This window comes from Bacillus cereus group sp. BfR-BA-01430, assembly GCF_022663115.1.
Classification (GTDB): domain Bacteria; phylum Bacillota; class Bacilli; order Bacillales; family Bacillaceae_G; genus Bacillus_A; species Bacillus_A cereus_BD.
In genome coordinates, this window is record NZ_JAKUEW010000015.1 from 1 (window position 1) to 57,671 (window position 57,671).

The following is a 57,671-nucleotide window of genomic DNA, read 5'->3' on the forward strand; positions in this document are numbered from 1 at the left end:
CTTCATTTCTTCCTGGATTATTCATACGGTTCGTTACTTCCAACTCTCGTTCTACTTGTTGGCGATTACCTTTTGCCTGCTCATTTGGTACTTCATTTCTTCCTGGATTATTTATTCGGTTTGCCACTTCTAATTCTCTTTCTACTTGCTGACGATCACCTTTTGCTTGATCGTTTGGCACTTCATTTTTTCCGCTATTTTTCATACGATTGGCTACATCCAATTCTCGTTCTACTTTTTGTTTATCGGATCTTGCCTTCATTGTTGTTTGACCCGATTCACCTTGATCTTGCAATTCACCTTGTGTATTACTTAGCTGATTTTTAATTGCAGTATCTTCTTTTTCATTACCCACAGCACCTTTATTTTTCCCGAAACCATTAGCTGTTGTCTTATCGGTTTCAAGTGCTTTATCTGCTATATCATTTACATTACTCATTGCTTCTCTAATTGGACCTTCTGTAGTAGCAGCCATCATTTTTGCTCCCATGGAACTAGCCTGTACAAGAGCACCCATTTTACCGCCTTTTCTCATATTAGGAGGGTTCTTTCTTGCGTTTTGATGTTTAGTTCCTTCCCCGGAACTACCTTCATTACCCTCAGACCGCTTAGGGGAATCTTGACGGTTATTACTGAACATATTTTTCGCCCCACTATAAGCCTTCCCAATTCCTTTACCAACACTATTGACAGCACCTTTAGCAAGCGCTAATCCACCTAACATACCCATTAAGTGATTCTTACCTTCTTTTAGACCAACATCTACACCAAAGTACCTTAAAATTGATTCTGATCCTTTTATTAAGGACATGGTTAAACAAAACATTGCTACGATATATAAAAATGCATTAATATCTTTACCTGATAGAAAATTAACTGCAATCGTATAGAATCGTAAAGATAATCCTGTAAAACCAAATAACATAAAGCTTCTTAGAATATCCTGCATTACCATCTTTGTTTTTTCACCAGTTTCCATATCTGTTACAAATACAAGTGGTGCAATAATTTTTTTCATTGCAATTTCAAATATAGTCATGACAAAAACGAAAATAGTAAACAGATACGCGATCCCAAGTGCAATCAATCCCCAAAATATAGTACCGAAGTTCATAGGATATCGAATATATCCTGATGGGAATGTATCCTTAAATGGATCAAAAAAGCTATCATCTATTTCTTCTAGTGCTTCTTCTGCACCATTGTTCGTAACCTTATAAGCTAAAAACTTTGTTTCTTCTGCAACTCCATCTTGATCTTTCAACTTTCCTACCACGTCAGGAGTAATTAAATCTCCTAAATCTGCTTTTAAATACATTTCTTTTGATAGACCATTTTTTCCACTATCACCATTAGAAATAGCTTGTGCTTTAGAGTCCTTATTTTTTATAGGAGCAAATCCTTTTACACTTAAATAAGCCAAATCCGCGGTATTATGTTTTACTAGATTCCAGGCTAAACCTTCTTTTGCCTGACTATCATTGGTGGTATCTTTATAAAAATCTATGGCCATTTTTTGCATATCTGCCATTAACTCATTTAGTCCACCTAATAGACCAATCATTACGATGATGTTAACCCCTACAGACTTAAAACGTGGAGGTTTATATTGAATAATCGTTTTGATTGCTAACCATACAATAACTAACAAAAGTAAAGCATAAAACAAACCTTTCATTATAGAAGTAGCAAATTCGTTTAACCCTGCATCTTTTAATAAATCAAAGAAGGAAAACGTTTCAGGAATTAGCCCTTCTAAAGAAGAAACCAATATAAGTAACCCTTGAATAATACTCCCTTCAATGCTCTGAACGATTGATCCTAAAATATTTGCATATTCTATCCAATCATTTTTCAAAAAAGCAATAGCTTGTCCTTTATCTATATCTGTAACTTTCCATACAATCTCATCCCACCATCCATCTGCAAAGATGACAGGCGTAAATACAAAACTGCAAATTAAAATAAAAACTGTAAATACTCCAATTACTACAGCTCGTTTACTATGTAAAACCCATTCTTTTAATTTTGTAGCAGCCATTACTGTTCTACCTTTCCTATTTATTTTGACTTTATCAATTTGCCAATATTTTCAACAAATCTTCTAAATACCTCTTAATCTCACGATTTGAAGATTGTTCTTTTAATAATTTAATTTCCTCTGTTTTAGGAACTACATTGTTTTTTGCATAATTTAATAGCATTTGTGCCAAACGTCGACGAATCTCTGATGGATCGTCCGCATTTCTTTTTTCTTTCACGAGTCCAACTAATGATTTAATAACATCATCGAGTGTTAGTTCTTTCTCAACGGATTCATTAGCGGCCTGCTTTTTAATGTATTCCTTTTTTGCAACTGGATTTACTATAAAATCCAAGAAATTCAGATATAGCTCCGTTAGGTCCAATCCTGTATGCAAAGAAGGAATATCAATTTCGTTCAAGTCATTTGATGTGTCAAAATCATCACTTAGAAATTGCCAACGATAAGGCATACTCGTTTCTTGTGTATTAAAAATTGGATATGCTCTAACTTTTTTTCTATTAACATCCTGCCTATGTAACGCACGGAGTACCAATGTTTCCCCTTCAATAAACTGTGACAAACGTTCAGGAGAAATAATACGTTGCTGATCAGCATTTTTAGTTAGTTTGTTATCTGCATCCATATGACTTTCATTTGAGGATTTGCCTATAACCGTTTTATGTCCGGCACGTTGTGAAATTTCTTCAATCGTATCTTTATTAGTGGACATAATATAAATATGATTTTGACAGTTATCTTTAATTTCTGTCGCTTCTTTGTCATACAGCTTTTCAATTTGCGAATAGGATTGAAGTACCAAATTAAATAACATATTACGACCTGCACAAACTGTGAGTACCCCACCCATGTCATCTATAGGTGGCATGTTTCCGAATTCATCCAACAAAAAGTGAACACGTCTAAAGCATTTTTTTCCTTTCGTGTCATTACAATTCATCGATAACTCAGTGTACAGCTGCTTAACAAAAATACTTGCTAAAGCATGATTCGATTTATCATAATCTGGTACAATCATAAATACAGCTGTCGGCTTGTCAGAATACATCAATTTAGCCTTTGGTGACAGAGGGAAAGTATTGGCCTTCATATTTAATGTCACTTCACGCTTATACTCTGGCTTATCTTCACAACCTTCTTTTTTCTGATAGACCACTCTTCCTTTTTCGTCTAATAGCGTTTCAAATTTCAGACTGTATAACAGTCTATATTTCTTTTTAGGATCTTCGTCATCTTGATAACGAATTAATAATAAATCTCCATCTTCTAACTTTTCATCAAAGTTCATGTTACACATACCTAAAGCTTTAACCTTAATCTTATACCTTCCTATTTCCGTCTTTTTATCGTCATTTTTATGAAATGATACTGTTACACGCTTATTCAAAAAACGTTCATCTAATTGAAAAAACAAGTTTTTAGGAAAACCAACTTGCTTTAAATCCAAGCTAGATTTCGAGGTCATCTTAGCAAACATTTTATCTGCAAAAGTTTGTAACCCCTGGTTTGCAGTAGCTAAAATCGATCCTTTCGCTTTTTCACCAGCAAAACTCGTTGATCCATATTGCATTTTTGCTACATTTCCTTGCGGCAAACTTTTAAAGTATTCATCTAAAGCATTCTTTTCCACGAAATCATCCGGATTTTCTTTATAATAAAATGTCCCTAACTCGTTTAGCATTTGTGATACATTGTGCATCGTAACTTTTTCGATGCAATTATTTTTTACACAATAGTCCACAATGGCTAGAATAATACCGTTAATAGCATTTTGTGCAGAAGTATTAAAGAACGCATTCTCACCAGCATTAGGATCGTTATATAGAGAGAAGGTTAATGTATTCGCACGTTTTGCCGCTTCCTGATCATCACCATTTACCCAAGCGTCAATTACAAGCTGCAATGGATTATATGACATACCTTGCAGCGGATCTAAAATATTCAATACTTGAACATCATATCCACGTTTTTCTAGCGTTTCTTTCGATGCACTGTATAGCTCCCCTTTCGGATCATTTATGACCATACTTGATTGATTTTTTGCTCTACTCAAATTATCAATCATTACGACAACTATCATTTCACCTTTACCAGAACGAGAAACCCCTAAAATCGCGGTATTTACGGTGTCAGTATCGATATAATATTTATCCTTATAATGTGAAACAGGTACACCTCCATACCCCTCAAACACTTCCGTTTTTTCAGGGATTTCTTTATACTGTTCTTTAATTTCCTCAATCGTAGTAAAACGACTATCTCCTTTTTGACCATAAGCTACATTTTCGTCACTTCGATAATTAACTTTTGAATACACCAAAAAACCTACCAGCGTTGAAGCTAATAAGCTAAACAAGTATATATTTGTAGGCAGTGCAGGGTGGAAAACATTTTTTATCGATAAACTGTTTTCCCATTTTGTACCAAACACATCAAAAATAGTTGGTTTTTCAACTGTTTTTGATAACTCCTTTGTAATAGACTGATATGTCCCTGCTACAAAATTTATAGCACTAAATGGAAAAAGCACTGCAATTGAAGAGATTGCGAGTGCTTTCTTATTAATTCTATTCTTTTCTTGTGGTAGATCCTCACCATCAATTTTATAATTATGATGAAGGTACTTTTTTCTTTTCAATGAGAATTTCGAAATCTCCACTTTCGCATTTCCTCCTCACCTTATCCACATACTTACTAGTTAGACCCCATTAATTTTTCAAAAAGTTTCCCCCGTTTCTTTGAATTGTTCTCTGCTTGTGGCTGTGCTACAGACTGTTGTTGCATTACAGGTTGTTGTGCTGGTTGCTGACAAAATGGTTGTTGTACAGGCTGTTGATACATATATACTGGTTGTTGTACTGGTTGAGCATACATATATATTGGTTGTTGAGATGGCATTTGCCCTGTCCCAGCATAGGCTTTTATTAATTTATTATTTAAATCTTCAATGATATTCAGTAATTCACGTTCTCGGCCACTTGTCTTCATTTCTAGCGCTTCTTGTTTCCTTTGTTCTAAGTTTAGTGCTTCTTTTTCAATTCTATTTTTCTCTTCTTCCACTTCTAATTGACGTTCCTTTATTTCTTTTTCATGCTCTGCTTGAATTTCTTCTTTCCAACCTGGAATTAATCGTTCCATATAATCTTGTAGATTCTTCAGTTCAGATTCTTGCATTTCAAACGCAGCATTCATAATATCTTCTAATGAACCTGAAAAATCAGCTAAAAGCTCATTCTTTTTATCAATTAATGATTTATTTGCTTCCACTTTTAACTCATAAACTTTCTCATGAAGTCTTTTTTCTTGCTCTATATTATTATCCTTCATTAATTCCTCTTCTCGAGCGCTTACTAGCGTTAATTTTCTTTCTTCAAGATCTGATTCATATGCTTTGAATTCTGCTTCTTGTTTTAATTTAAAAGATTGCAACTCCAATTGTTGTTTCTCAGAAAACGCATTTAATTTTTGTTGCATTTCTTGGTTTTCCTTATTCTCAAACGCATTTAGTTCTTGCAGCTTTTCTTGAAGATTTGCTTCAAAAGTTTCACGCAATCTATCTTCTGCCTCTTTCTGATAATCACGCATAACAGTTTCCTCATACGCTCTCTCTAAAATCAAACGAATGTCATCAACCACATTTTTAACATCCTGATAATACTTATCCTGAATAAGCAAAAATTCTTTTCCACTTAATACATTTTTCACAAATTGTAACTTTTTCTTTTCTAAAGCAGTTTGTGCAGTTTCTTCACTCATGCCCAAAAGCCCTAATAAATGGTTTACAGTGAAACGAGAATCATATCTATTTTGTTTTGCTTCCACTTCTCTTAAGTCTAAATATTTATCATATTCGGGAAAGCTTACATCTTTTGTTGGCATTACGATAACTTGTTCTTGAATTTCTTCTTTTTCTGGTTCAGAATATAACTCTTCTTCAATGCTTTTGATAGAATCACTCACATGTGTATCAAACGGTAATTCTTCATGATCCTTTTCCAAATCCACACTTAAATCTTGGTAATTATCTGTTTCTTCTATTGCAAAAATATCCTTCTTTTCTTCCGTAGATGAATCGTTAACTTCCATTTCTAATGATGCAAGGTCTGATTCCTCAAATATATTTGTTCCTCGGTGTTGCATTTCCTCGGTCGACATTTCTTCAAAAAGATTTTCTTCCTCTGCAAACTCTTTTTGCAGATTATCGTTATGCTCCCGTGTATCTACTTTAGCAGCATGTGGAGCTTCTTCGCCTTTCTTCCCAAATAACTTAGAAAAGAAGCCACCTTTTTTCTTTTTAGGTGTTTCTTCCTCAGTTTCTACATTCCCCTGTTCTTCCTCATTCTTATAACTTACGTATATCCCCTGCTTAATTTCCATAGCTAAATTAAAATCTGTTCCATCCTCAAGATCTTTTGAGATAGAGGTTAACAATGAAAAGTTTTCTCCTACTCCTACAGGTAATGTAAATTCATAAGCTTTTTCATTCTCAATATCTTGTAATAGTAGTAATACTTGATCATTTTGCTGATTTTCTGCAATATATTTTTGGATTAAACTTTCAGCTGCTTTTAATCCTAGTTGTTTTCTATTCCAGGCTTTATTCTTCTTCAAAAACCTTTTAAAAGATTTTGATTGCTCTTTTTGCAAAAACTCTACAATATACATTACTTCAACCTCATTCCATGTATATATTTTTCTATTAAATAACGAAAAAGGAACTTACTAAAAAATAAGTTCCTTTTTCCAAACTCTAATTTATTTTAGAAACCACCAGTTACACCTTTGATTGTGTCACCCAAAACCCCTGCGCCAAATAAAAGGAATCCTCCAATGATAATACGGAAAATCCATTGTTTTGCTTTTCTGCTCAATTCTTCCCCAAACATGTACATAACACCAGCAACAGCAATACAGAAGATAATTAAAACTACACCAATAGCTTGTAATCTTCCTGTCCAAGTACCTAATGCTCCACTAACAGAGTCAAAGAAATCATTATAAGTTAATAACTTGATAACAAAAATATTTAATAGATCCATTTTAAATTCCCTCTTTCTTAATTATTTGATTGAATATTGTGACCTTGTTTATTTTCCTGTTTAACAATAAAAGCTGCGATTTCTTCCATCGCAGCTTCTTCTAACATCTTATTTCTCCACTCAGGGTTTCCTCCTTGTAGCAAAGACAAGCAATTGTTATTCACAACTTGTTGTGACCATTCTTCATATGTCTTACCCTGCTTTTTTAAAATCATCGAAACAGCATCTTGATGCGGTGATTTTTCATTTTTGTTGGTTCTTTTAGCCATGTAAAACCGTCTCCTTTACTTAATATCTTGTAATTCTTTGAGAGAAGAAATTTTGAAACGCTTCTTGAATTACAGGAAATTCTCCTTTTAGGAATAAAAAAACTCCCGTACACACAATAACACCACTTATTAGCATTAATAAGCGGAATACATTATTTTCTAGCATTTCTTAGCACCTACTCTCTAACGGACATGTGACGAAGCAGATCCATCAAATTTCATAGTTACGTCAGGTAAATTAAAAACAGCAATTTTAAACTTTGCTATTACTTGATAATCTACCGTTTCGCCAAATTGTACTTTTTTATTTAATTGATTGCTTTTCACAGTAAAAGCACCTTTATAATACTTATTACTGTACTCCTCTAGATTTTGGATAGCGCTTTTAGTTAATCCGCCTTGTCTTTCAATCTGATAGTTAACTTGTTGTTTGTAGGAATTCACATTTGATACCTGAATACAAAAGATTGCTACCACAACCAATAAAACTACCAAAAATAAGCCCAGAAACCACTTCACCATTTCCATAATTGCACTTTCTTGCATGACTCACACCCACTCTAAATTTATTTCAACTAATTTCCACCTTTCATAAAAAATTATCCTAAACTAACAGTTGATAAGTTATACACCAGGATCGCTGCTGCATAACCAACTACCATTAGAAATGAAGACATTACGATTTTGGTTGGAAAAAAAGCAAAACGCTTTAACTTAAATGTCACAATTTCATCGATTGCTCTTTGTAACTCTGCACTTGCTATTTTCCCTAATTCGTCAATAACGTTCGTATCATAAGAATTCTGTTGAAAATCATATATCGTTTGCATAAAAAGGACTGACATATCAGTACCACTTGAACGTATAGCAAAATCAGTAAAAGGCTGAATGTCATTTGGTTTGTCAGTCAATTCCGACATTAATTTAGCTATCGAATTTGCATCTACTGGATTCTCTGTACGCTTCAAAATTTTTCGTAGTATCTGATACAAGCTAGTCCCACCCTCCGATTCCTTTAGATAAGGAATTAGCAATCTCATAAACTTAATAAAGCTTAGATGACGTTCAAATTTAAATGCATTATACGTCTTTACCACATTGTTGTATTTTGAACGATAAAAGAAGATTGGCAATCCAATTGCTAATAGGTAACACCATTTTGAGAGAAATAATCCCATAAAAAAACCGATAACTACCATTACAAGCGTTTGTTTAATTCGCTTCTTTTGGAATTTATCGATCATTTTTTTCGTATTCCCCATTTCCATTAACATGTCATATAGTTTTTCTTCAGCTAATAACCGGTTATATCGATTTTTCTTCATGCTAGTCGCTGCCACTACTCTCATTTTTTTACCTCCAATATCGAGTCATCAAAGTAATATGTAGCAAAAGACTTAAAGAAGAGAAACATCAATAACATGTAGATTCCAGAAGTCCCCCAGCCAATCGGATGCCTTGCAAACGCCTGAATATAGGTGTCAAAACTAAATGAGAATGCAATAATGATAATAAAAAATATCACTAAACCGCAAAGCATTTTCATATCCTTCAAATGTCCATCTTTTTTTCGTTCATACTCTTCTTTTTTCTCCTTCATTTCATTGTGGTATGTTTTTATGTCTTTCAACGTATCTATATTTGTTTTACCTTCTAACGCAGCCGTCTCTATTTGCTCTAAATACTGAACAAATATAATATCATCACGATATTTATTAGAAAGCTCTTTGAAAGCATGCAACATTTGCTCATGATTTGCCCCCGTTAACTTCGCTTGTAATACTTTTAGGTCTTCCTTTAACTCTCCCGCTGAACGATCACTCGCCCTACCTAGAGCATTCAGTAAAGTTTGACTATCATTTGTAAGAATTTGAGTCATGTTGTTCACAAACTTGTTTCTCTCATTAAATGCACTTTGTTCATAAACTCGTTGAATATTTTTGGGCATTAATACCTTCAAACCATATAAAATACCCATACATCCCAAAATTAGTGAAACCCACCAATAATACAGTAGAATAAAAGAAAAACCGCCTACAATTAAACCTGGAATTAATCCATATCTCAAGTAATCTTTTTTTTCAAGCGGTTTACCATAAGCTACTTTAATTGCATTTATTTCATCTGCATTAACAAATTTCTTTTTTCTTGTTTTCGCGTTAAAAGTTGAGACCTTCAAGCTACATACCTCCTTTCCCCAACATTCTCCTTTCTTATCTTGTTACTACTAATCCAGGTTTCAGTGCTAATTCATTTGTATACTTAGGAAGCTCATAATTCAAATCTGCTTCAGCTAAACGCTCATAAAACTCTTCTGATAAACTTCCAGTCGAGTAAGTAAACTGACCGTTTTTGTATTTTTGCTCAAATACCATCTTGCATCCTTCATGTGAATACTCGACTACCTTTGATAAATAGCGAATAACTCGATTAATTTTCACACCATTTTCGCCAGTTGTTTTTATTACTACCCTCTTAATATGGCAACCAAAACCAAAATATCGCATAATATCTTCTTCAAGAGATTTTTCATCAACTTGATAACCAATTTTAGACATATTAACAAGTCTCTTTGGTGATGTCTCAGCATCTACAGAATGCAGAGAAGTTACTACATGATGTCCTGATAACACCGCTTGAATTGCTTCATAAGTCTCTTTACCACGAAGCTCAGAAATCATAATCCAGCGTGGGTTATTTCGTAATGCAGCCTTAATCAGATCGGTAACTGTTACACCATGTCCAGTTAACCAACTTAATACATCTTTATCGGGAAATAGCTGTTTAACATGCGTTTCAGGAACATCTTCAATCATAACTGCTTTATGTTCAAACAAAATGTAAGAGAATAACAGCTTTAGAAACTCTGTTTTCCCTGTACCTGTTTCTCCTGAAATTAAAATATTATTTCTACTTATCATAAGTACTTTAAAGAATTCAAGCATAAATTCAGGAGCAAATGTAGCAAAATTCTCCTTGTTTAATGCTAGTCTTGGACGTACAATCCTTAGTGACATTGTAGAATTTCCTACTGTATTTTGAGAATGTACTGCATTAATACGAATGGATCCGTAAACTCCATCGAAAATTGGCTTCTTAGGAACAAATTCTGTACCTACAGCATTTGCAAACTTTTGAATTACACGAGAGATATATTCTTCTGAAATAATATGATCAGAATTTTCATAAACACCTTTGTAATCACTTGATTCTACTATTAAATGACTTCCGTTATAGGATATATCGGTAATATCAGGGCGCTCGTTAATAAGTCTTTCGATAACTCCTGTACCAATAATTTCAGATACAACATATTCAGCTACATCTTTATCGTCATCATAATCCATAAAATAAGCTGGATAATTTTTCTTGATAAGCTCTTTAATCTTCTTACGAGATTCTTTATTTAGTAAAGCATCAATTACTAGTTCTGCATATTTCGTATTAAGGTCTTCTTTAATACTTTGTAACCTTTGTGGATCAAACTTGAAATCATTCTTTTTTTCAGCTATTGTACGTGTTTTTTTAGCTGTTATACTTGCTTTTTTTATTCCTAACATCTTCTTCTCCTTTCTTCTAAGATGTGGCTATATTCACTTTACATGTAGCTTGATACGTATTATCTCCATCTTTGATAATGACTCTAATGGCTTTTGTTGAACCGTTTTTATTATCAAGATATTTAAACTCATATTTAGCATCCTTACTGATTTTCACAAGTTTATTAGACTCAATACGTTTTTTAAAATCTTCTTCAAAACCAGGTTTTGAAATAAATAATTCTCCGCGTTGAATACGAGAGCTATTATCTGTATTAGCAATTGCGCTCGACCGTACAGTTTCCGTCACTCCTTGAATAACTGAATCTGTCGAGAAATTTTGCTTATAGTAATAACCACTAATTACAGTCAAAAAAAGACCAATAATCAGTACTACCATTACGAAAGGATAGTCTTTCAACTTTTTTTCTCCTTTCCGTACAGCTTAAATTTATTCATAAATAGAAGGGGAATACTCCCCTTCTATTTATTTGGTATATTGTTGCAGTTTATTATTTTGTTGCACTTGTAAGTGTGTTTTGGAAGAATTCTTTCACACTGTCAAACACTTCAGGAAACGCTACTTTTGCAGCTGCAATTAACAGCGCTCCTACTACTACTGCACCAATCATCCACCAAGTTCTATCCGTATTTTGATCTAACATCTTTACAACATCCTCTCATTTTGTTTTTGTATATAAAAAAGAGACGTAATAATGTAAATTACGTCTCTTTTTTTACCTAAATATTTTTTTAATACAATCTAATTCCTAATTTAATAGCCCGCTCTACTGTTAGGTATTTGTTTAACATCAGCATATTAATTGCACCCAATGTAGTAGGCATTACATCATTTATAAAACTATGAATCTTGTCTTTTATAAAGACAATCCACATATTGAAGCTAAATCCATCAAATTGACTCATATCAAAACTAAAGTCAAAGTGGAATAAGTCCCCTAGCGAAAAATCCCCTGAAAGTAAATTTCCAATACCGACATTTGTGAAATTGGAAAGGCCGCCTTGCAAGGAATATCCAATTAGACGAATTACGATCCCTGTAATTACAAAGTATAGTGCCATAAACACAATTTGTTTTTTGGCTGAACTGTATGTTAGGACATTCACTCGATTCTCAACTCCTTTCCTATCGCTTCAACCAAGCGACATCTTCATCTGACCAACCATTCGGTTTGCCATTCGGGAAAGGGTTGTTTGGATCAACTGGTTCTAAGAGCAATTCATCTTCTTTGATTGTTTTAGATCCTATGGTCCCATACATATACGCATATACATTCATATTATGAGCTATACGGAATTGCACTTTATTCACACCTATAGGCTCAATAGAGTTTACCTGAATATCATAGTTACCCAGATTAGCCCAGATTGGAATATATAGCTTCCTTTTCCCATCTTTCAGTTTGAATTTTATATGAGAATCCTTACTCTCTACTTGTTTATCTGTAAACAAAGCACCCGTTTTTTCTTCCACATTGACATGTGGCAACTCAAAAATAAAATCAGTAGTTTTTTGATCAATTGTTTTCTTAGTATTTTCTAATGGAACAACCGTTTTACCATCCTTTTGCTCATAATTTAAATAAGTATCGATTAAAGCTTTATCTATTACAGACTGTGCTTTAATATCCGTAGTAGTTCCCAGTTCATTTGTATAACTAGCCTTTGTAGTCAAATCATATCCATAACCTGTTTTTTGTTTAGGTAATGGTTTTAATGGAATCGTGAGTGTTTCATAGTATTTTTCCATTTCCATACCTGACTCACGTTGGGTCATTACTACTCCTTTATACTCTAATTTATCAGAGTTTTGGGAGCTTACCTTTACTACTTCTTCAGATGATGTATAACCATCCGTATCGATACTTCCCTCTAAAACTTTCATAGAATATTTGTTAAACTTTTCAATCTTAGCTTCGTAATTTTTCTTAGTATTTTTCTTCAAATACTTTGAATCTACCTTAAAGGATATTTCATCCGGCAATTCTTTGATTGTAAAAGACTTACTATCAACAAGTATCTTGTCTTCCTTGTCATATAGTTGAATAGATACCAATTCCTTATCTGAGTCTGAATAAGTGATTTCCTTATCCACATTAACGGTAACTGGTAATCCATTTTCAGAATCAAAAGGAGCAGTATAAATTCTGATCTTTTTCAATCCGATGGTTGCATCCGCCATAATCGTGTATCTTACTTTATTCGATATTGGAGATAGCTTATAATCTACAGCAGTATTTACAACTGTGCTACTTACATATCGATCTCCAAACTCATTCCCTTGTGTTCCAAATACAAGATTCATTTTGACGACATCACTACTACTTAAGGAATCATTGACATAAAGTAATATAGAGGTCACTTTCGACAAGTCTTGATTTCCTGAGTACTTGTACCATCCCTTTGAATTTAAGTCAATTTTATTCGGATTATTCGACTCAATATAGTTATTATTTAGCCAAATTTCAACCTTTTTGTTATTAGGATTCTCTAGTGTTACTTGTTTTAAAAAAGTTATCCCACTAAACAACGAGCCGTTTTCATCCTTATTTCTTGGAACATGTGTTAATGCTTTGATTTGCGACTCATCTTGAATCGTAGTGTATGGTTGTATACCTATTTCATAGTCACTATTTCTTTTCCCTATAGTATTTTTGATTGTCTCACTTACGCCAACCATGCCGATTTTTACAATTGAAATATTCTTAGAACTTGTTCGGAATTTTTCGCTTCTTGTATCTGAAGGACTAATAATTGTATTTTCAATTGTTAATCCTGTTTGATTTCCTGGCGGTAATAATACAGGGTTTATTTTAGCTTCAAAATTAACTTTCTTAAGATTAGGATTTCCCTTCGTCAAAATATCGTACCAAATGAGATAACTTGTTCCATCATCATGTACTTCTAATTTCGGCTCAATTCCCTTATCACCATATGTCCCCGTTCCAGGAACATAGTCTAGCCCTTTAGGTAATTTCACCCTCATTTCTACTTTTTCATATAAGGAACTAAAATCCGTTGTGTCAGGCAATTTAATAAGATTATCAACTGTAATCTTCACATTGTCCGAACTATAGTAAGTAGTTTTATTTGTTTTAATTTCAGAGCTGACTTCACTATTGATGATTCCTAACGTTTCAAAGTTAACTGTAGACCCTACAGGTGATTGGATTTTAGTCAACTTACCAAACTCATCATACTCAGTATAGTTAATGTATTTCCCATCTGAACGAACGCGATAACGTGTTTTTCTATCAGCTGTAGGATATACATCGGCAGCTGTAACGATTATATTAGGTGTTCCTTGTTCGTTGACACTACCAATCTTTTTCGTTTTGACTGCTAAACGTATATTGGTAGCCCCAATCTCTCCATTACCAATAGCAACATTTACATCTTGTTGTATAGCCGCAACTTCACCATGTTTTCTGGCCTCATCGTAGGTATTGTACCAATCATAGTCTTCCACTTGATTTTGCGTTAAGCTTTCAAAAGAATTATCTTTCTTCTTGGCTATCCCGAAAAAAACCTTCTGATTCTCACTATTTCTTATTCGTTCTCCTAAAGGATTCATATAACCACGCTTAAATATTTCCTGTATCGCGGCTTTACTACCTTCTTTTGTTAAATAGAACGAATCGGAGTTCCATTTATAGATTACAGTTGCCCCTCCATCAGTTATACGACGAACGTTCAAATGTGCAACCATTCTTACATCTTGTCCTAAAATAACTGTTGGATCCCCTTTAGATACTACACTGTATCCCGCATATGGTGTACCAAGCTCTTTTCCATCTTGTGAATGAAATGTAGTTTGTAAAGAATATGAACCAGCGGGATTATTTCTGTCAATAAGGGTCGTTTTTCCTGTATTATTGTAAGGAATTATATTCCCACTACTATCTTCATAAGAATCCACCGTAACTTTAACTTCATAATAAACATTATTATGTTTATTAACCATATTATTTTTGTTTAAAGGAGCATATTCATTTGGCGTATGAATTAAAAAACGTGTTGATGAAAAGCCTTTTTCGTTTTTTCTAAATGAAGGATAATCCCGTGTATGAGACATCCCAGTTGGAAATGTAGAACCAATCAAATAGTCACTAATACTTCCTTTATAACTCACTTTATTTTTAGAGATTTCAGGTTTTTCTAAATTATTTATACCACTATCCCATACACTGTTAATTGTATAGTTCCCAATATCACTAGCATTCCATTTTTCTTTTGGAATATATGATATAGGACTAGGGGAATAAATAGTATAATTATCAATGTAATTAGCTAGACCTAGTTCAAAACTCTCCGTATTTTTTTGTGGTATTTTTGTTTTCACACTATCGACAGCTTGATAATTAAAAATTTTAATCGGAGTATCTTCTCCCTCAAAATTTAAAATTCGATCTTCTATTGATGATTGATCCCACACAACTTTCCCACTAAAATCCAAGTGATAGTTTATTTTTCCACTCGGAAACGTAGCTCCTCTTAGGTCATTACGATTAGGTAAATTAGTAATAAATAAATCTAATACTACAGGGAATATTTCAGAGTTATCTCCCTTTTCTAGATTCTTGTTATAAGCTGCATACCTTAGTTTATTGATCCCTACACCTAAATAACCATTTGTTAATCTTGCTTTAACATTTACCTTTCCCGAAGTAGTTACAGGCCTAATATCATCAAACGATTGTGATACATTTTCATTTACAATATCTTTTCCATCTACACTTATAATCTGGATTTTAATGTTAGGTTTTAGTTTCAGGCCATGCTCTGCTCCTTGTACTTCCACTGTAACAGGGATCATTAAAGAGTTACCTGTTTCCTTTAACGTGTATTCCATTTCAAAAGAAACAATTCCCTTTTCCAAATCCTCTTTACCGCCAACAGCAAATTTTGCATTTACACGTTTGTTTGTAATTCCATTTTCTAATGTACCGGTGATTTTCATCTTAATATTTTTCAATGTTTCCTTCTTCTTAGGATTAATCGTCACCTTCAATGGATATGTTACTGTATCAAACGTCCTTACAATGCCATTATTAGGACTAGAATCATTACCAGCTTCATCGTTCGAATCAAAAGGAGCTGTTCCATCTACAATGTCTGAAGGCTTAATAAACGCTTCAAAGTCAAAGAGATTACTACCTTTTTTTCCATTCGCAACAACTACTTCATTTGGAGACAATCCTTCACTGGCCATATCCGATTTCTCTTGCAGCACAGTTACATCGTCGTTTTTTTTATTTTGAGCCTGCGCCTGATCTGCTGTACTTTCTGCATGTCCTATAGAGACAAAATCAGCAAAACTCCCAAACAAGAGAATAACAGCAAATAATAAACTGATTTTCTTTCTAAGCCACAAGCATATTCCTCCTCTCTTCAGAACAATGAGGATTAAACCTCATGTGAGAGAAAAGAATATGTTGGACTCCTTACTTTTACTTTCATATAATCCTCCTTTGTAGTCGGCTAAAAGAAACATAGCGCTATACACTTTGTTTCTTCCAAAAATCATTTGGGAGTATTTAAAATTTTCATAACCCTTGATTCATCGATGAACTCTTTCCATCCCTCCACGGTAACTTCTTTTTTTATTCTTCGTTCTTCATCTCGGATAGAAAAAATTCCGAATCGATTTAAAACATTCGTCAATGCTCCCATATTCCCATACCTTAAAAACGATGTAATGGCTCGTTTTTTTAATTGAGGTATCGCATGATCTGTACGAATTAACGCTGCAAAAGGAATATACTGCCCTCTTGGGTTATAAGTCCCTTCTCCATACTGCTCGTACAATTCAATGTCTACTAGCTCCATATCTACGATACAGCATGAGTCTTGTTCTAATTCAATATGGCTAATAATATAACCAACTGATTCTTTTACTTGTTTAATAATCTTTTCTCTTTCAGAATTAGGTTGTGGCATAAATACGCCATAAACAACTCTTAATTGTTGTACATCATCTTCTAAAGGACAAACTTTCACTTCATCTTCTCTTTGGCCATAATCGTTTAAAGCACTTACTTCTACTGCATCAATTAATACATTTAGATTTTCATTAATCGCCATAATCGCGTATTGCATTCTGAATCACTCCTTTTAAATAAAACTAAAAAACCTACCAAATATTTGATAGGTTTTTTAGTTTTATTTAATTGTGATGCAATTTAATTCTTGCTCTTAACCCTGGTATTTTTAATGGATCTAGCTTGCTTAATTCTTCTATAAACACATATTCTTTTTCCAAAAGTACTTCTGCTGCATCAATTGGATACTCTTTATTTCCATCATCTAAAACAATTCCTTTATTTTTAGAATAAAAAAGGAATCCATAAGTATAGATCTCATGAATTCCCTCATTACAAACTGACATTATAAACCTCCATATTTATAAAAATATATTTTATAAACTTATACTTTATACTAAATTCCTATATTATATACAACTACTACTTCACACCCTTCCCAAAACAAGCAGAGCATGTGACCTTTATACCATATTCATGTGATTCATATCCAAATGCCCCTTCTTTTATTATGTGATTTTTACCGAATATGAAACCTTTGCCCTGGCACTTCCTACATCTCTTAACTTTCTTCATTTTCTTCATCTCAACCCCTCCTAGTTATTTTTAGATGTACATAAAAGTAGAGATAACTATGTTATATCATTTAAGTAATGGGGAACGGAGGAATCATATAACTGTTATCTCCACTCTTATATACAACTACTAAAAAAAGAGCAGATCCTTAGTGGTTCTGCTCTCTTACAATTAGAAATTTTATAGAATGTATATAAATATAAGTAATAATGTAAGCAAAAAAGAATCTTCTAACCAAAAAGCTCATTTCTTGTCCATTCATTACTTGCTCCATTTGACTAGGTTCACAAATGAAATTTATGAATGGAAAATAACTTATAGCCCCTGATAATTGTAAGGCCCATATAAATAATACAAGCATCCAACAAGCAACATATCCCCTAAAGACTCTTGAGCCCCATTGAAATATTTTCTTGTATATCGGTTTTTCTCTGCTTTTTTCTTTTAAAATTATCTCTTTTCGTAATTGAAAATCACTATCTTCAACTTTGAAAAATTTCAATTGTATCTTAGGTGGTTCAATAATTTTTTGTTCTATACAAATTTCTTCAGCCTTTTTCCACGCTATTCTTGATGTTATATATGAGTTTAAACTAAACATTCTTAACCATTTCTTTTCTTTACGTACCATATAAACAGCAAGTAAATAAGCAAGATCAATTGCCTGTTCTTTCTCATTCATATCCGTAAATTTAGGAACTAAAACACTCGTAATAGCCTTGCTGCTGTTAGTCATTACTGCAAATTCATCTAAACACACCTTTTCCTCTAAATTCCCGCCCACATTTGGATAAAAAAGTGAAAGGTTAAAACTTTCTCTCACATTAATCCCTTCATTTTTAATGAGAGTAAGTATCCTTTCTTTAGGTGAATCTTGTTTTTTTATTTCGGATACCATATTAATCACCTCCTAAAAAAGTAAAAAGAGCAGCCCAAAGGGATCTGCTCCTTAAAATAAAATTATTGCACTTCATAATCAGTACACATCACGTGCCTACGATACACTTCAAATTTCTCTACTCCCTCATTGACTAAACTGAATGATTCATCACCATTCATCTTATATATATCAAATAACGCGAATCCATCTTCTAATTCACCATTAATAAATTCACTTGCATCTTCAATATTTTCCGCCTGCACAACAGTTGATCTTCTCAAGCCACTTACAAGATGAAATGTCACAATAATATTCATTATTTTCTCCTCCATTCAAATCATGTAAAAAGAGTTTGCAACAAAAATATATATTCAGCCTAACAGCATTGTAATAATCATTTTCTCAATTCCTAACCAGGTTAAAGTGATTAAACCCAAAACCAACAACCACAAACAAGCGTCTTTTATAGTTGATTTGATGTTTTCCATCGCTAGATTATCCCCTAATAAGAGAAATAATGCACATAAGTACTGCATTAAATAATAAAGTCGTTATAACTGTAAATTTTAGCATAGCTGAAAATATTAAATGATCTTGGCCAAACATTTTCTGTCCCTCCTCCATCCCTACGCGTAACCGCGATAATAAAAAAGAGCAGAACCATTAAAATGATTCTGCTCTCTAGCATTTATTTCAGTTTACTTTTTCATATTTACGAGTTTTACCTTCTGATATTTTTTTTAAGAAGGCTTCTTTGTCTTTGGCTTCCTTAAAATCCTTTTGGAAATTCTCCCAATAGTTATTTGATTTCAAGTCTACTCTCTTAATAGATATACCTTTTTCAGTTGGTGAGACTAAATATTTTTCAGGACCATTTGAAAGAAGTAAAGGATCGCTTTTACCAAACTTTTCTTTTAATGAAAGTGATATTACAGCGTATTTTCCAGCCTTATACTCCGTTTCCTCTACCCTATACAAAGCATATTCATTAGCACGATCTCTACCACGATGCATTTTCCATTCATTATTTGCTTGTACTTCTATAAATGTAGCTCCATCATTTTCTTTATATTTTTCCCCTTTTTGAAAAGGTAGTGAATTATTACTACATCCTGAAAGAATCATAATGATTAATGCAAATAAGATTGATAATAACTTCATGTTCTTAAACATGGTCTCTTCTCTCCATTCCTATTGATAGTAACTACATTATTATATCATTATATCAACATACGAGACCTTATTATTTCATTTCTATAGCGCTATGGCACAGTGAATCTTATTTCAAGTGTACAACCCAATGTGTTTTTTTGACTAATGTGATATTAAAAACTGTAAATGTATAGAGAGCATTTAAGTTATTACAAAACACTGTAATTTTCTTTCCTAAACTATAACGTTCATCTAATTCAAAAAAACCTACACTAATGCTTTTACTTTTTAAGATTTTATTAGCTTGCAAGTTAACTTTCAGCTCACTCACCCCCTAGTTCTACTACTGTTTTGAACTAAAGCTTCGTTATATAGTGAAAAAATAACTTGTTGTGTACTATATCGATAAAACTCGGATAAGACTTTAGCTGTTGGATCGAACGTAATCATGTATTCAGTTAATCCAACTAAATGAACCAATGGTACATTTGCACTAATAAACAGATTAATACCAATAGCTTTACAACCAATTAATTGTTTCACCGCATCCATATTCTTTTTAGTAAGACAATCAAATGCAGTAATAACTAAAATTAAAATCTTTCCAGAGTCTCTACTTTCGCCTAATTGCTTTTTTGCCTTTTTTAAGGCAACAAGACATTCAGCTTCACTATTATATTTACTGAAATCCAAATGACAACTCATTACTTCTTCATGATCTAACACATCTATAATTTCATTCTGAAATTCTAAACTTAAATTATATTCACCAACCACTAAATATCCAGTAGGATATTTTCTTTTTGTTGTGATAACACCTGCAATTTTTTTCACATACCTTTCACGGTGTCCCTTTCCCATTTTCTTACTCCCTTTATATGTAGCTCGTTCAAACTTTTAGTAAGCTACCCTTTCATACAAATGATATTTGATCAACTTAATTCTGCATAAAACAATTTTTAATTATGAAATGAATAAAAATCAAAGGTCTATATTTATACATTCATAAATGCAAGAAGGAGATTCTCCATTTACAAACGTGGCGATTAGTCTCGTTTCGCCCACTCGTTAAAGGAATGCTTGTACAATCATATATTCGCTCGAGAATAATCCGTCATGGCGCTATGATTTGATGTACAGCCCTTTAAGTAATTTGTAGACTTATTGTCATTGCTACAAAATAGACCACCACTAGTTGCTTTCTTACAAGCGGTACTTATGACCCTCAGGGTTTATTCGTGTGTTTCTTCTCCTTTTTCACGAAATGGAGTGGCAAACAGTGGTCGTGGCACTCCCCCAGCATCTATATACATTTTTCAAAGAACAATTAGGATCATCGAACTAGAAAAAAGAAGGTTATTATTTCTTAGGATTAAATCCTCATCACCAACTCGTGTCGATTCCAAGATTTCAAATGATCCCTGGTGCATTTAAATTTCATGCACAATTAAAATGATCAAATTGTATGTTTACTGTTTCTTTGATTTTTCTTTACTAAATTGCTTTCTTTTCCATTGCCATTCTTGTTTTTTGTAAAACATTTTTACAGCTTCTTCCCAGTATGCTTCAGTGACTTTCATATTAGCTCACCTTCTTTGACTTTCTAATGAATTTAACTTCCATCAATTTTGCACAAGTATTAGATTTCTTTGCAATTATAACGCCATAGCTGTTTCTTACACATTTGATATACCTATATATTCTTGCTAATGGAACTTCACGTTTCCGTATTGGATCATATAGATTACCGTTATCTAAAACGATATATTCTTGTCCATGAAACGTGCTAATTGAGTGTGCCTTTCTTACTAACGCACCAGCATCCATTTCTTGCACAACTTTAACTCTATGTGTCCTTTTGCTAAATTCTTTCGTACGCATGAACATCTTCTCCAATCTTTAGTTTTTATTTTTAACAGCCGATTTTCTCAGGATCGACCGTTTCACCTAACAACAAGCTTTCAACTCAACCTAGAATCACATAAACTTTAAACAAAAATATCAAGATGAGCATTATAAAATTTTCAATACGGTCGTCAACGGATAAACAAACAAAAAAGGCGTAAACTAATGTTTTAGTCTACGCCTTTTTCTTCATAACCGAAGAACCACTTTTTAAAGAATAACTGAACAAAACCAATAATATTTGGCAGTAAAATCGCGCAAGTATACCCTTGTATAAACACACGAAACAGTATAATATTATTGATGTTGCATCTAGTTATGCTTCATCAAAGTGGGCGGCCTTTCTAAAACACCCTTGTTGTTTTAAGAAGGTCGAAAGTGATAAGAGTTGCCGCTCTTATTGCTTTCTGCCCATATACTATGTAATTGTAAGTAGTTCGCTTGTTAGATGTTCTGATAAACAATCTTTCACAAACAAGATTACACCGATTGCACAATGTCGTCAATCCATATTTTCTTAAAATTTGTAACATCTAACCAAATTACATAATAAAGATCTTCGGAAAATCCTTTGTTATCAATCTATCAGATGACCTGGATTTTTTTTTACTTTCACAAACATTTCACAAATACAAAAGATTAGAGCGTAAACAAGAACACTTGTTCTCATTTTAACACTTAATTCATAAATTGTTAATGATTTTCACAATAATTTCACAGTAATAAATCACAATGACAATATAGTTTAAAATCATAATTCAGTTTAGTTATTAGTTTGTGAATTATTCACAAAGATTTCACGTATTTCAAATTCGATATTTAGGAAATATCCCTAAAAACAACGAATGCGATTGCCTCTATTGAGACAATCGCATTCAAATTATTTAAAGGTTACCCGATTCCACCACCGGGATCTCCCATTCTAACTAATAATTGTTCTGAATCTTTTTTCACTATATTGTTTGGTTGCTCTTTACTACCAGCAGCAGTATAAATAATTCCTGCCGCAAGAACTATACTTGTTAATACAAATAATAATTTCTTCATATAGCACCACCCTCATATATTATACCATTTTTATTAAATTCTACCACCATTTTTTTAGGGAACTTGCAATAGAACCTATTACCAGCACACTCAAACAGCTCAATTGCCTTTTCGATTAAAGTAATATCATTTTTCGCTATTCCCAAATAACAATATTGCATTGGAGTTAAAAAACCATTTTTCTTTTCTAAATCATTAAGAATAGTAACTGCATTTTTGTAATTCCCCTTAATGATCTCTAAGAAAGATTCCTCAGCAGGATGATATATTTTGATTTTATCCAATTCTTTTTTATTAACTAGCTTAATAAATGCATATGTATTAAGAATTTCTTGTCGCCTTTGCTTCTCTCTTTCAAAGTAATATGGCTCTAATTGTTCCAGGGACTCTTTTATATACTTAGATGCACTATCGTAACACTCGAAAGTAAATGACTCCGCTAAATATACGAGCGCTGATGCCCTTAAAAGATTAAAACAACTCTCAGGATCTTCTAGTTCTAAAATCTCATGACATGTATTTCTCAGATTTTCAAGTTTGTCCTGGACTAAGTAAGCAAATGACAAACACTCTTTTATTCTGCCTAAATAAGCTGTCTTAATAAAACTATCGGATATATCTTCAACTTTTGGTAGTAATACGTCAGCATATTCAAATAATGAGGTGTAAGTTTCTAAATCACACATAGTATAGCAAGTTAATATGCCATACAAAACCTTCATTTCCTTTGTTTTAATAACCTTACTACCTTTACGATCTTCGAGTTTATCTAGCAATTCTTGTTTTGCAATGACACCGCTGCTACGCTGCCATACTAATTCATATACATATGCCCATTCTCGATTCATCGCAAGAGATGAATTCTTTTCCTGGTCTACAATAAATTTCAATAACAGTAAATCACCTTTAGCATTTGCATACTCCATAGCAATTCTTAGATTCTTTTTGCTTGTTGTAACAGAACAAAACGCACATAACATCTTACGCTTTTTGTTAATGTCATTCTCATATAATATGTCCAATAATTTAACTAAATTCCAAAAACCAAATTGAGTTTTCCCTGTTAAATTCTTCGAAAAAGTTCCAGGGGCAATACCAATTTCTTTAGCAATATCCTCCTGGTTCTTTTTTTGGAAATCAATCTCATCAATAATTTCACTCAAGAAATTTTTAAATATCTTTTCTGATGCTCCATCTTCTCTCTTAAGTACTCGATTCATAGTATTTCCCCTTCAATTCAAAACAAGGATTCCCCTTAAATATCTATTAAAGATAATATTAATATATGACATTTGACATAATTATACCAAAAATTATGTCAAATGTTGTCGATGAAACAAGAAAAATAGATATGCAATTATGCATATTTTATTTAGACTTCCTTAACTCCTTTTTCAGCTTTCTATTAGCCACATACAGATAAGGTTTATTCCTATAAATACCATGCTTAAAATATAGATAATTACCCTTTAAGACCGTATACTGGAGCTTCTGAGACTGCAACAATACCCAATACTTGCTTTCGTCCAAAACTACACCTGCTAGTTTCTTTCCACTAGCAAAAAACACTGTAATTTGATCCCCTACAGAAAAGACATACTCTGTTGGCTTTACATAACCAGCTGCTTTCATTTCCTCTGTATAAAAATCATTAGTATTTAACAATGGAGTATGCTGACTATGTGCAATATAAGATAAAGCACTCTTCATAATCGTATAAAAATTACCCTTCTCTGTTTTGATATAAAGATAATAAGCACCCTCAGATAATACAAAACCTTTCATACGCTTTCCATCCTTAAAAACACATGCTATCTTTTCCCCTACCCCAAACACAAATGACGTTTCCTTATCTTCAGACGTATAATTAGGCGATCTTTCTTCAACTGACAAAAACTCTTCATGTCTTATAAATTGTATTTCTGCAAAGTTAACAGTTACCTGATAAGGATCACCATCCCCCTCCACATCTAAGACACAATAATATTCCTCAATTGTTGTAACTTTCCCTTTTAACAAACTTTCATGACCAAGTAGCTTAATCTCTACATCAGTCCCCCTCATAAATACAAAAGAATGCCTATAACGTCCCTTACTATCACGATCTATAGAATAATTTTTACCCATATAGCACACCACCAATAGAATAGATTTCTAAAACAGTTTATATAATTTCACATACCATAAAGAGTACAGAAACATAAATACCTTAAAATATCCCCTAACAAAGACTAATCCTGTAAGTATTAAGCATATAACGCTATAGCTATCCCTCGCAAAAATGTATCGAAGATATAATTATGTATTGGCACAGTGGACAATTAAAAATTAGCCAGCAGGTAACCCTTCGATTAGGCTATATGACACCGTTTCTTCTGCCATAGCGCTATTGTTTTTTGCTTGTAGTAAGATATTACCCATTTGGGGGAACAGCTCGTTTAAATAGCTTAAATAACTTTCTCTTTTTCGCCCTTTTTCACGTAATGCAAATGAAATTAACATGCCAATTGTTGAAAAGCCTGTTTTAGCTGTTTTCCCTTTTCCTTCAACAGTCTTATATATTTTATTACTCTTCTTCAAAACAATGTTAAGGGTGCTTCTAGGGATGTTAATCGCTTCACATAGCTCTTTTTGTGTAAAGTATAACACAGGTTTATTTTTAGAATTCATTGACAGGAAAGCAATAATATCCGCTTCCCACTCATGCCAATGAGAACGTACTCGATCCTGGCGTTGTTTTTTGTGTTTTCTCCAAAACGTAGCTGGTGATCTAAACGAATTAGCTTGTCCAGGTGTCGCATATGTTTGAAGTAGACGATCAATATAATCTTTATGTGCAGCCTGGTACTTTCCTGAATATGCAGACATGACAATTCCTCTAACTTCAGCATGATCTAAAGGTTGTTCCAGGTTACTATTAAACTGATCCATCATATCTAGTGTCTCTTTAATTGACACTTCACTTTGAAAACATGCTAATGAAAGCGTGAAAATCGCATTATTACGCCCTGCTTTTGTTTGTCGTGGCGCTATATTCGTACAATTTATTACTTGCTTAAACCATGCTTCTTCTACCTGTTTTGGTTGTTCTACAGGTTTGTTTTTAGAAAATGGTGTTTCAATTACGTTATTTTCTCCTTGAATTGCAAAAAACTCTTTGCCTTTATTATCATCTTGTCGTTTACTCCATTCCTGCAGCTCCTTGAAAGAATATACATTCTCCTCAAAAAACATAATGATATTCTCTTCTGAAGGCATTCTAAAGAAACCAAAGTGATTACAAGTCAAATCAACTTTAGGCAAATTCTCAGCAAACATTTCTCTTAAGTTTTGAGAAATTCTTTTTGCTGATTTAATCGCAATATAATTTTTGTTATTTGTTACATATACAGCTTGATCCAACACATAATACACTTGATAACCTTTTGTTGTTTCTAGAATCATTGTAGGTACACCAAAACCAGCGTTTAACGCAACATCGTTAATCGCTGTCATAGGAAATGACTTTGAATCAATATCGATTACAAAGCAATTAATTTGCTGTAAATTCTTTTCTGTATGGCCAACAATAGTACGAAGACCATTCTCGCTATATGTACCAAAATTATATACATTAGGTGTCCAGTGAGACGCTTGTCCAACATGATCCAGTACAGCTTCTTCACTCGTTAATACCACACCACGAGTCCCGAATTTCGCACTTAAATCTTCTTTTTTACGTGTAATAAAGATAGAGCCTTTTTTATTTTTCTTACCGTTTAGAATCTTCTTTTCAAGTTTTTCTTGAGCTGCAATAGAAACAAGTGCAGCTTTTGAATTTTGATATTTATATTTACGAACACCATTGTGAAGAATAAGATTAATAGCTTTCTGTGCTGTACTCATGTTAGGTCTCCTTTCTACTAGACTTAAAACAAAAAAAGGTGAGCAGTTATATCACTGCTCACCTTGATAAATAGACTTCCCGAATTGTACACAAAGGCAGAAAAATCCATACTTAAATACGCTTATAGATGCACTTAAATAAGGGTTTCTATCTTTACAAATCTACACTAATTAACTATACTAATAAGAGATATTTCATATCTCAATAGCATAGTTAATTAGAACGGTTTGGGAAGTTTACTCACTGGTGTGGCAGTGACGTAAATGGAATACAAGATGTTTCCAGCAAATTGTATTCACCAAGAAGTAGAAATGTTTCCAGCAGATCTACTTCTTAAAGTCTAAATGAGAGGCAGTTTCTCAATTAGACTACCGTTCTTTTTTTATTTGTTTTTGTTTATGTTTATGTGTCTTTTATATATCCTACAAATTCTTTCGAATTTTTTATGTATATTATCAAACTAAATCGTATTGTGTTGAGAAACTTGTTGTCTATAACGTTACAACAAGTTTTTTTATTTGTAAATAACTATCTAATTTGTAATATCTCACACTACAAAAAAACGAGAATGTTATTTTATACTTTTATACTTTACTAGTTTGAGTTTATAGTGTAAAATGAAAGTATAAGATTATGAAAGTATAAAAAACTTTTTTATGAGGTGACGGAAAAATGTGTAAAGTTATTACAACAGGGAATTTCAAGGGCGGAGTTGGAAAAACTACTAATGCAGTAATGTTAGCTTATACTTTTGCAACCCAAGGTAAAAACACTTTATTAGTAGACTTAGATCCACAAGCAAATGCTACAGATTTACTGTTTAATACAATGAAGAAAGTACATTCAATTGAACCGGAATTCAAGAAAACATTGGCGATGGCTCTAATAGATGCAAACTTAGAAAGTGCATTGGTTAATGTGCTACCGAAGTTAGATTTATTGCCTTCTTATGAAGATTTACAAACATATGAAAAATTTCTCTTCAAGAATTTTGATGATGATTATTCACAAGATACATATTTCGCAAAGCAACTAAATGCAATTAAAGAAAAATATGATTATATTTTAATTGACGTTCCACCACAACTAAATAAGTTTGCAGATAGTGCCTTAGTTGCAAGCGATTATGTTATGGTTATATTACAGACACAAGAAAGGTCCCTAAAGGGTGCTCAGAAGTACATTGAACATGTTTTTTCATTAGCCGATGATTATGAACTTACATTAGAAATCGTTGGGGCGCTACCTGTACTGATGCAAAATGGCAATGAAATTGATAAGGATATTCTTCAGGAAGCTGTAGAGATCTTCGGCAAACCAAATGTATTTAGTAATATCATTAAACAAATGGCTCGTTTAAAAAGGTTTGACAGAACAGGAATCACCTATAATATGAAAGATATACATGATAAAAATGTTCACAATGTATATCGAAATATTGCAAGTGAACTTGAAGAGAGAATTGAAATTTTGGAAGGAATGAAATAAGCACATGAATAACAATATCGCCAAAGAAGAACTGGGTATGATTAAAAACAGAAAGAAGAAAACTCAAGGATCGGAAAACTTTCTACCTGAAAACCAAGAAGAACAAAAACGTAGTTTCCCAGAGGATGAGCTGATGTTTGTAAAACCCAAGAAAAAGCTAACTACAAAAGATTTACCAAAATCGATTCGAATTTCTATAGAAACACATGCAGCAATATCAGCACTCGCTACACTTCAAGGTCTTAATATTTATGAAGTAGTAAACCAGATGGTAGAAGAAAAAGTCGCTTCATTACCACCTGCGCAGCAAAAACTAGTGAAAAATACAGTTAAACAGGTGATCGAATTAAAAAAAAATAAGGGGTAGGTATAAAATAATTTTGTACCTACCTAAATATGGATTTATACTTTCACAAAAATATAATAGTATAAAAATATGAAAGTAGGTGATGATTATGAGGAAGATTGGTATTCTAGCTTTAGCTATCCTGTCTTTAGTATTCTTTAATGTAATATCATTACAAACCATCGGAACTTTAGCTCTCTTAATGGCAGCAGGGATTGGCTTATATATCTTGTTTTATACTTTAATCGCTTTCCTGGCACTAGGATTATCTATCGTTGGCGTTATCGCGGCCATCAGTCTTATTACTTATGCTACAACAAATCTAATTTAACATAGATCAGGAGGAATAACTATGGAGCTCGCAAAAGAATTAGAAATCATCCTACGCTGCAAACAATTACTATCTGCAGCCTATTCTGTTGGAGGTAGTGAAAGAATTGAGTTTATACGGAAGGGACATACATACATGTACTTCGCAATAACTTCACCATACGAAGAAACTCGCTATTACCGAATAGATGATTTATTGGATACGCATCAATTAGAAGGAAATAAGTGGGTGTATTCAATGACGATATAGCGTCGTAGCTCATTAGAAAGGAGATTAAACATGGCCAAAACTAAAGGCAAACAAATCATAGAAGCAACTATTAAAGCTCAAGTTGCTCAAAGTTATTATGAATGCCAAAAATGGATTAATGAAACACTAAGATTAATGGCCAAAGATACAAAACTTGAACAAGATGTTAATTGGGCATTAGAAATTTGCAACAATTTTAGCAATCTAAAAAATAAACATTAAAGGAGAATCTAGATGATCACTCAAAAACAAAACAAAATCTCTGAAAAAGACTTAGAAATATTAAAACTGTTAGCACATCCAGCAAGATTCAAAATTACACTTGAGTTATTGCATAATCAAAAACTAAATGTAACACAATTAACAAGTTTAGTAGACTTACCACAATCAACGATATCACAGCATTTATCAAGAATGAAAGGTAAAATATTAGGTTTTGATAGAAAGGGGTTAGAAGTGTATTACTACATCAATAACGAAACGGCCAGAAAAGTCGTGTTAACTTTGCTAGATAAATAAAACTAAATATAAAGGAGATTACTACTATGGATACAATATTAAACAAAGAAGTATCAACTTCATTTTTCGATCAATTTTTCAGTGAAAATAAAGTTGAAAATGACGTATTTGTAATCAGCGTTAACAAAAAATATTTCTTTATCGAAAGTAATACAGTTATCGATATGATTAAAAAATTTTCACCTAAAGATCAACAATACATAAAACGACACTTACTCTTATGTAATTTATTAAATAGAGATCTTAGTACTTGTTTGAAGGAGATTGCTACTGATTACGTAAGGACATTTTTTGGAGATACTGATGATAAAAAAATAGAATGCAAGCTCCTACCCTTACATTCTATCTATAACATGAACTAAAGAGTAAACAATTATTCTTTAGCACAATATACCCGCTCTATTATACTATTTAATATAAATTGTGTAAAAGAGAAATTTTGAGCAAGTATTTCAAATGTCTTCATTTGGAAAAAGATGAAGACATGACAATGAAAAATTTTGAAACCTTCAGTGAGAGTTATAGTGTTACTTTTGAAACAAAAAGAGTAGATGCGAAAAACGTAAACATAAAGATATATGAGCCAGTAAAAATTATTAAGATTATAAAGGAGCAGTCGTAATTACTTATCTCTAAAGGAATCCAGTTGGATTCCTTTTTAAATCCGTTTTAAATTATCAGAATTTTCTTGAAAAATATTTTTTATTCCCTCTTAATACTCCACCGTACTTCATTTCTTGTTAGTATATACATAAATATATGTATATGAAATATAGTAGAAAGAGAGGGAAATTATGGACCATCAACTGAAAACAAACGATAAGATCACACAACTTTTAAACAAATGGTATCAAGAAATTCGTGCCCAACACAAAAAGGGAGCAACAAACTTAAAAAACGAGATTGATAATTACATTAATAATATTAATGAAGATCCCAATTTACTATTCCATTATTCTCTTCTAACTTTTCGCTTTAATGTTCTAATTGATCATCTAAGCATTACACCATCAAGTTTTCAGGAAATTGATTCACTGGATGTACCACAAAATGAACTACTATCTTATTATTACTACTTTTTTAAAGGGATTCACGCAACACTAATTTCAAATAATAACGAAGCCTGGGAATATTACGAAAAAGCTGAAAGGCTATTACAAAATATTCATGATGATCTTGAAGTAGCCGAATTCAGCTATCGTTTTGCTAACTTCTACTTGCATACTTATCAATCTCTGTTAGCAATTCAATATGTAACTACAGCTAAAGAAATCTTTTCTAAACATAACGGTTACGAAAATAATATTGCTGCATGTGAAAATCTATACGGTCTAGCATGTATCGACATAAGACAGTTCCCCATAGCTGAAGAAAAATTTAATTCTGCAATAGATATTTTACGTAAAAACAATGAGGATTCTCTAATATTAAGAGTCCGAAATAATTTAGGTTTTTTATATAGTAGCCAAAACTTATCTACTTTGGCACTTCGACATTTAACAGAAGTAACAACTAAATCTCCAAATCATTTTAAAGCACTTTTCCTTGAAGCTAGGGAACATTTTAAACTCGGTGAAGTGAATCAGTCAGCTGAGTTAATCGAACGAGGATTGGCGATTTGTAAGCGACTAGACAACAAAGAATACCTATATCACTTCAAAATTTTAGATGTACTGAATAAAGATGTATCGGCTTCTGTCCTCGAAGAACTATTTTTGGAAGCTATCTCGTTTTTCGATACACAACAACTCTATAATTACACACAAGAATACACCGAAAAATTAGCAGTTAAGTTCTACGAGGAAAATAATGACTTAAAAGCTAGCAAGTACTTTTACCTTAGTCACCAAGCTAAAGAAAAAACTTTTGAAAAAGGAGCGTTAAAATAATGAACAAATTTATTGGAATGATCTTAGGCTTAACACTTTCATCTGTTTTATCTATAGGGTTAGCATCCCCTACACAATTGGAAGCTAAGAAACATATTGAGCCACCAAACTCTAATACAATCATGTACTTAGAGGCTAGTCATGGCGATTCCTGGTAATACATAGGGATTTATTTGACAACTCACAAAAAGGGCACTCCAAAACGGCGTGCCCTTTTCTATAATCATTAAATACTCTATCTAATCAATTACTTCTTCACTTCTACCCATTTATAATTAAATTCTGCACCAAAATCATTTACCACAATACCTTTCACAGAAGAACGCTGCAAATAGGATCTCCCTTGCTGATAGAAAGGTGCTACTGCCCCATCTTCTAACAAAATCTTTTCAGCCTTTTTCATCGCTTCCCAACGTGCATCTTTATCACCAGCTAAGTCATTTTTTACTTTATGAATTAATTCATCATATTCCTTATTGGAATACTTATCAAAGTTATATGTACTATCTGTCGTAAATAAATCTAAAAATGTAATAGGATCAGGAATATCTGGTCCCCATACATCTACACCGATATCATAATCACTATTTAATAACAACTTAATTTGCTGTTTACGTGGTTGCGTTTTAATATTCACTGTTAGTCCATTCAGATTTTTTTCAAGCTCCCCTTTTAAATATTCTGCATTTTTCTTCGCTATTGCATTATCACTGGTCAGCAATTCCAGTGATATTTGTTCTCTCCCCAACTCTTCTTTTGCTTTCTTCCAGTTTTCCTTTGCTCCATTCACATCATCCTTCACTAAAATTCCGTTCTCTTCTCGGAAATCCTTACCGTTTCTTCCTTTTGCAAGACCTGTAGGAACAATCCCTTCCGCCGGAATAGATCCATTATTTAATACTGTTTCTACAAAAGTTTTCTTATTCATCGCCTTACTAATCGCCAAACGAACATTTTTATTTTTTAATATTTCATTTTTTTGATTCAAACGCAAAAACTGTACAGTAACTCCAGGACGCTGCTTGAAATCTGGATCACTTCTATATTTATCAACAAATTCTCCTGTTAGTCCAACACGATCAAGTTGACCCGATTCGTATAGATTTATTTCCGTTGACTTATCTTTTACAATATCAAAATTAATTTCATCTACTTTAACTGTTTTTGCTCCCCAATAGTTTTCATTCTTTTTTAATTGAAAACTTTGTTCATGTTTCCAGTTACTCAGTGTAAATGCCCCATTATACAATAGTTGATCAGATTCTAAGCCATACCGATTCCCTTTTGATTCAAAGTATTTTTCATTAATCGGTAAAAATGTCGAAAATGTTGTTAAATATATAAAATAAGGAACAGGTTGTTCTAATTGCACTTCTAACGTTTTACTATCAACGGCCTTTATTCCTAACTGATCTACGGGTAATTCTTTACTATTTATTTTCTTTGCATTTTTTATATCAAAAAACAAAAATGCATATTCCGCTGTTGTATCAGGGTTTACAGCTCGCTTCCAAGAAAATACGAAATCTTCAGCTGTAACAGGCGTTCCATTTGACCATTTTGAATCTCTCAGGTGGAATGTATATGTTTTTTGATCCGCACTCACATCATATGATTTCGCCACACCAGGGATTAATTCATTCCCTTCTCCCAGTGTATAAAGTCCTTCAAACACATTCCTCATTACATTCATAGACTCTCCATCAGTTGCTTTTGTTACGTCCATCGTTGGGATCTCCGCGATATACGGTAAATGAACGGATTGTTTTTTTGAATTCTTGTCCTTTTCTTTTACTTTACTTACATTCTTTGTTTCGCCACTACTACAAGAAGTAAGTAGGAGGCTAACTCCTATAATAGAAGCCACAAACGGTGTAACTTTTTTTAGCATCTTGCTTTCTTCCTCTCTAAATATGCGGTTCATAGTATTAGATCGTCTATATGTAGAATTATAAAAACTAAAAGAAGAGAGACATTTTCTCCTTATATGCTGCATCTAAACAATAAACCTCTTATTTCATTACCACTAAAAACGTAGCACTCTAAAGTTTACTGTGTCAATCACTAAAATATATTTCCGTTATGGTATGTGAAATTATAAACGTGTATCTTAATAAAAATCCACAATAACTACACTATATGTATGTTTTTGTATAGAATACAAGTGTATAAAAAACCTTTCGTGTTCATATTTTCAAGTCGATTTCAACCATAATTATAAAGGTATAAAAATATAGCATTATATTTTTATACCTTTATATCAAACTAAAACCTATTTGGAACCGTCAGATTAACAGTCTGTAAATGTTTTTCCACACGTTCATTGCCTTTTTCCCAATACCCTTTATCCAGTTCAAATCCAATGTAATTACGATTTGTATTAATGCATGCAATAGCAGTTGTAAAGCTACCCATGCAGTTGTCTAGTACAATATCTCCTTCTTTTGTATAAGTCTTAATTAAGTATTCAAATAACGCTACAGGCTTTTGTGTAGGATGAAATGTCTTGCTATCACGTGGAAAATTAATTACTGACTTAGGATAATTCGTATACTTAGTCACATGTACCTTGTTCAACGATTCGTTATTTCTTTTTCCGAAAATCTTTAACTTTCTAGATGTACTTTTGCGATAAATCGGTTTTTCTAGTTTTATTAAATCTTGCGGATAATATTTAGGTAACTTTTTATAAAACACCAGTACATTTTCATGATTTTTTAGCGGCATTCTGTTTGCATTTGGAAAACCAGTCGTATGGTTTCCTTTCTTCCAGATCCATTCATATCGAAATAACTTCATGTTAGAAGCAATCAACTTTGTTGTAAATGGTTGGCTTGCTGTTAAAAGAATAGCACCGTTGTCTTTTATGATGCGTTCGTATTGTTCCCACAATGGTTCAAATGGAATAATTTCATCCCATTTACATGCGGTAGTCCCATAAGGCAAGTCACACAAAATCATATCAATTGATTTATCCTCAATCATTTTCATTCCTTCTAAACAATCCATATTAAACACTTGATTCAACATATACATAATCTTCCTTTTCTCAAAAATAAAAAGGCTGCAAACTAGTATCTTTTACTAACTTGCAGCCTTCGATTTTTTCGTTTCAGCTAACCTGAATGTTTTTGTTTCTTGCATCATACTACTTCTACTTTTGACATAGCACTACAACACTTCCCATAAAGGGAAATTCCATATTTTATTCAAAACTTTCAACTACTTTAAGCATTTTGCAATCGCATAAATAACTGGCACACTAACAGAATTGCCTGCTTGTCGATACAATTGCGTATCTGAATTCACTTGTCTTGCTCGTTCAAAAGCCCAGTCAGGAAACCCTTGAAGTCGCCACGCTTCTTTCGGTGTAATTCGTCTTATTCGATAGTCTTTTGTTACTACCGCCTGATTACAAGCAGTATCTAACGTTTGAGCAACACCTTTCCCTACCCTCCCTCTTCTAGTCTTACTTCCCGGAACAGAATAATTAACGCTATCCCCTACCACAGCTTCAGCCCCTTTTTCGTAGCTTCTTTAATACAAATCTTATAGCCTTTCACAATAACACTCTCCATTCGAATCTATTTTACTTAAGATGCTTGTTTATTCGAGATTAGAATTTTAGGTGCATCCCCACAAGTGAGAGTCGGTGACAGATTATTTGGATCATATATGTAACCACTCACCCCCCAGCCACTAGGATTTATATTCCCGACTTTTTTAATACGAGTCTCCGAGTGATTTCCGGTGATAGGAAATACTTTTCTGGTACATTTTGTTCGAGAATGTCCAATAATGAATACTCGTTCTCTGTTTTGCGGAACAGGTCTTGCTGCTGTTGAGAAGTCTTTTGTGTTAAGCAAAGACCATTCTGCATCATACCCTGCTTCATCCAAACTAATGAGAATTCTGGAAAAATCCCATCCTCCATTAACTGAAAAGAGGTTTTTAACGTTTTCAATGAACAAGTATTTAGGTTTATCTTCTTCTTTTTGGCTTTTGAGGAGGTCAATCGTTTTGTAAAATAATCCAGATCTTGCTCCTTGAAGTCCTTTGGCATTTCCTGAAGCAATACTGATGTCTTGACATGGGAAACCAAATGTCCACACGTCTGCTTTTGGTATTGTTCCTGGTCTAATGTTATTAATGTCATGTTCTGTCCATTCCCCTTTCGTATTATGTATAGCTTCATATGATTTTCTAGCAAATTTATCCCATTCAACATAACCAATACATTTATGAGACGCTTCCTCCATTCCCAACCTAAAACCACCTATACCAGCAAAAAAATCTATAAATGTTAGTGACACACAAATCCACTCCTTCTATAAATCTTGTTGGCCACAAAACGAATCAAACAAAAAAGGCTGCAAGTTAGTAACTTTTCTACTAACTTGCAGCCTTCGATTTTTTCGTTTCGGCTAACCTTAATGTTTTTGTTTCCCGCATCATAATAGGAATTGAGTTGCAATATTGTATCTGAATTTCCCCAAATCCTGAATCTGGTGGAGAAAAATACGTTGAATCCCCTTTAGAATCAATAATATATATTCCTTCTTTATTCATATTACCCCTCCATAAAAATCTCACTTAACAAAAATTCACCATATTTAGTGTTATTTTTATTAAATATTACTACATATTGATTTATGACGCAAATATTTTCAATAAATTAATATGACAATTTATAGATTTAAATAAAAATCAAAAAGAATATTTACCCTTTTATACAAAATGCGGAACAAGCAAAAAAGGTATAGCTAACAAGGAATTTAAAGAAGCTCAACAACGAAAAGCAATAGAAGGATGAGTTCATAACAAAAATCTCAGCTCAATTGAGTTGAGATTTTTGTTACTCTACACCTACCAAAACTTCCACCATAACTTTTTCTTTGCTGCCGCTATTTCTTCTTGAGCTGATACAATAGTACGTTTTGCCTCTTGAATCTCTCTAACCATCTTCATAAGATTATCGTCTCTTAGTTCTAACCTCTGTTCTATCCTTTCTTCTCGTTCCTTCCGATCTTTCATATCTTCCATTATTAATTTATTCTTTTGATCTATACGTTCCCCCAGTCTCTTTTCCATTTCTAATAGGTTTGCTTGCTGCATCTTATTAATTTCTTCTATCATAGCGCTATATTGTTGCTGAAATTGAATTTGCGTTTGATATGGTAATGAATCTGATCCCTGGGTATCTTCTTTTTTGTTATCTATTCCAAATTGTTGAACAATCAATTTTGCAGATTTCTCCAATGTCATACCATCTTCCCTACTCAACTCTACTAATTTTTCAATAAGGAGTATATCAAAATCAGTGTATTCCCTTCTCCCTCTACCATTCTTTTTCACTACATAACCTTCACGTTCCAGGACATCTGAATACTTCCTAAGCGTACTGGAACTCACTCCTAAACGTCCATAAACTTCATTAGCGGTATATAATATTTCTTCACCTGACATAGCGCTATGCACCTCCTATAATGAGAATTCCATATTAAAAAATTAATACCTCTTAGAATCTATCGACGAAGCTCATACGGTCTTTGCTGTATTTTGTCAGAACAAAAGATAAAAACACAGTTTGTATGTTACCTTTATTGGTATCTTATTATCTATACACTTATCACCTACATTTCATATTATTGTAATATTAACCCTTGATAAATTAACAAAAAGAAAGAGCCAGCTCTTATGAGTCGGCTCTTTTCATCTTTGATTCCTTTATCCATTTCTCAATTTTTTCATTCTCTTCAATTCCCCATGGATCCGCTGCACCAAAATGAACATAACCACAATTCATACAAACTTCTCTTCTCTCTTCAAAGTCATCAATCTCAATTTCCACTGATTCATCTGTATCACAAATACAGCAATGATAAGGTTCCAAATTAATCATACAAATCATCTCCTTTTCTCTTTAATGATAGCATTGAATTAGGTAGTATTTACGTCAGTTTATTTTTCTAGTGCTTCTTTCAAAAATTCCATCTCCCCTTCGCAATGATGTCGCCCAATTTTTCAATATATTGCTCCTCTGTTAACTCTTCTTCATAAAAATATCGTTCGTATGTTTCCGTTATTTTCCATGAATGGTTGTGCATCCATTTCTAAAATTGTTTTAATGCAATTTGCCATGTCTTCATGATCAGATCATTCGTCATGCAACTCTTCACCTTCGAAAATAGTTACCTGCATGTCGCTATAATCCTCAATTATAAACATAGCACCTTCCATCCAATAAGAGGTCACACGACCGAAAAAAGAAAATTGTACGTTGCGGTATTATATTTGGTGTCGTTACAATAGGAATTTAGTTTATTCCAATGATATTTCTTCTAATAGGATAGTGTGGTAGACTGTATGTAACTGCATATTGTGAGGGTGGTTTGTTATCCCTTCTTTCCAACTGGAAGGAAAGGAGGTGATAATTATGGATTTCATTGTAGAACTTTTGAAAGAAATCGCGAAAGCAATTGTGCGTGAAATATCTGCATTTGTTTTCAAAAGAAGTTTTCTTAAAGAAAACAATGAAAAAACCACTCCTCGCCGTCGCAAGCACAGGGGTGGTTTTCAAAGAAAAAAATAACTTATGATAACCGCCACCCTTGCGGTAGCAGTTACTTGAAGAGATGTATCCAGCATCTCTTCTTTTATTATATACGGAATCTAACAATATAATACTTCTAGAGTTATTATATCAAAGTTAGTAAAAAAAACAAAGTGTGTATGACATTAGAAAAAGACACCTATGAATGTCATCCTAAAAAGTCCCGTTTTCTTGTTCAATTTTAACTAACATTACTTTTCCACTTCTAGCATCTCTTTTTTAAAATAACTCTATTTGAAATACCGTGATTTCTAATACAATTCTTAATAATTCCTATATAAAATCAAATATAATTTTTTTAAAAATACAAATAGTATTTTTAATCGACACTTCAAAAGGTACACCTTTTTTAGCACCTTAAACTCTAACAAATTATGCACTTCAAAACGTCTAAAAACACAATTTTGAAGCACTAAATAATTTTAGATACCTTTTGAAGCATTTTTGTTATAATTTTATTAGAAACACTTTCGAAAGGATGTCTATTTATTTTGAATACAAGAAAATTCGGATATATAAGAGTTAGTAGCAAAGATCAAAATGAAGATCGGCAACTCGAAACAATGAAACAACTCATTAATGATGAACGGGATATTTTTATCGACAAACAAAGTGGAAGAGATTTTAATCGTGAACAATATCAACTCTTAAAACGCATGTTAAGAAAAGATGACATTCTATATATTCATTCCCTAGATCGTTTCGGCAGAAATAAGGAAGCTATTCTTGAGGAGTGGAAAGATATTACCCAAAATATTCAAGCTCATATTGTCGTATTAGATATGCCACTTTTAGATACAACTCAATATAAAGATAGTTTAGGTAATCTTATTACTGATTTGGTACTCCAGATTTTGTCCTGGCTTGCTGAAGAAGAACGAACAAAAATAAAAACTCGTCAACGTGAGGGTATTGAAGCAGCAAAGAAAAAAGGAAAGCATTTGGGCAGACCAAAAACTAAAATAACTCAGGAATTTATAGATGCATATAACGATTGGAAACATGGAAAGGTCACAGCGCTATACGCCATGAAGAAATGTAATATGACAAGTCCTACATTTTACAGAGTAGTTAAAAGATATGAGAAAGAAATAGAAAACACATGAGAAAATTTTTTTGCAAAGGGATTAACATTTAGAAAAATTGATAGTCTAGAAGGACTTCAGAATCTATCAAACAACAAGGATGTAATTGCTTTTATGTAACTAGGAGGTTGTTATACATGCAAGAAATCCAGGACACAATACAAGGGTTCTCTTCCTATTTATTAGATAAAGGAAGAAAACCTTCAACTATTAAGCGCTATATATATGATGTAGAAAGTTTTATTCAATGGCTGCATCTATCAAAAAAAATCACTAAAAACAATATTTTCGAATCACTTCATAAAAAAGATTTTGAAGCATTTTTCAAATATTTAAAAGAAGAACGGCAGTACTCTGGCAAAACTGTACACCGTATATATATTGTGTTAAATAGGTTGTACGAATACTTAGATTTACCAAGCCCCATTGAAGGAGTTATTCATATAGATCCGCCTGATCGGGCATTACGTAAAGAAGATTTCGTTTCTTTCCAGGAGGAAAAGCGCTTAAAAGAAGTCATTTCTTCTCTAGAAGGACTGACAGAAAAACAAAAATCTGTACGTCCTATGATATTGGAACGAAATATTTCTATCATTTCATTACTCCTGGACTATGGATTATCTTTACAAGATCTTGTTTCTTTGCAAATGAAACATGTTCATTTCGAAAGCAATACATTGTCTATTCCTGAAGAATCAAAAATAAATAGAACAATCTGTTTGAAAGAAGATGACAAGTTACACTTATATCAATACTACAAAACCATTCCTGAGCCTGTTCGTCCTAAATACCACAGCAATGATCCTTTATTCGTTGCTTTTGATTTTATCCGTGGGACATATCGTTGGAGCTATGAGAATGATGCGCCAAAGTTTCTTACTGAAATATCAATACAGAAAATGATTCGCTTAGAAGTAAAACGCGCTAACCTTCGAAAAGGGATTTCTGCGCAGCATTTCCGAAATACTTTTATTTTAAAAATGATCATGCAAAAAAATACTCCTGAGCAAATCATGGGACAAATCGGTTTTAAATCTCACTTATCCTTAAAAAGATATTACGATTATTACTCTATAAATAATTCAACCACGTGATGAAAAACATTATTTAATGTGTAATTTTTATATAACTACTATTTTCCATTATTTTTGGGAGAGACGAGGGATTTACATTGAGGGAAAACAAAAAAACATATTATATACACAAATATACGCTACGAGATAAAACAACTAAATCCATTAAGATTGAGCCCTGGCGTTCATTTAGAGAGGAAATGAACGTACTTAAAATAAAGGAGAGTGACATTTTTCAAATTCAAATGATAGAAATACATCCAAACAAAAAATAACATAGTGTAGCTTTATAAAAAAGTTTGATCAAAATTTCTAATTTACATTAGGATTAGTCTTTTTCTTTTGTCAAAAAAATTTTCGAACGGAAAATATAAAAAGTTTTATAATCTGTATTGAATTTAATACAGATTAGGTGTATTATAAGTGTAAGGAATTCAATACAAAACAAAGGGGATATGAAAATAATGAAAATTATGTTAAGCACTGACTCAATCGTAGAAAAATATTTAGGTATGGCTTTAGAAAATCCAAAAACACCTTTCACTTATAACGACACAACACTTGTTAACGTGAAAGATCTTTATAACTTCATCAACAAAAACTGCAAAAGTGAATTAGTTGACTTCGAAGAAGTAATCAAAGAAGTAATTGAAACAGCAATGACACAAGGCGGACCAAATTGCTCTTATGAACTAGGCTCCCACAATACAAAAAGTGGTAATACTGAAACAATCAGCTTCGAATATGACTTCGAATATGACGAAGAAGAAGACGAATCAACTAACCATACGATTACATTCTAACGAGAGGGTTCGGTCCTCTCCTTTTTTGGAGGTTAACAATGAACAAACTATATAAAGTTTATACGTCAAAAGAAGCCGCAGACAAATGGGGATTGTCAGCAAATACAGTTACACAATGGTTCAATCGTGGTAAATTTACAGATATAGAAGCTAGGAAGAGCGCTGGAACAATTCTTGTGACACATGAAGCGATGATACGTGTTACTGGAAAGAACATGGATTGATATAACGCATATTTTTAAATTAAAGTTTGATAAGAATATTTCTTATCAAACTTTTTTAAAATTATCGAACTTTATTACAAATTATCAATCTTTATTCAAAAGCTATAGCAGTTATTGTTGGTTTGTAATAAAGTTTGATTAAAACTTACTTAGAATTCTTTAATCGAAAAGAAATAAAACGATACATCTTTTTTATAAATAGTACGACTTTATTTCAAAGCTACACATAGCGCTATACTATCGTTATTACAACCAACATTTAATAAAGGAGCAACATGGCGCTATGTTGCTCCTTTATAGGATAAATTTCTAACGTTCTATATCTGTATCATACATCCACGAATAATCTATCTATAAACCTTTAATCATCCCATTTATTGATAGAAATAGGCAACCTGCCGTATATACCATAAAACCACATCTAGAGAAAGAGGTTTTTAAGCTGCCAGGCTAGGGAACATCTTTCTCGCTTTTATTTAATAATCTCGATTATGCATTTGTTGCATCATAAATTTTCTTTTTGCTTGATCTATTTCTTCAGATACATCCTCGTACTCTTTTGAGAATATTTCATCTTTCTCCTTGAATATCTTTTCGCTATTTGATTCCACAAACCTATTATACAAATTTAGTAATTTTTTGTTGTATTCTTCCTCATACATTAATCCTTCATTTCGATCATCTTCATCAAGCTCCATATCGTCCGGCATAACATTCTCTTTCCATTTAACAATTTCGTTCATAATAGGCGCTGCTTCTGCTTCTAAAATAGTACGTTCACATGTTGCAAGATCTTCTAATTCGCTTCCTTCCCCCACAAGTTCACCTTCAAAAATTGTAATTTGCATATTTTCAAAATCTTTTTCTGTATGTCCTACCATATCAACCCAATATTCTCTCAAACTTTCAAGTGCATAAGCAGTATCTTTTAAACGATAGCAACTAATTCCCTCTTCCCGAATTCCATGCTCCTCAACACCGGCAAAACTACTACAATGTTCTTTCCCTTTCCAATTCCCTTTCATATCTAATCGAATAAATTGTTCCATATCGTTCTCCTTTCTATTTTTCACTTTCTAAAATTAACTTATCATTTTTCTCTCCAACCATAATAATTAAATCTGTACGTGGCGTTGAAATTGGTATGCAATGTGCCAATTCTGGATTACTTCTTTTTAAAGAATATAATACATTTATCGCATTATATATTTCCTCTTTTAAATAACTTGTATCTTTCCTCTCCAGCTTCTCAGGTAAATTATGAATTGCTGTAGTAATATGTGAGAACCAAAAATCAATCTTATCATTTGAAATTTTCAATATTTCCAGTATAAGTTGACTGTTTGATAAGTTTCTCAATATAGTAATAGCGTCTGTTAATACAGCGTAACCAACTTTAAATAACATGTCTTCCGTTAACACTCTCAATTCTTTCTCTACTTCTGGATACTGATTCAACTCCAATATCGTATTTTCATGTTTCGATATTCCTGTACTATTTAGAAACTTCTTTTTAAGAGCTTTTATCAATTTGTCTCCCCCTTTTTAAAGCATTGACTATTACAGTTTGCTAATCCTATACCTATATTTTAAAACGAAAACAAACTTAAGTAAAATATAATTTTATACTTTTACAAAAGTATGATAATACCTGAAATACTGTAATCTGATTATTAAAATAAGGAACAACAAAACATAACACTATGCTTTGCTGTTCCCTATTTTTCAGCCTCCATTCATTTCAAGCCCTTCTTCCTTTTCCTCTTTCCCTAATACCACTTAATTAAAATCCGCTAAAGCAAAATCATAAATAACATTTGCTACGTTCTCTATATCAGCAGGTTCAGAAATATGTTGTTCTAATGCTTCCATTAACATTGGCTTTTCATCCTTAAAATCAATAGCATAATCCATTAAAAAGCTCCAATTCCATCTTGGAATTGCAATCAAGCAACTATGTTTCATCTCATGTTCACAAAAATAAACAGTTGGTGATCCATACTCTTTTAACACTTCAAGCTCAACACATTTCATTTTCAAAAACTCCCTTCATTTAATTTTCTAACTGTCCATTAATTGTTTTCCTCAAAAAAGAATGTATTATAGCCTATACTCTACAGGTGCTATATCATTATTATCACTTAATTTAATAGTAGTTGGTTTAATCCAAACGCGCTTACCGCTCTTATATTGTCTCCAATGCCCCCTCCGAGCCCACGAATTTGTATGACGCGTATACCGCTTACGTTTTGCTGTTATTTCCATTTGTTCTAAAACTTCTGAAGACAATTTATACTCAACTCGTTTGATCTTCCGACTTATTGATTTGTTCTTTTTGTTTTTATTTGTTTTATTTTTACTTACATGAATTGTTTTTTCTTTTAATGTAACAACTTTTTGTTCTTTGTAGGTTATCATGAGGTAAAAAACACGTACCAATGCATTTGTAGCAAGATTCGCAAAATTATATATTTCTTTTATCATGAGTTGCTTTTCTTGAAAAGATAAATGTTGAAATGATAGGTCCATCATTATCGTGTCTACAATATCAATTTTGCCGTTGCTATCAACCTCTACTTTCGCAATTCTCTTTTTACCAAATTCTTCAGTGAATATTTCAATAACTAGAGTATCTCGATCCTGCCAAAATGGGAAAAACACATCCGCCTCACTGTTGAACCACTTCTCAATAATTAATACTCCTTTATTCAAGGGTATATGAAGTTCCACTTCTGCAATTTCGTTCATGTAATTATTCATAAACTCTATGTTTTCGGTATTTAAAATGATGCGATCAAACTTTTCATACTTATCCGGCAACATTGTTTTCAATCCTTTCCCGTATACCTATGAATTGAGATAAATAAGCTAAAACAAAACCACAATATTTCACCCTTATCAATAAATTATTTTTTTAATGGCTAATCTCATTCTTCCACTATTGTAAGTTGGATCATCTATTCTGTGCAAAATTCAAATTTTCAAAAATGACTTATAAGCTTGATTTAAAAGATCAAGAAGTATAATTTTATCCTTCTGTTTTTTAAATTCAAACATTATTCCCTTTGAAAAATCATGCTCTATAATTCCTAAAAACGGAAAAGGAAATACAAATTGTTTGAAATCAACTTTATCTTCTTCGAAATAAACAAATTTATCTAAAGGGGGATTAACTCTTGAATAGAATGATGAACGATTAAAATAAAACTCCGCTCGTAAAGATGAAATAGGTATTGATATATATCCTGTTCCTATTTTCAACCTATAAAAATGTAAAACTAGCTTATTTACTATACCTTTTAATCTGTGAGCTTCTTCATTATTCAAGGTAATAAATAAAGTAGTTTCATTGATTTCTTTAACATTCCAATAAGATACATTTTGGACAACCAATTGGTTACACCCCACTTTTTTCTATACAATTCAAATTGTAATACAATAGCGTTTTATACTAATCTACTTAGTAATATTATTTTCTTGAGATTTACACATGTATTTTAATGAACTTGAAACTAACTTCCTTAAATATGGAATGTCATCAATAGTTATATTTATATGTCCATAAAGCATAGAAACCAATCTTGGCATAATCACCAATACTGTGACATTTAAGTCTTCGTTTCCATTCTTATACTCTTGTTCTAAATCGTCTAACGTTGTATATAAACCATGTACTCCGCTTGTTGATAGCACGCACCAATTTCGTTCGTCTGCCTCTCCATCCGGGAATATATTTTTTAATTGTTCGATGTCTTCAAGTTGTTGATTTTGATAAGTGTTGCTCATGTTGTTTTCCTCCTTTTGTAAATCGTGCAAACGTAATTTTCCAATTTATATAGATTTAAGTCAATTAACTATTTTGTTAAATTACATCCGCGCTATCAATTGCACCTATTTCCGCTTCACAATCCTCTTCCGACCAATCTTTAATCATGTCCCACGGATAATGCATTTCCATCAATGTACGTTTAAATGTACCTGGCTTCGTTTCGTTATACCCTTCATTGAACCTTGACCAATTCATATTCCATACTTCTACACCAATTGAGAAGAAGCGATCTGTTAGCTGCCACTTAATCCCTTCTCTCTTATGCTCAATAACCGCTCCATTTTCATTAATCCATTTGTCTCCTACTTCAGTAATAGCTAACATTTGTTGAGTAGTTCTCATTTCCCATCTCTCCTTTTCTATTCAAATAACGCTTTTTTTTGCAAATTAGTCATCATAGTCGGTATCATCAATTGCAATAAACTCTTTGTTGCAATTTGGACACTTTGCTACGTATTTAGGCCAATAGGTATCATCATAAAATCTAAATTGACTACCTTCTCCGCAATGAGTACATTCCCAATACCCTTGCATATATCCACTGGTTGTTTCTGGTCTATCGCAATTAACGGAATAAACTAGATAAGGCTTATCTGGACTACAAAATTCAAATTGTATTACATTTAAGGTATATCATCTTTTTTCCTTTTTTCTCAAATCATTCCATTCGTCTACCACTTCGAACAATTCATTTTTGTAAAACAACAAGAACCATACCCATGATATAAGAAAACTTCGAACTAAATTAAAATCAAATAGCCCAAAACATTTACTTAGCAAGTACATACAAGTTGTGTTCAATACAACTGTCATCATTGCTTTTGCCCACAAGTCAAAGGTCTTCGTTTCAAAGAAATTCATTTCCATCTCCTTTTCTCCACAAAATTCAAATTGTAATATAATAACGATTTGGTTAAAAAACTACCTACTGAGTTATCCTTTTACTTCGAGGTTCATATTTTCTTCTTTCCTTTTGGTATTTACTGCGGTATTCCTCTTTTTGTTTCCGCTCATTTCGTAACTGCCTCTGTAATGCTTCCACAATAGATGGATTGTTACTACGCAATACTTTGTCTGCCTCTCGGTAAAGCGAACGAATAAACGAATCTTTCAAAACCTCTTCATCTACTACGAGTTTTTGTTTTCTTGCCCGTTTTATAAGTGTTTTACCAACATATACACCTATATGCTTAGGTATCTCGTCTTTAACTTTTTCATAAAGTTCTACCGGCATTACATAATAATTAAAATGTCCCACAAAGGTTTTATGCGCTTTACTTCTAAAATCAGACAATGATACTTTAATCTCATAACAACGCCAAATCCCCTTTGTATCATACGTCAAGTAGTCCACACGCTCTTTTCCGAACCAACCAATTGTTACTTCAAAACAACCAAATACCCCTTGATTACAAGTAGTTGCACTATATATTTGCCGTTCCATATCGACAGTAAGCTCTGTTTTAGCCATACTCAATCCCCCTTTTTTGTACAAAATTCAAATTGTAATACAATAACGCTTTTGTCAAAGTTTATTAATATATTTCCATGTTTCATCAATCTTTTGATTTTGTATGTCCACTATTTTCTTATAATTATCTAAACTCTTTTTAAAATGTATTAAATCCAGCTTTATAGAAATTATATGACCAAACAAAATACAGATAAGTATATATAAAAATAACTCCATCACTTTCACCTCACTTCCATGCTTTTTTTAGTTTTTAAATTTACAGCTCGGCGCTATAAATTTGATAATAATAAAGGTCATCAGAATGTCCGTAAGTAAAACTCAATCCTTGTTTTTCGGCTTCTTGTATTACCTCTTCTACTTCCTCGAATGAAGGAGTTAAATACTCACCATCAATTTTTACTTGTTCGATAATTTCTTGAACCTTCACGCTAAACATCCCCTTTTTGTACAAAATTCAAATTTGATTGAAATAACATTGTTATTTCTCCTCACGCACTAATTTTTTTATACTTTTCGGTGTATATATTTCCTTATCTGCTACTTGCTCCACATTGAAATAAACCCTATATATTCCATCATTTGTTTTCACTAGACATTTCAAATCTTTTTGTGTCCAATTTGGATTGTCAGCATAATTTTCACTATTTAGCTCACTTCCTTGTAAGTCAAATAATTTAACATATTTACTCTCTTTATTTAGCTCACTAGTAACTAAATTCTCTGCAATTTCTATATTTTTATAAGTGTATTTCTCTGTTATATCACTAGTTTTCTGTCCATTTGTCATTATGTCCAAGGATGCAAAAAACACTAGCAATACAAACAAAATTATCCAGCCTTTCCAATCAATATACTTAAGATCCTGCATTGCTCAATCCCCCTCTTTGTACAAAATTCAAATTGTATTAAAATATCTGTTGAAAAAGCAATGCCTCTTTATTTAAAGTTTCTTTGATAATCTCTTCTATTTTATACATTGCCTCTTCAGCCTCATTACGTTCTGAAAATGAAAAATGACCGCTTTGAAAATTAAAGTAGTTTAAATTATATAAACCAGAGTCATTACCTGTCATAACAGCCTTATATGCTTTATTTTTATAACTAACAAGTTTTATTTTAACCTTATCCTTTTGTAAATGTTTTACAATGAAGTTTTTAGATTTAATTTCAAAGGCTGGTCTATATTTTTCAACTAAATTTTGAATTCTCATTTGAAATTCTTTATTTAAATAATGAATTTCAATGTGAATCTCATATGGGTTTTCCCATGTTCTATTTGTTTTCATATCAATGTTTAACTTATAAAAAACATGCACCTTCTCACCTACTTTTCTATAAAATTTAAATATTCAATAACATCCATAAACCTATTTTATATCACCTCAAAACTCAAGTAAAGTATATTTTTACAAAATTATACTTTTGTAAAAATATAAAAGCGACATGTCGCTATGTCGCTTCCTTCCCTATATTCTATGTTAATTAATAACCCTTGTGGCTAAAAATACAAACAAGTTATATGAAATATGTGCTAATATTGGTACTTTCAAATCTTTTGTCTTCTGATAGCTCCATGCGTACAAGCAGCCATTTACAAAGTAAGGAAAGAAGAACCAATCAAAGTGAACACATGCAAATATACCATTGGCAATTATAATGGCCGCTATTCGATTTATTCGGTCAAATAAACTTTCTAACCCTATAGGCAATACCTTTCTAAAGATCCATTCCTCTATAATAGGAGCAACAATTAATGGGACCACTATATACCAAAGATTCAATTCCACTTTTTGATTAACATGAGCTGCATTACCTGTTCCAATTGATAAACTCATCTTTATATAGGAAAAAAGCAAGCTGGATAGAATAGCAAATCCAGCCGCTAACAGTACCCACTTTCCTTTTTGTAAACTCGCATTCATATTCACTTTTTTCTTCTCCCCTTACCTGTTATCATTTCTACTTATTTCGCTCGAATTCTATATCAAATTTACCTGCTGCATTTAATTTTAGATAACCATTAAACTCTTTTTCCGTTTTACCTTTCATTCCTTTAATAAGTCCTGTTTTCTTACCATTTAATAGTTTTCTAGCATTTGCTTCACTTATTTTCTTCCCTAAGAATTCACCTGGAATAGAAAACTTACAGCCTTCTTTATATCCAGTGCATCCATAAAATGTCTTACGATGAACAATCTCTTTTCCACATTTCGGACATTTACCTACTACATCTTTCGCGTTCATCTCTTGAATCTTGTTATCAATCTGTAACTGTTCTATAAACTTTGTAGCATTTTCAATTAAATCCATTGTAAATTTACCTGTTTGTTTAATGAATACATCTTTAGAACCTTGTTTCTTTCCGATTTTACGCAAATATCCTTCCCATTTCGCGGTCATTTCAGGTTTTGCAAGTAACGTGCCCTGGACAGATTGACAAAGAATTTCTCCTTTTGTTGTGACGCTCACTTTATTCCGCTTCACTTCTATATACGCTTGTTTTTTCAATGTTTCTATAATTCCACTACGTGTGGCTTCCGTGCCCAGCCCTTCTACTTCTTTAAGAATATCCTTACTTTCTTCATCTTCTACTGTAGCACCACATGTTTTCATTAGGGTAATTAATTGGCCTTCAGTATATGGCTTAGGTGGTGTTGTCACACCTTCTTTCGCTTTTAATAATCCCTGGACTAATTCTCCTTCTTTGACTACAGGTAAGATAGATTCCTGTTCCTGTTCCTCTTTTTCTTCATCTTCAACTTTGTCTGTTGCAAAAAGTTCTTTCCAACCTAATTTCTTTTCTGCCCTCCCTTTTGTAGTAAAGAGCAGGCCGTTTAGATCAGTTGTTATAAGTGTTTCCTCATATTCATAAGGTTGATGGAACATACATAATACACTTTTTAACACTTCCATATACAAGTTGCGTTGTTTCTCTGGTAATTGCTCTATTTTTTCTTTAGAAGGGACATTTTTGGTTACCACAATAGCATAATGTTCCTGTACCTTTTGATTATCAACAAAGCGTTTATTAGGTTCTAATGAACGCGGTTGAAAAGTAACACCTACAATTGATTGATATCCATCTAAATTTTTCTTTAAGTATTCAAATTCAGCTTCAGTTATATAAGAACAATCGGTACGAGGATACGTCACCAATTTCGCTTCATACAACTCCTGAATCCCTTTCAAAACATCAGCTGGAGAATACTTATATTTTTTGTTGGCCAATGCTTGTAACGATGAAAGAGAAAACAGCTTTGGTGCTTCTTGTTTTTTAGGTTTTACTTCTACAGATTTAATCGCACCTTGTTTATTTACATTTTCAGCAAGTTGATGTTGCTGCAGCAAGATAACCAATTCATCTTTTGTTGTAAATCTATCTTTATATCGACCTTTGTACACTCCATTCATAGAAGTAAATTGCGCCTCTAATTCAAAGAAAGGTGTTGGTTTAAAATTTTTAATATCCTGCTGACGCTTATTAATTAAGCATAAAACAGGCGTTTGCACCCGACCTACACTATAAACGCCCTGAACGCCCTTCTGACGCAATAAAAGTGTATACAAGCGGCTAGCATTCATCCCAATAATCCAATCGCTGACTTGACGTGCTTGCGCTTCAGCGAACATACTTTCAAAATCTTCTCCTGGCTTTAAGTTTTGGAAACCTTTTTTAATTTCATCTGTTTCTAAGCTATTGATCCATAAGCGATTAATTTTTTTATTTGTACACCCTGCTTGTTGAATGATTAACCTCGCTATTGCTTCTCCCTCGCGATCTATATCGGTAGCGATTGTCAGCGTATCAGCTTCTTGCATTAACCTTTTTACAATATTAAACTGTTTCTTTTTATCAGCTGATACCTTATACCCATATCGATCCGGTAAAATAGGTAATTTTGATAAATCCCAATTCTTCCACTCTTCTTTATAGTCTTCAGGGGAATTTAATTCCACTAAATGACCAATCGCCCAAGTAATGTTTCCTCCAGTTGGTAATAAAGAACATGGTGGAACATAATAGTATCCATCTTTCTTTTGAACATTTGGGAATGCTTCAGAATAGGCTTTTGCTTGTGGTGGTTTTTCTGCTAAGATTAATACGTAACTCATTTATAATTCAGTCTCCTTTATCCTATATTTTATATGGTATAAGTCTTGTTCGACTTTTTATAAAGTCGAAGTAGCTTTTTAATTTTCAATAATCATTCCCCTCTAATTTTATGACCACCTTCATACACATCTTCGGTTACCCCTCCAAAGTGTTCAATTAAAGTATCTACCCCTCTCCAATAACTTTTTACAACGGCTACCGCCTCATCTTCTGAAGAGCAAACTACAATTGCTTCTAAATATTGTTTGCCATTGTATACACATGTTTTATCTTTCGAATATCTACTAATTTCTTTATCCTCTAATTCTCGATGAATCAAAAAACGATTATCACACTCTTTTTCAATTAAATAATTAGTTGAATTTGAAAGATTATTTTCTACACGATTTGGATAGGTCATTTCCCTTATTTCTCTTTCAAAAAAGTAGCTCTCTGTATTTACGATTAATCGTTTCTCTTGTTTTGAGTACCAGGAAAAAACTTTAATCATATCTTCCATATCCGTAATATGCAAAGGGTAGTGACCGCTGCAATATTTCTCCCCATCAGAATCCTCACTCCTTAGGAACAAGCACCAAACTGGTTCTTCTTCACTAGCTCTTGCAATATATCCATAATCCTCTTTATCAGATCCTATCAAATTATTCTCAATAATAAACTCCTCTAATGTACAGTGTTCCAAATTCAAAGCGTTCTTTTCTAAAGGTTTTGGATTTAATACAAATTGATTTTTAAATAAGTAGTCCCTGTCTTTGTATAAATAACCTTCTGTATCTACAATTATTTTTCTATCTTGCTTAGAAAACAAAGAAAATACTTTTATTAAATCTTCTAGATTTATATTATTCAATGGACAGTGCTCACCATAATATTTTTCCCCTTTAGCACCATCACGTTTTAAAAGGAAACACCAAACTGGAACTTCCTCACTATATCTTGCAATATATCCATACGTCTCTGATTTAGATACTCCCAAAGCCATAGAAAAGTATTCCTCTATTGTTTCTATTTCATTATTCTTAGCCATTTATAAGCTCCTTTACCCTGTAGATATTGTATTTTGCTCTATACCTTCTAAATGTCTGTACTTTTATTCAAAAAAGTCTAGCATCTATATGATCTATTCCCCTTGCGAAACAAGGATTTCAAACACTTGTTTCGGGTTATAATATTCTTTGAACAATATCATCCATATAATAGGATTAATACGGACATGTTTTTACTTCCTCTTATTATTTAAATTTTATATTAAAAAAGGAGCAGCATTGATTATGCTACTCCCTGTAAATATCGTAAACATGTGTAAATGTGTATTTGTGTACATTTACACATTTAACGTAAAAATAACATAGCGCTATGCAATCCTTTTACGTTAACAAATCTTAATTTACTTTTCGGTTAATAACTATATTTTTTTATCGCTTCTTCTATTGTTTCAGCAGTTTTTTCTTCTGAGTAATCTAAATAGGCTGGTATTACTTCACCGATTTTTAATACCATTAAATCAAACCTTTTCTCCATACTTTTGTTATAAAAACAATGAGAATAATAAATAGGGATTTCATACAACGTCCAGCCCTTTATATTAAAACCTGTCTCGTGGATATAAGTAATACAGTTGTGAAAACGAATCAGTGAGTCATCTTCACGATTTTTTTTATTGCAATAAACTCCACTTTCAAGACCTTCAAAATGAAAAATATATTCTTCTATTTTCATCTTTATATAGATATTCAAGCTATTTGCTAGTAATTCTTTTGCAATTTGTAGCTTCTCCATTTAAATCTCCACCTTTAAATTTTGTATATAAAAAAGGAGCAGCATTAATTATGCTACTCCCAAAAATATAGTGAACATGTGTAAATATGTATTTATGTATATTTACACATTTCAATTAAGAGAGATAACATAGCGCTATGTTATCCCTTTATCTTTCACGCCCCATTTGACGCATATATGCTATTCTTCTAGCTTGATTCTTCTCTTTATATTCCTGGCACTTTTCTTCTAATGTTGAGAAGTCACAGCAAATTCCCTTTAGAAATTTCTGTTTTTTTGATGGCTTTCCTTGTACAGTTACATCTTTATATACTTTTTCCACTTTATGAGAAAGTCGATCCATATTCTCTTTTAAAAACAAATACTGTTTTAACATCAAATTACCATACTTAGGATCTGTCTCCATTTTTTCTGCTATATCAATTTCTTTACACTCTTTTTCTGGGACTGGAATCATGTTATTGACTAATAAAACTCCAATTCGCTTTTCAGGGTTATCTTTATCGAATAATTTCACACTGACCTGGCTATTAAAGTTTTTATCATTACGTGATGTTAAAGGAACAAAATAATCATGACCATTGATTTTTTCCAATACGCCTACATACGGTCTACTATGCTGTTCATCTTTATTAAAGGGCACTTTATTATCTGTTTCCCTTAGATAGTCTATATATTTAGTTGAAATCGTATAGAATTTAGGATTATCTTTATTAGCCAAATTTCTTCTCCCCCTAAAAACAAAAAAAGTAGGAAGAAAACTCTCCCTACTTTTAAATTTCTTTTTTTGTGCCTACTACGGTAAGGCTACACCAATTTTTTGGTACTCACTACGGTAGAGTTACACCAATTTTTTCGCGCCTACTAAAGTAAGGCTACTCTAATTTTATATTCTTATTATATGCAATTCACTAATAAAAATCAACATTTTTTGAGAATTTTTTATAAAATTATCCTTTTACACTTTTATATTTTTATACTTTTATCTTTCCATTCCACGTTGCTGCAAATAAGCCTGTCTCCCTTGTTCACGTTGTTTCGCCACACGCTTACATTCATCATTCCAATCCCACTTCTGCCCTTCAACTGGCGCTTTAGGGTATTCAGGTTGAAAAGAAACGATACTTCCGTCATTTTTTTCGTATCTAAAATGATTCAATCTTTCTACAAAGTTTTTTCCAGCTTTATCATTATCTACACATAACGAAAGGCTATCAGGAACATCACCAATTCGTTCACAACTCTTCATATAGTAATTAAATACTACTTGTGGTTTAAGTCCTTCCATACTGATCAAATGAGTATCTTTGAGATCGTGTTTATGCAACGAAGCATAGCTCAAAAGATCTATAGATGATTCGAAGAACTTTAAGTTTTTCGGCTCTCCATTTAACACATTAAATCCATAGTTAGCGGTAGAGTTTTTTTGAATCATCTTCCATGTGCCGCGCTTATACTTATCTGATTTTACAACCCCTTGCTCAGAACCGCCCATCACTGCTCCTGTTTCACGATCTTTCCATAGAAACAATACATTATTATACTTATCTTGCTTAATCAGCCCTTTATTATGCAAAGCATCTACAACTTGAGAATCAATTTTCCTATCATTTACCAGGTACTCTTTAGCTCTGTCAAAACGATCTACTTCTTTTTGAGCAAACTGTTCATAGTCATATGGCTCAGTCACAAATGTAACATCTGAAGATTTTTCATAATCTTTTTCCCCATCAAGCAGCCGCTGCATCGCCCCTGGGAAAGAAGCGCCTTCTACTTCCTGAACAAAGTTAATAATATTGCCACTAACACCTCTACTGTTCCAGTAGAACTGATTTTTCTTTCTATCAATGATTAAACTATCATGTTCCACTAAGCGATAATAACGTTCACTGTCGCACTTTACAGGAATATCATTTTGCATGCAATAATCCACGATATCAAGCGATGCAGCTTTTTCAATCTCATCTTTTGTATATTTTTTTGTATTTTTCACTTGTTGTCCCATAAAAAATCCCTCCAATAAAAAAAGACCGTGTTAATCTACACGGCCTTTCTCAACTTTGTTATTTTTTATTTTGCTTGCTATAAAACAACTCACCCCCTTTCACGTTCTAATGAATAAAATTTATGATTCAGCCAAATAATGATTTAAAAGCTTCTATAATTCCTGAAGTCCCAGATTGGAAACTTGTTATTCCATATGAATAAAGCTCATATATAACTACAATCGTACTAGTCATTAAAATCACTTTTTCCGCTATACCGTTATAGCTGTAGTAAATAATGTTAAATCCACTTTGGAACTTTTTATTTGATACTGGCAGCAACCACTTAACACCTTTTTTAGAAAAACTATCTTCCACCAAATGCAGAAAATAACCCGCAAATATGCACATACCGTTCGTAAATGATAAAGGTGTCATACTGACTGCAAATAAAATAGGAATCAGCACAAGCACTAATCCTAAAAGTGAATGCGTGATTCCTCTATGGCCAAATATTGTATTCATTAAGTCTGACACTCCACGTGTTCTTCGGCCGATCCACGAATGCTGTTCATCTATGTCTGGCAATAAAGCCCCAAAACTAACCGCTATAACATTTCCAACCGTAAGGTTGCCTGTTGAAGCTAAAACAGGCAGAGCGACCGCTAGGCTCGTTGTAAGGTGCGTTTTATACTTCATGTGTAATCACATCTCTTTCATTCATTAATAATCTCGACCACCCATTTGTCTCATCATATATTGTTTTCTTGCTTGTTCTCTGTCCTGTGATACATGAGCATGTTCTTCATGATGAACTGTATCTTTTCCAATATATCGTTTCCCAGCACTAGGGTTACTTTTTGCTTCTTTTAACTGCATAGCGCCATATCCTTTCTTAACTGATCCAACCGTTTTAGTGGACTCCATTCGATAAACTTCTGTTTCATCTTCATAATCGTTCGAAATCCCATCTAATGGATTAAAATGAATATCTCCATCTTGATATGTCTTCTCTTCAATATATTGAATCGGTGCAATTCGTTTCTCTTCAACATCTTCATAGCCAATCGTTGTAAAATACACATTTCCATTTTTAATATCTTTTGGATCAACTTTTTCGGGTACAATATAACCTTTCCCTTCTTTATAAAACACTTCTTCATCTTGTTCTAATGGTTTTCCTGTTTTCTCACAATAAATAACTTCATTTTCATCTACAGGATAAAGTCCTTGATATTCAACATCACCATCCATTACGTTTCTATGGGCTTCTGTAATAGAATGATTAATGTGATTAAGAGTGCGAACTACCGAATTATTAAAATCAAAATTAATATCACTATCTTTCACATATTCAGAAATACACTCTACTTTTAAATTATGCTGCCTATCAGTTGAAATCTTTACAATAGGTGTCTCATAAAACTCTGTTTTAATAAGATCTGCCTGATAATAGGGTTCAAGATAATTTTCAATTTCATCTATATCTTTCTGCTCTTGTTCCGTTCCATATCTACTAACTACAGTAGCTAATTCACCTAGATTTAAACGCATATTAGGCAGAATATCTTCTACAACTCGATTATCTTCAGATAACTGAATTTCATACTCCTCCCAATGTCTTTCTAAATTCAATCCTATTTTTTCAAAAACCTCCTGGTTCGCTTTTTGCTGTATAGCTATTACTACTTCAAAGTTATCCATTATTCTCTCTTCTCCTTATTAATTAATTTTTATAATAAAAAGAACACCGATAAGGTGTCCTTTTTATCTCGTCATTTATTAAATAATTTCTCAAATAATGTATATGCTAACGTTCTAACTGTTGCATATACGCCATACGGGCCATTCTTCTTGCTTCCTGGTTATTAGTCGCAGCTCTATCTTCATTTTGTTCGGTTTCTTTAGAAGAAAAATGGCCAATCTTATCCTGTTGGTTCTCACCAATTACAGTAGATTCTACTGCTCTTAGTTTTTCAGGATTAGATTGACCTTTGGTTTGTTCATATTCATTTATTTCTTGCTGCAACGCTTGTTTCACTTCATCCGATAAATATCTCTTTTCATCTAATATTTGCTCATATGGAGACTTATACCCTCCATCTCCTAAATCTAATCGATCCATCGTAATGACTTCCATTCGATTAAAATATTTATCCATTTCTTTTGGTAGAATTAAATGATAGCGAGTTTTTTCATAAGGTACATATCCACCTTTCTTTTTTGCTTCTTTAGATTTAACATCTATTTCCGCAATTCGTTTACTCATCATTGCGTTGGCTTCACCAAAAGGAATTGCTTTATTTTTTTCAAAATCAGCTTCAGACCATTGAATAACAACCATAGGTTTCTTAATTTCATTATGATCTAACGCAATAAAATTCTGCTGATTCACTTTATTAAATCTTTCAATAAATTCTTTATCATTTAATTCTTGAGCATTTTCCACATTATTATAAGAATTATCTCTACTCGCTCTGTCACGCAAATCTCTTACCGTTACAATTTCTTCTTCAATATCCGTTAAAGCGCCATATCGCACTAAATATATGTCCTTTACTTCTCCTTTACTTTGTTCCATATTCTTTTCCATCTCCTTTTGTAATTCTGAAATCTTCTGATCGATTGTGTTAATAAAGCTACTTGCTGTCTCATGGACACGCATGATAGATTTGTCTTTTTCTTCTATATCCTGTCCATTTTTGGTCCACCGAGCAATATAAGGTACTGCTGCTTCACTTGTATCCATTCCATAGTGCTTACAAACAATATAAGATGTTAATTCTGCTTCAAACTCTTTAGTAGGTGTATGCTCTAAAGTATCGACCTTATTACCATGTAACTTTGCATGAGCTAATTCATGTATAGCAACAGACAATTCATTGGTCTCAGTGTTCCTTGTATTCATCACAATCTCAGAATAAGACGAATCCAAAGTTTGAGCATATACGCCATGTGCATTCCCTAATTCGCGAATCAACGCACCTTGCCCCATTGCTTTTATTTTGATATTTTCTTTCTTAGCTAATGCCTGGATACCAATCTTTAATAGCTCTTTATTTTCTTCATTCACTTCAAAGTTGAATTGGCGATTCGGAAATATTTTTGGCAGATCTTCAGGTTTGGCATTTGTTTGTGAGATGTCAAACGCTGTAGCCTTTAAATAATAAGTAGTTTGTTTTTGGACCTTTAGTTCACCATTTTCCACTTGTTTCTTTTGTTCTTCCGTTAATTTGTTCAAAGGAATGACTGCCTTTGTTTTCGGATCTCTTACATATTCTTTTACATAAGGATGGAATACTTTCATTGCTTTTTCACCTTTATTCACATGAAAACCCGCACCCTTAAAAGTTTTATAATTTGCACAAGCATAAGCATTTGTAAATTGTGAATTAATTAATTGCATATTTCTAGGAGAATAATTACTAAACTTGGCCATAAACTCGGCTAACTCTAATAAATCTTTAGTAG

At 32.6% G+C, this 57,671-nt stretch carries 66 protein-coding genes and 1 pseudogene (1 of these 67 running past the window's edge); 14 read left to right on the plus strand and 53 right to left on the minus strand.

Annotated features, from left to right (window positions below; translation table 11 throughout):
- The 25 genes from MR058_RS18965 to repS form a co-directional block, all read right to left on the minus strand.
- A partial coding sequence (locus tag MR058_RS18965) for a pLS20_p028 family conjugation system transmembrane protein (protein ID WP_396021851.1) occupies positions 1 to 2,041 on the minus strand: 2,041 nt, incomplete at its 3' end.
- 34 nt (positions 2,042 to 2,075) lie between these two features.
- A complete protein-coding gene (locus tag MR058_RS18970) occupies positions 2,076 to 4,703 on the minus strand; it encodes a VirD4-like conjugal transfer protein, CD1115 family (RefSeq protein WP_094374086.1) in 2,628 nt (875 codons plus the stop codon).
- 35 nt (positions 4,704 to 4,738) lie between these two features.
- Positions 4,739 to 6,709 (minus strand): hypothetical protein, encoded by a 1,971-nt coding sequence (locus MR058_RS18975; RefSeq protein ID WP_094374087.1) that lies wholly within the window; start codon positions 6,707 to 6,709, stop codon positions 4,739 to 4,741.
- 95 nt (positions 6,710 to 6,804) lie between these two features.
- The gene (locus MR058_RS18980; protein WP_094374089.1) at positions 6,805 to 7,083 is read right to left on the minus strand and encodes a TrbC/VirB2 family protein; all 279 of its coding nucleotides are present in this window, start codon (positions 7,081 to 7,083) and stop codon (positions 6,805 to 6,807) included.
- A 17-nt stretch (positions 7,084 to 7,100) separates the two neighbouring features.
- Complete coding sequence (locus MR058_RS18985) at positions 7,101 to 7,352, minus strand: hypothetical protein (protein WP_094374091.1); 252 nt, start codon at positions 7,350 to 7,352, stop codon at positions 7,101 to 7,103.
- A gap of 183 nt (positions 7,353 to 7,535) precedes the next feature.
- Positions 7,536 to 7,898: a hypothetical protein gene (locus tag MR058_RS18990; RefSeq protein ID WP_094374093.1), complete on the minus strand. Its 363-nt coding sequence runs from the start codon at positions 7,896 to 7,898 to the stop codon at positions 7,536 to 7,538.
- Between the two features lie 53 nt (positions 7,899 to 7,951).
- Entirely contained in the window at positions 7,952 to 8,701 is a 750-nt protein-coding gene (locus MR058_RS18995) for a hypothetical protein (RefSeq protein ID WP_094374095.1), read from the minus strand.
- Entirely contained in the window at positions 8,698 to 9,531 is an 834-nt protein-coding gene (locus tag MR058_RS19000; RefSeq protein WP_094374097.1) for a hypothetical protein, read from the minus strand. Before MR058_RS19000 ends, MR058_RS18995 begins: the two co-directional genes overlap by 4 nt.
- A 34-nt stretch (positions 9,532 to 9,565) precedes the next feature.
- The gene (locus MR058_RS19005; RefSeq protein WP_094374099.1) at positions 9,566 to 10,912 is read right to left on the minus strand and encodes an ATPase, T2SS/T4P/T4SS family; all 1,347 of its coding nucleotides are present in this window, start codon (positions 10,910 to 10,912) and stop codon (positions 9,566 to 9,568) included.
- 16 nt (positions 10,913 to 10,928) lie between these two features.
- Positions 10,929 to 11,312: a hypothetical protein gene (locus MR058_RS19010; protein ID WP_094374101.1), complete on the minus strand. Its 384-nt coding sequence runs from the start codon at positions 11,310 to 11,312 to the stop codon at positions 10,929 to 10,931.
- Between the two features lie 91 nt (positions 11,313 to 11,403).
- Entirely contained in the window at positions 11,404 to 11,556 is a 153-nt protein-coding gene (locus MR058_RS19015; protein ID WP_204082018.1) for a hypothetical protein, read from the minus strand.
- 88 nt (positions 11,557 to 11,644) lie between these two features.
- Positions 11,645 to 12,019, minus strand: a complete 375-nt coding sequence (locus tag MR058_RS19020) for a hypothetical protein (RefSeq protein ID WP_094374103.1) — start codon at positions 12,017 to 12,019, stop codon at positions 11,645 to 11,647.
- Positions 12,020 to 12,038: 19 nt separating this feature from the next.
- Positions 12,039 to 16,286, minus strand: a complete 4,248-nt coding sequence (locus tag MR058_RS19025; RefSeq protein WP_162533177.1) for a fusion protein (includes pXO2-28-29-30) — start codon at positions 16,284 to 16,286, stop codon at positions 12,039 to 12,041.
- A gap of 149 nt (positions 16,287 to 16,435) precedes the next feature.
- The gene (locus MR058_RS19030; RefSeq protein ID WP_094374107.1) at positions 16,436 to 17,011 is read right to left on the minus strand and encodes a hypothetical protein; all 576 of its coding nucleotides are present in this window, start codon (positions 17,009 to 17,011) and stop codon (positions 16,436 to 16,438) included.
- 67 nt (positions 17,012 to 17,078) lie between these two features.
- Positions 17,079 to 17,300 (minus strand): hypothetical protein, encoded by a 222-nt coding sequence (locus MR058_RS19035; protein ID WP_094374109.1) that lies wholly within the window; start codon positions 17,298 to 17,300, stop codon positions 17,079 to 17,081.
- A 76-nt stretch (positions 17,301 to 17,376) separates the two neighbouring features.
- A complete protein-coding gene (locus tag MR058_RS19040) occupies positions 17,377 to 17,538 on the minus strand; it encodes a hypothetical protein (protein ID WP_162533112.1) in 162 nt (53 codons plus the stop codon).
- A 139-nt stretch (positions 17,539 to 17,677) separates the two neighbouring features.
- Positions 17,678 to 18,427: a hypothetical protein gene (locus tag MR058_RS19045; protein WP_094374111.1), complete on the minus strand. Its 750-nt coding sequence runs from the start codon at positions 18,425 to 18,427 to the stop codon at positions 17,678 to 17,680.
- A gap of 62 nt (positions 18,428 to 18,489) precedes the next feature.
- Complete coding sequence (locus tag MR058_RS19050; protein ID WP_094374113.1) at positions 18,490 to 18,726, minus strand: hypothetical protein; 237 nt, start codon at positions 18,724 to 18,726, stop codon at positions 18,490 to 18,492.
- 376 nt (positions 18,727 to 19,102) lie between these two features.
- The gene (locus tag MR058_RS19055) at positions 19,103 to 19,582 is read right to left on the minus strand and encodes a DUF5512 family protein (RefSeq protein ID WP_094374115.1); all 480 of its coding nucleotides are present in this window, start codon (positions 19,580 to 19,582) and stop codon (positions 19,103 to 19,105) included.
- Positions 19,583 to 19,888: 306 nt separating this feature from the next.
- Complete coding sequence (locus tag MR058_RS19065) at positions 19,889 to 20,422, minus strand: hypothetical protein (protein WP_094374118.1); 534 nt, start codon at positions 20,420 to 20,422, stop codon at positions 19,889 to 19,891.
- Between the two features lie 720 nt (positions 20,423 to 21,142).
- A complete protein-coding gene (locus MR058_RS19070; protein ID WP_162533116.1) occupies positions 21,143 to 21,442 on the minus strand; it encodes a hypothetical protein in 300 nt (99 codons plus the stop codon).
- 915 nt (positions 21,443 to 22,357) lie between these two features.
- A complete protein-coding gene (locus MR058_RS19075; RefSeq protein WP_204082014.1) occupies positions 22,358 to 22,513 on the minus strand; it encodes a hypothetical protein in 156 nt (51 codons plus the stop codon).
- On the minus strand, positions 22,510 to 23,733 hold the full coding sequence (locus tag MR058_RS19080; RefSeq protein ID WP_094374122.1) for an AimR family lysis-lysogeny pheromone receptor: 1,224 nt from the start codon (positions 23,731 to 23,733) through the stop codon (positions 22,510 to 22,512). The genes MR058_RS19075 and MR058_RS19080 overlap by 4 nt, the downstream gene beginning before the upstream one ends.
- A 148-nt stretch (positions 23,734 to 23,881) precedes the next feature.
- Positions 23,882 to 24,640, minus strand: a complete 759-nt coding sequence (locus MR058_RS19085; protein WP_162533117.1) for a hypothetical protein — start codon at positions 24,638 to 24,640, stop codon at positions 23,882 to 23,884.
- A 201-nt stretch (positions 24,641 to 24,841) separates the two neighbouring features.
- Positions 24,842 to 26,398, minus strand: a complete 1,557-nt coding sequence (repS, locus tag MR058_RS19090) for a replication initiation protein RepS (protein ID WP_094374126.1) — start codon at positions 26,396 to 26,398, stop codon at positions 24,842 to 24,844.
- A 673-nt stretch (positions 26,399 to 27,071) separates the two neighbouring features.
- Here repS and MR058_RS19095 point away from each other — a divergent pair.
- The 9 genes from MR058_RS19095 to MR058_RS19135 all read left to right on the plus strand — a co-directional run bounded on the left by MR058_RS19095 (position 27,072) and on the right by MR058_RS19135 (position 31,379).
- A complete protein-coding gene (locus tag MR058_RS19095) occupies positions 27,072 to 27,887 on the plus strand; it encodes a ParA family protein (protein ID WP_094374128.1) in 816 nt (271 codons plus the stop codon).
- Between the two features lie 4 nt (positions 27,888 to 27,891).
- Positions 27,892 to 28,254, plus strand: a complete 363-nt coding sequence (locus MR058_RS19100) for a hypothetical protein (RefSeq protein ID WP_094374130.1) — start codon at positions 27,892 to 27,894, stop codon at positions 28,252 to 28,254.
- An 88-nt stretch (positions 28,255 to 28,342) separates the two neighbouring features.
- The gene (locus MR058_RS19105) at positions 28,343 to 28,564 is read left to right on the plus strand and encodes a hypothetical protein (protein WP_094374131.1); all 222 of its coding nucleotides are present in this window, start codon (positions 28,343 to 28,345) and stop codon (positions 28,562 to 28,564) included.
- Positions 28,565 to 28,585: 21 nt separating this feature from the next.
- Entirely contained in the window at positions 28,586 to 28,813 is a 228-nt protein-coding gene (locus MR058_RS19110) for a hypothetical protein (RefSeq protein ID WP_094374133.1), read from the plus strand.
- Positions 28,814 to 28,843: 30 nt separating this feature from the next.
- Positions 28,844 to 29,035: a hypothetical protein gene (locus tag MR058_RS19115; protein WP_094374135.1), complete on the plus strand. Its 192-nt coding sequence runs from the start codon at positions 28,844 to 28,846 to the stop codon at positions 29,033 to 29,035.
- 12 nt (positions 29,036 to 29,047) lie between these two features.
- Positions 29,048 to 29,332, plus strand: a complete 285-nt coding sequence (locus tag MR058_RS19120; protein ID WP_094374137.1) for an ArsR/SmtB family transcription factor — start codon at positions 29,048 to 29,050, stop codon at positions 29,330 to 29,332.
- Positions 29,333 to 29,358: 26 nt separating this feature from the next.
- The gene (locus MR058_RS19125) at positions 29,359 to 29,694 is read left to right on the plus strand and encodes a hypothetical protein (RefSeq protein ID WP_094374139.1); all 336 of its coding nucleotides are present in this window, start codon (positions 29,359 to 29,361) and stop codon (positions 29,692 to 29,694) included.
- A gap of 432 nt (positions 29,695 to 30,126) precedes the next feature.
- A complete protein-coding gene (locus MR058_RS19130; protein WP_094374143.1) occupies positions 30,127 to 31,221 on the plus strand; it encodes a response regulator aspartate phosphatase in 1,095 nt (364 codons plus the stop codon).
- On the plus strand, positions 31,221 to 31,379 hold the full coding sequence (locus MR058_RS19135) for a general stress protein (RefSeq protein ID WP_094374145.1): 159 nt from the start codon (positions 31,221 to 31,223) through the stop codon (positions 31,377 to 31,379). The genes MR058_RS19130 and MR058_RS19135 overlap by 1 nt, the downstream gene beginning before the upstream one ends.
- Positions 31,380 to 31,468: 89 nt before the next feature.
- On the opposite strand, the gene MR058_RS19140 is transcribed toward MR058_RS19135, so the two are convergent.
- The 7 genes and pseudogenes from MR058_RS19140 to MR058_RS19170 form a co-directional block, all read right to left on the minus strand.
- Positions 31,469 to 33,112: a peptide ABC transporter substrate-binding protein gene (locus MR058_RS19140; RefSeq protein ID WP_094374147.1), complete on the minus strand. Its 1,644-nt coding sequence runs from the start codon at positions 33,110 to 33,112 to the stop codon at positions 31,469 to 31,471.
- Positions 33,113 to 33,486: 374 nt separating this feature from the next.
- A complete protein-coding gene (locus MR058_RS19145) occupies positions 33,487 to 34,251 on the minus strand; it encodes a DNA-methyltransferase (protein ID WP_094374149.1) in 765 nt (254 codons plus the stop codon).
- 192 nt (positions 34,252 to 34,443) lie between these two features.
- Positions 34,444 to 34,784 (minus strand): annotated as a pseudogene (locus MR058_RS19150) (DNA cytosine methyltransferase).
- Positions 34,785 to 34,814: 30 nt separating this feature from the next.
- Positions 34,815 to 35,534 (minus strand): DNA cytosine methyltransferase, encoded by a 720-nt coding sequence (locus MR058_RS19155; protein ID WP_094374152.1) that lies wholly within the window; start codon positions 35,532 to 35,534, stop codon positions 34,815 to 34,817.
- Between the two features lie 79 nt (positions 35,535 to 35,613).
- Positions 35,614 to 35,790 carry a hypothetical protein gene (locus MR058_RS19160; RefSeq protein ID WP_204082015.1) on the minus strand — a complete coding sequence of 59 codons (177 nt, stop codon included), beginning with the start codon at positions 35,788 to 35,790 and terminating at the stop codon, positions 35,614 to 35,616.
- A 297-nt stretch (positions 35,791 to 36,087) separates the two neighbouring features.
- Complete coding sequence (locus tag MR058_RS19165; protein WP_094374154.1) at positions 36,088 to 36,687, minus strand: DUF3967 domain-containing protein; 600 nt, start codon at positions 36,685 to 36,687, stop codon at positions 36,088 to 36,090.
- A 229-nt stretch (positions 36,688 to 36,916) separates the two neighbouring features.
- Entirely contained in the window at positions 36,917 to 37,123 is a 207-nt protein-coding gene (locus tag MR058_RS19170) for a hypothetical protein (protein ID WP_094374156.1), read from the minus strand.
- A gap of 534 nt (positions 37,124 to 37,657) precedes the next feature.
- Between MR058_RS19170 and MR058_RS19175 the strand changes: the two genes are divergently transcribed.
- The 5 genes from MR058_RS19175 to MR058_RS19195 all read left to right on the plus strand — a co-directional run bounded on the left by MR058_RS19175 (position 37,658) and on the right by MR058_RS19195 (position 41,019).
- On the plus strand, positions 37,658 to 37,813 hold the full coding sequence (locus MR058_RS19175) for a hypothetical protein (protein WP_204082016.1): 156 nt from the start codon (positions 37,658 to 37,660) through the stop codon (positions 37,811 to 37,813).
- A gap of 512 nt (positions 37,814 to 38,325) precedes the next feature.
- A complete protein-coding gene (locus MR058_RS19180) occupies positions 38,326 to 38,940 on the plus strand; it encodes a recombinase family protein (RefSeq protein ID WP_094374158.1) in 615 nt (204 codons plus the stop codon).
- A gap of 116 nt (positions 38,941 to 39,056) precedes the next feature.
- Positions 39,057 to 40,013 carry a tyrosine-type recombinase/integrase gene (locus MR058_RS19185; protein WP_094374160.1) on the plus strand — a complete coding sequence of 319 codons (957 nt, stop codon included), beginning with the start codon at positions 39,057 to 39,059 and terminating at the stop codon, positions 40,011 to 40,013.
- 434 nt (positions 40,014 to 40,447) lie between these two features.
- Complete coding sequence (locus tag MR058_RS19190; protein ID WP_242145430.1) at positions 40,448 to 40,795, plus strand: hypothetical protein; 348 nt, start codon at positions 40,448 to 40,450, stop codon at positions 40,793 to 40,795.
- A 38-nt stretch (positions 40,796 to 40,833) separates the two neighbouring features.
- Positions 40,834 to 41,019: a helix-turn-helix domain-containing protein gene (locus tag MR058_RS19195; RefSeq protein ID WP_094374164.1), complete on the plus strand. Its 186-nt coding sequence runs from the start codon at positions 40,834 to 40,836 to the stop codon at positions 41,017 to 41,019.
- A 476-nt stretch (positions 41,020 to 41,495) separates the two neighbouring features.
- On the opposite strand, the gene MR058_RS19200 is transcribed toward MR058_RS19195, so the two are convergent.
- The 21 genes from MR058_RS19200 to MR058_RS19300 form a co-directional block, all read right to left on the minus strand.
- Entirely contained in the window at positions 41,496 to 42,068 is a 573-nt protein-coding gene (locus tag MR058_RS19200) for a hypothetical protein (RefSeq protein WP_094374166.1), read from the minus strand.
- A gap of 13 nt (positions 42,069 to 42,081) precedes the next feature.
- A complete protein-coding gene (locus MR058_RS19205) occupies positions 42,082 to 42,549 on the minus strand; it encodes a hypothetical protein (RefSeq protein ID WP_094374168.1) in 468 nt (155 codons plus the stop codon).
- Between the two features lie 249 nt (positions 42,550 to 42,798).
- Positions 42,799 to 43,053, minus strand: coding sequence for a YueH family protein (locus tag MR058_RS19210; RefSeq protein ID WP_094374170.1), 255 nt, complete (start codon positions 43,051 to 43,053; stop codon positions 42,799 to 42,801).
- Between the two features lie 66 nt (positions 43,054 to 43,119).
- Positions 43,120 to 43,842: an AcrVA2 family anti-CRISPR protein gene (locus MR058_RS19215; RefSeq protein ID WP_094374172.1), complete on the minus strand. Its 723-nt coding sequence runs from the start codon at positions 43,840 to 43,842 to the stop codon at positions 43,120 to 43,122.
- Between the two features lie 150 nt (positions 43,843 to 43,992).
- Entirely contained in the window at positions 43,993 to 44,412 is a 420-nt protein-coding gene (locus MR058_RS19220; RefSeq protein ID WP_094374173.1) for a hypothetical protein, read from the minus strand.
- 63 nt (positions 44,413 to 44,475) lie between these two features.
- Entirely contained in the window at positions 44,476 to 44,805 is a 330-nt protein-coding gene (locus MR058_RS19225; RefSeq protein ID WP_094374175.1) for a hypothetical protein, read from the minus strand.
- Positions 44,806 to 44,881: 76 nt separating this feature from the next.
- Positions 44,882 to 45,190, minus strand: coding sequence for a hypothetical protein (locus tag MR058_RS19230; protein ID WP_239431068.1), 309 nt, complete (start codon positions 45,188 to 45,190; stop codon positions 44,882 to 44,884).
- 291 nt (positions 45,191 to 45,481) lie between these two features.
- Positions 45,482 to 45,715, minus strand: coding sequence for a hypothetical protein (locus MR058_RS19235; protein WP_094398206.1), 234 nt, complete (start codon positions 45,713 to 45,715; stop codon positions 45,482 to 45,484).
- Between the two features lie 58 nt (positions 45,716 to 45,773).
- Positions 45,774 to 46,319 carry a BAR domain-containing protein gene (locus MR058_RS19240; RefSeq protein ID WP_094396517.1) on the minus strand — a complete coding sequence of 182 codons (546 nt, stop codon included), beginning with the start codon at positions 46,317 to 46,319 and terminating at the stop codon, positions 45,774 to 45,776.
- 259 nt (positions 46,320 to 46,578) lie between these two features.
- A complete protein-coding gene (locus tag MR058_RS19245; protein ID WP_162533121.1) occupies positions 46,579 to 46,749 on the minus strand; it encodes a hypothetical protein in 171 nt (56 codons plus the stop codon).
- 51 nt (positions 46,750 to 46,800) lie between these two features.
- Positions 46,801 to 47,190 carry a hypothetical protein gene (locus MR058_RS19250; RefSeq protein WP_094396516.1) on the minus strand — a complete coding sequence of 130 codons (390 nt, stop codon included), beginning with the start codon at positions 47,188 to 47,190 and terminating at the stop codon, positions 46,801 to 46,803.
- Positions 47,191 to 47,227: 37 nt separating this feature from the next.
- Complete coding sequence (locus MR058_RS19255; protein ID WP_094396521.1) at positions 47,228 to 47,608, minus strand: hypothetical protein; 381 nt, start codon at positions 47,606 to 47,608, stop codon at positions 47,228 to 47,230.
- Positions 47,609 to 47,800: 192 nt separating this feature from the next.
- A complete protein-coding gene (locus tag MR058_RS19260) occupies positions 47,801 to 48,244 on the minus strand; it encodes a CPBP family intramembrane glutamic endopeptidase (RefSeq protein WP_094396520.1) in 444 nt (147 codons plus the stop codon).
- 37 nt (positions 48,245 to 48,281) lie between these two features.
- A complete protein-coding gene (locus MR058_RS19265) occupies positions 48,282 to 50,435 on the minus strand; it encodes a type IA DNA topoisomerase (protein ID WP_094396515.1) in 2,154 nt (717 codons plus the stop codon).
- Positions 50,436 to 50,527: 92 nt separating this feature from the next.
- On the minus strand, positions 50,528 to 51,463 hold the full coding sequence (locus tag MR058_RS19270) for a hypothetical protein (RefSeq protein WP_094396514.1): 936 nt from the start codon (positions 51,461 to 51,463) through the stop codon (positions 50,528 to 50,530).
- A gap of 371 nt (positions 51,464 to 51,834) precedes the next feature.
- Positions 51,835 to 52,215 (minus strand): hypothetical protein, encoded by a 381-nt coding sequence (locus MR058_RS19275; RefSeq protein ID WP_094374043.1) that lies wholly within the window; start codon positions 52,213 to 52,215, stop codon positions 51,835 to 51,837.
- A 148-nt stretch (positions 52,216 to 52,363) separates the two neighbouring features.
- Positions 52,364 to 52,936, minus strand: a complete 573-nt coding sequence (locus MR058_RS19280) for a type III toxin-antitoxin system ToxN/AbiQ family toxin (protein ID WP_094374045.1) — start codon at positions 52,934 to 52,936, stop codon at positions 52,364 to 52,366.
- Between the two features lie 261 nt (positions 52,937 to 53,197).
- Entirely contained in the window at positions 53,198 to 54,220 is a 1,023-nt protein-coding gene (locus tag MR058_RS19285) for a DUF3991 and TOPRIM domain-containing protein (RefSeq protein ID WP_094374047.1), read from the minus strand.
- A gap of 127 nt (positions 54,221 to 54,347) precedes the next feature.
- Positions 54,348 to 54,899: a metal-dependent hydrolase gene (locus MR058_RS19290; protein ID WP_094374049.1), complete on the minus strand. Its 552-nt coding sequence runs from the start codon at positions 54,897 to 54,899 to the stop codon at positions 54,348 to 54,350.
- Between the two features lie 24 nt (positions 54,900 to 54,923).
- Complete coding sequence (locus MR058_RS19295; RefSeq protein WP_094374051.1) at positions 54,924 to 55,904, minus strand: hypothetical protein; 981 nt, start codon at positions 55,902 to 55,904, stop codon at positions 54,924 to 54,926.
- 106 nt (positions 55,905 to 56,010) lie between these two features.
- A protein-coding gene (locus MR058_RS19300; RefSeq protein ID WP_162533114.1) for an LPD25 domain-containing protein crosses the window boundary here: on the minus strand, positions 56,011 to 57,671 show its 3' portion. The gene runs 109 nt beyond the window's last position; 1,661 of the gene's 1,770 nt are visible here — the last part of the coding sequence; its start codon lies beyond the right edge, outside the window; it ends in the stop codon at positions 56,011 to 56,013.

Excerpts from the sequence above, each read along its gene's own strand:
- MR058_RS19165 (WP_094374154.1), bottom strand. The coding sequence starts at position 36,687 with ATGTCAGGTGAAGAAATATTATATACCGCTAATGAAGTTTATGGACGT.
- MR058_RS19105 (WP_094374131.1), top strand. The coding sequence starts at position 28,343 with ATGAGGAAGATTGGTATTCTAGCTTTAGCTATCCTGTCTTTAGTATTC.
- MR058_RS19085 (WP_162533117.1), bottom strand. The coding sequence starts at position 24,640 with ATGGGTAAAAATTATTCTATAGATCGTGATAGTAAGGGACGTTATAGG.
- MR058_RS19270 (WP_094396514.1), bottom strand. The coding sequence starts at position 51,463 with ATGGCTAAGAATAATGAAATAGAAACAATAGAGGAATACTTTTCTATG.
- MR058_RS19015 (WP_204082018.1), bottom strand. The coding sequence starts at position 11,556 with ATGTTAGATCAAAATACGGATAGAACTTGGTGGATGATTGGTGCAGTA.
- MR058_RS18975 (WP_094374087.1), bottom strand. The coding sequence starts at position 6,709 with ATGTATATTGTAGAGTTTTTGCAAAAAGAGCAATCAAAATCTTTTAAA.
- MR058_RS19130 (WP_094374143.1), top strand. The coding sequence starts at position 30,127 with ATGGACCATCAACTGAAAACAAACGATAAGATCACACAACTTTTAAAC.
- MR058_RS19255 (WP_094396521.1), bottom strand. The coding sequence starts at position 47,608 with ATGAAAACAAATAGAACATGGGAAAACCCATATGAGATTCACATTGAA.
- MR058_RS19200 (WP_094374166.1), bottom strand. The coding sequence starts at position 42,068 with ATGGAACAATTTATTCGATTAGATATGAAAGGGAATTGGAAAGGGAAA.
- MR058_RS19275 (WP_094374043.1), bottom strand. The coding sequence starts at position 52,215 with ATGGAGAAGCTACAAATTGCAAAAGAATTACTAGCAAATAGCTTGAAT.
- MR058_RS19285 (WP_094374047.1), bottom strand. The coding sequence starts at position 54,220 with ATGGGACAACAAGTGAAAAATACAAAAAAATATACAAAAGATGAGATT.
- MR058_RS19265 (WP_094396515.1), bottom strand. The coding sequence starts at position 50,435 with ATGAGTTACGTATTAATCTTAGCAGAAAAACCACCACAAGCAAAAGCC.
- MR058_RS18980 (WP_094374089.1), bottom strand. The coding sequence starts at position 7,083 with ATGGATCTATTAAATATTTTTGTTATCAAGTTATTAACTTATAATGAT.
- MR058_RS19040 (WP_162533112.1), bottom strand. The coding sequence starts at position 17,538 with ATGAAGAAAATGAAGAAAGTTAAGAGATGTAGGAAGTGCCAGGGCAAA.
- MR058_RS19290 (WP_094374049.1), bottom strand. The coding sequence starts at position 54,899 with ATGAAGTATAAAACGCACCTTACAACGAGCCTAGCGGTCGCTCTGCCT.
- MR058_RS19050 (WP_094374113.1), bottom strand. The coding sequence starts at position 18,726 with ATGAATATTATTGTGACATTTCATCTTGTAAGTGGCTTGAGAAGATCA.
- MR058_RS19235 (WP_094398206.1), bottom strand. The coding sequence starts at position 45,715 with ATGGAAATGAATTTCTTTGAAACGAAGACCTTTGACTTGTGGGCAAAA.
- MR058_RS19260 (WP_094396520.1), bottom strand. The coding sequence starts at position 48,244 with ATGAATGCGAGTTTACAAAAAGGAAAGTGGGTACTGTTAGCGGCTGGA.
- MR058_RS19175 (WP_204082016.1), top strand. The coding sequence starts at position 37,658 with ATGGATTTCATTGTAGAACTTTTGAAAGAAATCGCGAAAGCAATTGTG.
- MR058_RS18995 (WP_094374095.1), bottom strand. The coding sequence starts at position 8,701 with ATGAGAGTAGTGGCAGCGACTAGCATGAAGAAAAATCGATATAACCGG.
- MR058_RS19075 (WP_204082014.1), bottom strand. The coding sequence starts at position 22,513 with ATGAAGAAATTATTATTTGTATTAACAAGTATAGTTCTTGCGGCAGGA.
- MR058_RS19230 (WP_239431068.1), bottom strand. The coding sequence starts at position 45,190 with ATGAGAACTACTCAACAAATGTTAGCTATTACTGAAGTAGGAGACAAA.
- MR058_RS19170 (WP_094374156.1), bottom strand. The coding sequence starts at position 37,123 with ATGATTAATTTGGAACCTTATCATTGCTGTATTTGTGATACAGATGAA.
- MR058_RS19190 (WP_242145430.1), top strand. The coding sequence starts at position 40,448 with ATGAAAATAATGAAAATTATGTTAAGCACTGACTCAATCGTAGAAAAA.
- MR058_RS19070 (WP_162533116.1), bottom strand. The coding sequence starts at position 21,442 with ATGCGTACGAAAGAATTTAGCAAAAGGACACATAGAGTTAAAGTTGTG.
- MR058_RS19250 (WP_094396516.1), bottom strand. The coding sequence starts at position 47,190 with ATGCAGGATCTTAAGTATATTGATTGGAAAGGCTGGATAATTTTGTTT.
- MR058_RS19295 (WP_094374051.1), bottom strand. The coding sequence starts at position 55,904 with ATGGATAACTTTGAAGTAGTAATAGCTATACAGCAAAAAGCGAACCAG.
- MR058_RS19185 (WP_094374160.1), top strand. The coding sequence starts at position 39,057 with ATGCAAGAAATCCAGGACACAATACAAGGGTTCTCTTCCTATTTATTA.
- MR058_RS19080 (WP_094374122.1), bottom strand. The coding sequence starts at position 23,733 with ATGAATCGAGTACTTAAGAGAGAAGATGGAGCATCAGAAAAGATATTT.
- MR058_RS19005 (WP_094374099.1), bottom strand. The coding sequence starts at position 10,912 with ATGTTAGGAATAAAAAAAGCAAGTATAACAGCTAAAAAAACACGTACA.
- MR058_RS19240 (WP_094396517.1), bottom strand. The coding sequence starts at position 46,319 with ATGGCTAAAACAGAGCTTACTGTCGATATGGAACGGCAAATATATAGT.
- MR058_RS19095 (WP_094374128.1), top strand. The coding sequence starts at position 27,072 with ATGTGTAAAGTTATTACAACAGGGAATTTCAAGGGCGGAGTTGGAAAA.
- MR058_RS19215 (WP_094374172.1), bottom strand. The coding sequence starts at position 43,842 with ATGTTGCCGGATAAGTATGAAAAGTTTGATCGCATCATTTTAAATACC.
- MR058_RS19125 (WP_094374139.1), top strand. The coding sequence starts at position 29,359 with ATGGATACAATATTAAACAAAGAAGTATCAACTTCATTTTTCGATCAA.
- MR058_RS19140 (WP_094374147.1), bottom strand. The coding sequence starts at position 33,112 with ATGCTAAAAAAAGTTACACCGTTTGTGGCTTCTATTATAGGAGTTAGC.
- MR058_RS19065 (WP_094374118.1), bottom strand. The coding sequence starts at position 20,422 with ATGGGAAAGGGACACCGTGAAAGGTATGTGAAAAAAATTGCAGGTGTT.
- MR058_RS19110 (WP_094374133.1), top strand. The coding sequence starts at position 28,586 with ATGGAGCTCGCAAAAGAATTAGAAATCATCCTACGCTGCAAACAATTA.
- MR058_RS19145 (WP_094374149.1), bottom strand. The coding sequence starts at position 34,251 with ATGTTGAATCAAGTGTTTAATATGGATTGTTTAGAAGGAATGAAAATG.
- MR058_RS19160 (WP_204082015.1), bottom strand. The coding sequence starts at position 35,790 with ATGAATAAAGAAGGAATATATATTATTGATTCTAAAGGGGATTCAACG.
- MR058_RS19210 (WP_094374170.1), bottom strand. The coding sequence starts at position 43,053 with ATGAAATGTGTTGAGCTTGAAGTGTTAAAAGAGTATGGATCACCAACT.
- MR058_RS19055 (WP_094374115.1), bottom strand. The coding sequence starts at position 19,582 with ATGTTTAAGAACATGAAGTTATTATCAATCTTATTTGCATTAATCATT.
- MR058_RS19030 (WP_094374107.1), bottom strand. The coding sequence starts at position 17,011 with ATGCAATACGCGATTATGGCGATTAATGAAAATCTAAATGTATTAATT.
- MR058_RS19120 (WP_094374137.1), top strand. The coding sequence starts at position 29,048 with ATGATCACTCAAAAACAAAACAAAATCTCTGAAAAAGACTTAGAAATA.
- MR058_RS19135 (WP_094374145.1), top strand. The coding sequence starts at position 31,221 with ATGAACAAATTTATTGGAATGATCTTAGGCTTAACACTTTCATCTGTT.
- MR058_RS19225 (WP_094374175.1), bottom strand. The coding sequence starts at position 44,805 with ATGAGCAACACTTATCAAAATCAACAACTTGAAGACATCGAACAATTA.
- MR058_RS19195 (WP_094374164.1), top strand. The coding sequence starts at position 40,834 with ATGAACAAACTATATAAAGTTTATACGTCAAAAGAAGCCGCAGACAAA.
- repS (WP_094374126.1), bottom strand. The coding sequence starts at position 26,398 with ATGAGTACAGCACAGAAAGCTATTAATCTTATTCTTCACAATGGTGTT.
- MR058_RS18990 (WP_094374093.1), bottom strand. The coding sequence starts at position 7,898 with ATGCAAGAAAGTGCAATTATGGAAATGGTGAAGTGGTTTCTGGGCTTA.
- MR058_RS19115 (WP_094374135.1), top strand. The coding sequence starts at position 28,844 with ATGGCCAAAACTAAAGGCAAACAAATCATAGAAGCAACTATTAAAGCT.
- MR058_RS19045 (WP_094374111.1), bottom strand. The coding sequence starts at position 18,427 with ATGGTATCCGAAATAAAAAAACAAGATTCACCTAAAGAAAGGATACTT.
- MR058_RS19035 (WP_094374109.1), bottom strand. The coding sequence starts at position 17,300 with ATGTCAGTTTGTAATGAGGGAATTCATGAGATCTATACTTATGGATTC.
- MR058_RS19100 (WP_094374130.1), top strand. The coding sequence starts at position 27,892 with ATGAATAACAATATCGCCAAAGAAGAACTGGGTATGATTAAAAACAGA.
- MR058_RS18985 (WP_094374091.1), bottom strand. The coding sequence starts at position 7,352 with ATGGCTAAAAGAACCAACAAAAATGAAAAATCACCGCATCAAGATGCT.